Source organism: bacterium (assembly GCA_037200965.1).
Taxonomy (GTDB): domain Bacteria; phylum Patescibacteriota; class Minisyncoccia; order Phycocordibacterales; family Phycocordibacteraceae; genus C7867-001.
In genome coordinates, this window is sequence record JBBCGK010000001.1 from 56,257 (window position 1) to 109,858 (window position 53,602).

Below are 53,602 nucleotides of genomic sequence, written 5' to 3' on the forward strand. Positions count from 1 at the left end.
TCCCGAAGCGACCGACTATCTTACTCAACAGATTGGTGAGTCTGCGCAGGTGTGCTGGTACTAACCGACGCGCGCAGCATCGTCATATCTTTCTCGCTCATTTTTCCGGCCATCGCCCGATTGAGAATGTTCATCATAAAAGTTGCCGTCTCGCGCTTGTCGGCGTTTGATTTGATATTCAGAGACTCCTTGCTGTGCGCAGCGCGCATCACATAGTTGAACACGTTTAGCACGTAGTTGCGGCGCTTCACGATGATGTCATCGTCGTAGCTGCTTTCATCGTCCTGGTCGCGCTTGAGAATATCCATCGCATCGTTGAGCAGCTCGCCTGCAAGGGTGCTCGCGCCCATCTCTAGCGTCTGCGCATCCGGCACGATGGCGGCATTTTGCTCATCCCGCACCTTGATGATTTGCCGCAGCTCCCGCTGCTCCTGCTTGTAGCCCTGCTCGGCGAGCAGCTCCGCGTCCCACTTCTTGCGCCACAGGCGATATTGCTTCTCCCAGGGAAAGAAGGTAAACGGGGCGATGGACTTGTTGAAATCGTTGATGATACGGATGGCGCTGCGGTCTGGTTCCTTGCGGCGCTCGGCCAGGTAGAAGGCGCGGAAGGACGGGAGAAGCTCCCGAAGCTCACCGACCCTCTGGTATTTGCCGTCAAAGCCCTCGTAGAAGGAGAAGATGGGCTTGGTATCGTTTTGTGGTGTTGATGTGTCCATAGGGGCTATAATGAGGCTATATCGCAGCGTGCTGGGGCTGGAGAATGGCTTGCCACTCCTGCAATCCTTCAAGGACTTGGTTCCAGTTCGCGCGGATGTAGTCCACATCGTCGGAGTTGGTGGTAGCTAACTCCTCAAACAGCCTGGTTTTACTTAGCTTATTTCCGGTTCTATAACCCTCATTTTTGGCATACTCCAATTTGCGCTCAAAGAGGAAGAAAAAGAGCCGGTGCTGACCATGCACATCGAACAAATCCCAAGTAGATACGGGGCTTTTTAGCATTCCCATACTCTTATCAAGGGCGGTTCTATAAGGTATTCCTAAGTCCTTGCTGATGAGGGTCGTGCCCTCCATTTTCTCAAGCTCGCGTGCGCTGTCTTCTATCTGAGCTTCATACGTGCGCACTACAGCCTCAGAATTGGCCTTACGCGCCATCTCTGACAGCTCCTTGAGCTTCTTCTTCAACTCCTCCTTTCGCTGCTCCTGAAGGTAATCCTGCCATTCAAATATTCTTGACTCCTGTGCCCATATTTTATCGAACACGCTAGAAGCAACACCAGTAACGGCAGGCTTGAGTCGGTTGCGTGCGAGCACCTTCTTGAAATCATCCTCGACATCCTTCTTCCGAAGGGTCTTGAAGTAGAGCTCACACTTCCTGTTCTGGCAGAAGTAGTATTCGTACTTCTTCTTGCTGCGGCTCGTTGATGGAGCTGCTGAAAGATGGCCATCACATAGGGCGCAGGTAATGAGGCCACGCAGTGGGAATTGGTCTGAGGTGTCTTTGCGAGGCTTGGCCTTTGCTTCGTCCTTTCCAAGCCGTGCCTGAATGCGAAGGAAGGTGTCAGGTTTAATAAGACCTGTGTGCTGTCCGTCTCTTCGAGACACGCCCCAGGGGAGGTATTCAATGAATCCTGCAAAGAAAGGGTCTTCAAGCATTCCTGAAACATGGTCTAAGCATCGAACAGGCTCCTTACCAGCCCACATACCTCGCTCCACCATAAAGTTGGCGACATCAATCTTTCTTGGCAAATTGCCGCTCGCGAATCCTTCAAGAGCAGGCTTGATTACCTCGTAGCCAAGCTTATTCGGCTGCGCAACCTTTCCACGGCCAAGAATGAACACCATGTCATACCCGCGCTTCTTACTGAATGGCCAGTAGCCTGCGAGCAGCCGAGCTTCCATCTTGTTGATTACCTGTTCCGCGTTCTGCTCACGGTCGAGTTCAGCCTGCGCTGCGAGTACACGCTCAACGAATCTTCCCGAAGGGGAGTCCTCGAAGTTGAAGTTAAGGCAGAGCGGAATAATGTCGCACTCAGTGAACGCTTCCATCAGCGCCATATGAAACTTCAGGTCGCGTGCAAAGCGTTTGAGGTCGTCGAAGACAACAACGAACTTCTTATCGCGGTTTGCACGAACATACGCCAATAACTCTCGCATGCTTGGACGGCGCATGAAGTCGCCACCTCCTGTGTACGTGTCTATGAAGGACCGGTCATAGGGTATACCAAGCTCTGTAAGTCGAATCTTGCATCGCGTCTCCTGACTTGATTGGCCACTGCCATTCAGCTCCTGGCTCGAGTTTTAAATATTTTAAGGATCTAGACGCCTTTAGAAAATATGCACGGAATATTGAAAGCATTGATCGTATTGATAAAGAACTTGAGGATAAAGTAGAAAAAGTAACCAAAGAGATAAAAGCTCGAGTTAAGCAGCAGCATCCTGATATGTAATTGAATCTTGATATGAATTTTTACGACAAATACATCCTCCCTAAATACCTCAATTGGACGATGAGAAAGAAGGATTTCGCGGTGATGTGATTCACCACAATAAACCGTCCAGGGCTGGCACGAAGACGAGCAATCGTCCGAATGCCAGCCCTTTCCCATTTCTGATAGAATATCACTCAACCAACTCCAATATGACAATTGTTGAAAAAGTTAAAGAACTTAACTTGCCGTTCGGACAATACGTCGTTATCGGGAGCGGCCTCTTGGAAGCTCTCGGTATCCGCAAAGCGCAGGATATCGATGTTGCCGTCCTGCCCAACCTGTATGACCGGTTGCGCGCGAGCGGGGAATGGGGAGAGGAAGAGAAATACGGCAAGATCTTTCTCGTGCGGGAAGGCATCGAGATAAGTCCGAAGACTTCCTGGGATGAATACACGACCACTACGGAGGAAGCCATAGCTTCGGCGATGATAATCGACGGCGTTCCCTTTATGAGCCCTAAGGAGCTTATAAAATTTAAGACGGCTATGGGGCGCGAGCTGGATTTCAGGGATATCGATTTATTGAACGAGTATCTCGAGAAGCATAGGGATCAGGAGCCTTCATAGGCGGTCTTTCTCCGAGGAAGAATATGCGGTAGTATTGCCATAGGCAGCAGCGTATTGTGCCAAGGAGGCGCACATGACTCGTCAAGAAACTTCGGAGGCTGAACATGCTCAAGCAAAGAAGGCGAGACGCGAATTCTATCTATACAGCGTCCTGCCGTGCTTGGCGGTATTTGCTCTCTCAACGCTCTTCGCGCACGTGAACTTGTTTGGCGGACGCGATCTGTGGGGAGTCCTCTCGGTCCTTTCGGGCGCCCTGGGATTGGCGTGGGCGACGTTTCCGCTTTGGTTTCGTGCCGCATCAGGCATGAGCCGGTAGAAAAGCAGGGCCGTGCGGGATATTCCCCGCACGGCCTATCGCGTTCGAGCTCCACTTATTTCCCCTGCCCGTAATACTTCTTCAAAAGCGCCACGTGCTCGGCATAGGTGGCGCTGCAGTGGAAGTCCCCGTACTTGTCGTGGAAATAAAAGAGGCACGGCGTATTCACGGGATTGAGCGCCGCAAGCACCGCCGCGACCGAAGGGCTCGCGATCGGCGTCGGAGGAAGGCCCCGATTCGCATACGTGTTGTACGGTGATTTTATGTATTTATCCTTCGGCACGACCGTCGGCCACCAGCTATTCGCGGTTTTTGCCTTCGCATACTGGAGCGTGGCGTCGATCTGGAGGTTCATGCCGGTAAAGAGGCGGTTCCAGATGATGCCCGAGATAAGGCGCATATCGTCGAGCCCGCCGGTCTCGCGCTCGATGAGCGAGGCGATTGTGAGCGCCTGGTCAAGCGGGACGATCTCGGCGGTCGTTGTGCCGTAGCGGGAGACGATATCCTTGTTGAATTTCTCGTTGACGAGCGCCTGGGCCATGGACGGGGTGGCTGCGGCGTCGACGAGATAGATGCCCGGCGCGAAGGATCCTTCGGGGAGCGGGAGATTCGAATATTTTCGCGCGGTCATGAATTCGCTCCGCCCGGCTGCGGTCCATCCGAGCGCCTTCCCGAAACTTGCAGCCACCTGCTCCTTGCGGAGCCCGGGCGTAATGGTGACGAAGCGGGTATCCGCGGCGGCGATGCTCTGATACCAAGGGGTATCGGAAATCGCGATAGCAACCGCCTGGAAAAGGTGTTCGAAGATATCCGCCGCGCCTCCCGCAGCGGCTTCGGCCCGGAGCGGGGAATCGGGGTTTTCGAACAAGGCATTCACCTGCGCGTTTTCGACGATGCTCTTGCTTCGGGGATTGACCGTAACGGGAAACTGCTCGGGTATCGAAGGCGAGTGCGCCTCTTGCTGCCGTATGGAAACTTCGAGGATGGAAGGCAGGGACAGCACGATTCCTCCGGCAAGAACGGCTCCGGCCGCGAGAACCACTAAGATCGGCGAGACGTACGGTATCCAGCGGCCCTTCTTCGGCCGCGCTGCATAGGGGATGAGCTTCACGAAGATATTGTAGCGCAAAACGGCCGCACGGGCGGCCGTTTTGCTCGAACAGTTTGCCCCCATCGGGCCGCCGGGAATCGAACCCGGTCTACATCCACCCCATGGACGCGTACTACCGGTATACTACGGCCCGTTTCGTTCGCTGGTCCTGTGTCCTGTCGGGCCGCCGGGAATCGAACCCGGTCTTTACGCACCCGAAGCGCACGTACTACCGGTATACTACGGCCCGACACGACACACGACCTGTGGACCCTAGGGAATTCGAATCCCTGACCTCGTCAATGCGAATGACGCGCTCTACCAGCTGAGCTAAGGGCCCGTTCGGAAGAATATAGCACGAGGAACCGGCTATTTGGAGTCTTCTTCCCGCTTCCTGAAGAGGCCATAGAGGCGCTCATAGTATGCGAGGGCTTTCCCTTGGAGAAGAAGGCGCGCGCCGACCATCTCGGCGCCGACGAACACGAGCCAGGAGCCGGGCGTGAACGGGGTTACGAGCGCGAGAAGGCCGATGACGATCAGCGCTACCCCGATGATTTTCTTCCATGGCAGGTTCATAGGCATTCATCATAGCCTTTTCGAGCTCCCTTTGATATCGTGAGCGGGCAATCGAGGGCGATTAGCTCAGTTGGTTAGAGCGTCCGCCTCACACGCGGAAGGTCACAAGTTCGAGTCTTGTATCGCCCACTTTCAACTAAGGCCAGTCAGCATACTGCCCTCATGCGCAGCTACTCGAGGAAGTTGACAAACTTTATAGTTTCGATATAAAGTCACCACAACGGACGCATTGAGTCCGTTTGTACATCTCACCCAGCTCGGCTCTAGGAGGGCCTACGGAAATGCTTACCAGCAATCTGTTCTACCGGACCAAGGAAGGTCGTGGGGGGATTCGCTTCGCGAGCCCTTTCTCCATCCTACTTTCTGGCCTATACACCTGGGTCCCGCTCGCCAGTGCCGTCGGCTACTTTCTCGTCGAGAAGGGCCATTTCGGAGCGGATTTCACCATCCTAGCTCCGGCCTCGGTCTGTGTCGGCGATCACCACGCGCTGATGTGCGCTGGGCCCTTACAGTTCAACACCTTCGTTCTCGCCGAGTTCGTGGCGGCCGGGGTGATGGCTTCCTATATCGTGAAGACGGCGCTGCGGTTCATCGGCAACATCGAATATGCGCCGTCGACCCGCAACAACGAGCGGCTCTCGCCGCTGCTGTTCATCGTCCTGGCGATCATCGTCGGAGTCGTGGGCGGAATGAACCAAGCCGTTCCTTTCGCCGCCGTTTCGGTCGCATCAATCGTGCTGGCGAAAGCTCTGATCAGGCAGCCCATCCTGTATCTCGCGAAGAGCTTGGCCTATCTGAACGTCGCGGGCGCCAAAGCCTTCCTCGAGATCGTGGATTGGAACACCAATGTGTGGCCGCTGCGGAGCAGCATCGAACCGCAGCTGGAAGAAGTGGGCTGACCGCTTCCTCACAATCTAGTACGCAGCGCCGGAGCCTTTCCGGCGCTGTTCATTTTCCCTGGCGCCCTCTTTTTCTTTCTGCCATACTCGGTCATATGAGTCCGAAGCCAAGAAAAGAACCCGAGATATTCGAGCACGTCACGACCTGGATCGGCTCGACGCTTTCCTTTACGCTCCACACACTCGCTTTCCTCTGTGCATTCCTCATCGGCCTTTCCGGCATCGCATCCTGGAACACCGTCCTCCTCGTCCTTACGACCGTCGTCTCGCTCGAGGCGATCTATCTTTCCATTTTCATCCAGATGACGGTAAACCGGCAATCGGAGGAGCTTGCGGAGGTGAGCGAGGACGTCGAGGATATCCAGGAAGACATCGACGAAATCCAGGAGGATATGGATGAAGTCCAGAAGGATGTGGACGAAATACAAGGAGACATCGGCGAAATCCAGGAAGACGTCGAAGACTTTACCGAAGAAAAGGCTCCCGCACCGGAAGTCGTGACCCTCGAACAGCTTACGATCGACGTCCGGCGCGTCCTTGCCGATCTTGAGGCACTAAAGGAAGGGCGATAACAGACTGCGTGTCTTTACTTTTAAATTGAGGGTGATATAATAAGGCCAGGCTATTGAGGAGGACATTCCAATGCCAAAACAGGAACTCGTACGGTTTGGCGAGCTGCTAACCCGCGCGCGCGAGAATCAAAAACCGCGCATGAACCAGACGCAGGCGGCGTCGAGGCTAACTGCTTTGACCGGAAAAACCTTCACTCAGAGCCGGGTGGCTCTGCTTGAAGGCGGGAAGATAACCGATCCGAAACCGGAACTCATCCGGGCGCTCGTTACCGTGTATGGAATTCCGTTCCGGGATTTCATCAAGATTCTCGCCGAGGAGAAGTACGGTCTTACGCCCGGGCAGGCGCAGATCGCCGCGATGTCGAGACTTGACGCCGAAGGCCTTTCCGCATGGATGAAGCAGTTGCCTGACGGGCAATCCGTCTGGTTTACCGCTCCGCGGCTGCTCCGTTCGGCATACGACTCAGTACTCGCTGGCATCAGCTCCGTTCTCGAGCGGGGCGGCGAGGTCGTCGTCTGGGTCAGTGAGTCCGATTCGGGCGCGAAAAGCAATACCCACCGCTTCCTGCTCATGCTTCGGTACCGCCATAAATATGACGGGACTGTGCTCCGCACGGCGCTCATCGACGACTTGGAGGTGGCGCTTCTGACCGACTACGTCATAGCGAACCCGCTTGGCGTTTTGACCGGCACGGGAAACTCGGAGGGGTGGCTCGCGTTTGTGCGGCAGGAAGGTCTGCTGTGCCTTGAAATGCCCAAGGATATGCTCGAAGAACAAGTGATAAAGACCGAGGCACTGGTCAGGACACGCGCGAAGCCGGTGGATATCTCGCTCATACCGAGATAAGCATCAGATCAACTTACCGAAGGGCCCGGAGAAGTCTCCGGGCCCTTTTCTTTATTTACCGCAAACGTAAAGGCGCATTTTACTCTTGAGACGTTTAAGGAAAGACGATAAGATTTCACCCACACAAGGGCCCGTAGCTCACTTGGTAGAGCGCCGCGATGGCATTGCGGAGGTAAGGGGTTCGATCCCCCTCGGGTCCACAAAATTAGGCATCGCTTTACAAGGTCTACCATCTGTCGTACGTTTATCCTGGATTCATTCGAGTCCGCGCATCCTTGCGGATGCCTTGACACTATAAAGGGATAATAAGCGATGAAATCGAGAACCATTGAACGGGGCGCCCTGACATCGGGCGACCTGCTTTCGGTGACTGCCGGAGGCCGCAACTACGGTCTTGCTGAACTCACGACAAACGCTATGTACGAACAATCCGTTTCGAATGGCTTCCAGCCGATGCTCGATGAGATCAATTCGAGCCTTGAGCTCATGAAGCTCGGTGAAGCCGCGAACCGCGACCGCATCTATGCCGCCTACGCCCATGACATCGAGCTGCTCAATGAGTATCGCAGCGGCTTCGAGAAAATGGTCAAAGCGGCGGTGAAGTACTCGATCCTTCCGGGCAATACCTACGGCAGGTCGGATCAGGAATGGGGATTCATCTCCGGCTCCATGCCTGTGCTTGCGCGGGAAGCGTTCTTCGACTTCAGGGCCGAAGTCGCGGCTCTTCCAGCGCGGGAGCTGCTCCAGCATCTGAAAGGTCAGGCTGAAGCGGCGGTGCCGAAGCTATTCGCTCTCGTGAGTTTCTGGCTCGACGCGCTGGTCGCCCGCGAATTCGTCGGCCTCTTGATGGTCGCGAGCGACGACGCGGCCCGATATCACTACTTCCGTCCTTTCAGGACCGAAACGGTGCTTGAGGACAACTACAAGCCGCCCAAGGCAATCGAAGTCGACGAGACCTTGCCGTTCGGTCAGCGCACCCTCTATCAGCGGTCGTTGGGGAAACTGACTCGGATCGACCATGACATCGAGCGGCATGATCACGACATTGTTGGCATGAGGGTGCATACGGTCGAGCAATATCCCGATCGGATGCCTCCCCGGGTTGTGGGCTTTCTCGAACAGGTGCCGCCGATCATTTTGCGGCATCTCCGCATCGTGTCCGGTGTCATCGTTCGGGAACAGATCCTCAAGCGTACCGTCGCGACGGAAGTCACCGACACGCGCCATACGAGCACCTGGCGTGATTCCCCGGCGATCGTCATCGGCGACATCTATGTACCCGTCGGCTGGAGCGATAAAGATATGGGAAACGCAGCATTCTTCTCCGGGCAGCTCGCATGCCCGCCTCCGCCGACCAGGCTCGTGAAGTTCATAACCTGGCCGCGACGGCATCCAGTGTTGGCTACGATCGCCTGCACGACGCTTGCGGTGCTTTCAGGGGCCACCTGGAGGTTCTTCGGGTAATTCGAAGCTGCCTTCATCAAACTTCAGCGGGGGTCTCGGCCCCCGCTTTGTTTTTATTACCACAATCCTGGGCTTAGCTCAGCTGCGCCGAATAAACGTACTCCTCGTGTCCACAATAGGCAAAAGACCACACGAATTTTTGTTTTTTGAAGCTAATCTGATACTGTTGCGGCAGGTAAGTAGGAGGATTCAATGAACCGCATCAAGCCTACAGATTCTTTCGCACAAGCTGACATTGATGCTCTGTGTGGGCAATACAGAAGTTTCATAGAAAAATTGCGGGCAAGGTGGTTACGGTATAACAATCACCGGTTCACAAGATGGGTACTCTATGAACTGGATGCCGGAGAGCGTCAGAGGGTCGATGGGGTCATCCGTCGTTGGGAGGAATATATCACTCCCATCGCCGAGAAGTGGTGGAAGCGGTATGGGATCGGCATTCGCTGGCCTGCAAAATCATCCGATCCCTGTCAGTTCTATTGGCTCGAAGGCGCACGCGCCTAGCTAAGGTTGTCTTCAGCTCAAGAAGGCGCCCACGATTTCCCGTGGGCGCTCTTTTCTATATCTCTACCCAAAAGCTTTGATCACAAAAGGTCCGCCAAACGGCGGACCTTTTGTGATTCTAGCGGCTTAAAACTAGGAAAGGTGCGCCGAGACGAGCTTGGTCATCTCGAACATGGTCACTTCCTTCTTTCCCCCGAAGATCGGGAGGAGAAGGTCGTCCGCGAAGATGTTCCGCTTATTGGCCGGGTTCTGGAGGTTCTTGTCCTTGATATAGACCCAGATCTGCTTGACGACTTCGCCGCGCGACATCGGGCCCTTGCCGACGACCGCCTCAAGCTCGGGCGTGAGGTTCATGGGCTTCAAAAGGGCCGGGTTTGCTTTTCTAACCATAGATGGTGAATGTAAATTCGATTATCGATAATAAGGACCTTGACTGGCCAATAGTACCCCAGGCGCCCGTATTTGTCCCCAGGCTGTCCCCAGGGCCTTGCGCCCGGGTTTTGAAGCCCTATACTCCCCAAAGTCTCGTCGGCGCCTGCGGGCGCATTTCATTCGTTCCGAACCAAGGGAGGCATGCGTGAAGAAACATCAGTTCGTCGCCGCCTTCCATGGTTGCAGGGGGCGCATCCGGCTTGACCCGCCGACACTGCTTGCGGCGGTACAGCGTATCGGAGGCGACATCGGGCTCTCGGTCGGGCCCGGCTCTCCGGGTTCGCATCCGAATCTTTTCCTCGATTTCGAGGAAAGAACCCGTACGGTCCGTATCGACTTTCGTTTCCGCTATGAGAATGAGGAGGAATTCCGCATTCCGCGGCTTCTTATAGAGGGAATCAAAGCCCTCTTGGTGCCAGCGAGCATGGAATCGGAAGAGAAGCCCTTCAAAAAAAGGCGCCAGCGATGAGCGGCGCCTTTTGCTTTGGCCGGGCGGGGAGTCGTGATAAAATCAGTCCATGCATGAGGGGATCGCAATCCACCTGGCGCCTTTGGCGCTTTTTCATATCGGGTCGTTCGCAGTGACGAACACGCTCTTCACGACGCTCCTGGTATCCCTCCTCCTCATAGTCTTCGCGTATTTCGCCGGGCGCTCCTTGAAGCTCAAGCCCGGCAAGTTCCAGGCGGTCCTCGAGCTCATCATCGTGTTCCCGTATACTTTCGTGCGGGATACCCTCGAGGACGAGAAGGCAGCGGAGAAGCTCTTCCCGATCGTGATGACCATCTTCCTCCTCGTTCTCACGGTCAACTGGTTCGGGCTTTTGCCGATAGGCGAGGGGATAGGGTTCGGAGGAGAGCACGGTTTCGTGCCGCTCTTCCATGCGAGCTCCACCGACCTCAACTTCACCCTCGCGCTCGCGCTCGTCGCCTTCTTCACGATCGAGATATTCGGCATCGCGGCCCTGGGCGCGTTTAAGTATGGAAAGAAATTCATCACCTTTGCGTCGCCTATCGCTTTCGTAGTAGGCTTGATAGAACTCGTCTCCGAAGTGGCGCGGCTGATCTCGTTCTCCTTCCGCCTCTTCGGAAACGTGTTCGCGGGCAAGGTACTCATACTCGTGCTCGCGTCGTTCGTGCCGCTTCTCCTGCCCGTACCGTTCCTGGCGTTCGAGCTCTTCGTGGGCTTCATCCAGGCGGCGATCTTCGCCCTCCTCACGCTCTTCTTCACGAAGATCGCGATCTCGGGACACGCGGAGCACGAGCATGCGGACGGCCACGACGGCGCGGAGCACGGCCTTGCGCATGCGGTGGTCGACGAGCGCGACCTGCCGCACGGCATTACAAAAACAACCATCACCACCTAAATTCATATGGAACTTGAAGCAGCAAAGGCGCTCGGCATGGCCCTCGCGGTCGGTCTTGGCGTCATGGGTCCCGGTATCGGCATCGGCATCCTTGTCTCGAAGGCGCTCGAAGCCATCGGGCGAAACCCCGAGGCCTCCGGCCCGATCGTCGTCAACATGTTCATCGGTATCGCATTCACCGAGGCGCTCGCGATCTTCGCGCTCGTCGTCGGCTTCATCATCAAGTTCACCTAGTTCCTGCTATCCATGGAAGCCCTCATCACCACCTTCGGCGTCGACTGGCGAAGCCTCGCGCTTGAGGTGGTGAACTTCGGCATCCTGGTCGCGCTTTTGACCTGGCTTTTGTATAAGCCGGTCCTCAAGATGGTGAAGGAGCGGGAACAGGTCGTCGCCAAGGGCGTCGAGGACGCCGAGGAAGCGGCAAAGAAGCTCTCGGAGGCGGACGCGAAGGCCCTCGAACGCTCGAAAGCGGCCGAGAAGGAAGCAGAAGAGACCGTGCAGACGGCGCGCGGGGAGGCTTCCGGGGAGAAGGCGCGGCTCCTTGCAGAAGCGCAGGCGAGGGCTGCCGCGGTCGAGCGCGATGCGGAAGCGCGGGCAAAGGAATCGGCGGAACGCGCGAAGCGGGAAAGCGAGAAGGACATCGCACGCGTCGCGCTTCTTGCCGCCGAGAAGCTCATGAAGACCAAATGACCTACGAAACCCTCGTCGAGCACTTGAAGCGCACCGGCCGGATGAAGCTCCTGCCGAGAATTTTGAGGGAACTCAAGATGAAGGAAGCGCGAGCGCGGAAGCTCGCGCCCCGGAAGGAGACGGCGGAAGAAAGTCCCGCGCTCATCAGCGGCTCTCGCTCGATAGAGAACGGCATCCTCACGGACACCACGGGAAAGCGGGCGCTCCTTGAGATTTATAAGAAAGTCACGGCCTAAGCATGCAAAATATCATCGAGAAAATAGAGCGCGAGATCGCGGCCTGGAAGCCGGAGGGAGGCTCCGAGGAGGTCGGCATCGTCCGCACGACGGGCGATGGCATCGCCGAGATCGACGGACTCTCAGGAGCCGTGATGACGGAAATGGTGCTGTTCGACCCGACCTTCGACCGCTCGCTTGAGGACGCGCTCAAAGATCCTTCGCCCGTATACGGCCTTGTCCTCAACCTCGAAGAGGACAGCGTGCGCGCCGTCATTCTCGGAGATTCTTCGAAGGTGTATGAAGGCATGCTCGTCCGGAAGCTCGGGCGTAGGCTCTCGATTCCCGTGGGCGATGCGCTCGTGGGCCGCGTGGTTAATGCGCTTGGAGAGCCGGTCGACGGCAAGGGTCCGGTCAAAGAGACGAAAGACCTTCCGATCGAGCGCGAGGCATACGGCGTCATCGACCGCGCTCCCGTGAACGTGCCTTTGCATACCGGCATAAAGGCTATCGACGCCATGATCCCGATCGGCCGCGGCCAGCGCGAGCTCATCATCGGGGATCGCGGCGTCGGGAAGACCGTGATCGCGATCGACACCATTTTGAACCAGCTCTCCGAGCCCGAAGCGTCCCGTCCCGTCTGCATCTATGTCGCCATCGGCCAGAAGGAGTCGAAGACCGCGAAGCTCGTCGCGGAGCTCGAGGAGAAAGGCGCGATGGCGTACTCGATCGTCGTTACCGCTCCCGCTTCGAGTCCCGCCGCGCTTCAGTATCTCGCCCCGTTTGCAGGCGCGACGATCGGCGAGCATTTCATGGAACAAGGCAAGGACGCGCTCGTCGTATATGACGACCTCTCGAAACAGGCAGTCGCGTATCGCCAAATGTCGCTCCTTCTTCGCCGCCCGCCGGGCCGCGAAGCATATCCGGGCGACATCTTCTATCTCCACTCGCGCCTTCTCGAGCGCGCGGCGAAGCTTTCCAAAGAGAAGGGCGGCGGCTCCCTCACGGCGCTTCCTATCATCGAAACCCAGGAAGGCGACGTGTCGGCATACATCCCGACGAACGTGATCTCGATCACGGACGGCCAGATATTCCTCGAAGCGAACCTCTTCAACCAGGGGCTTCGCCCGGCCATTAACGTCGGCATCTCGGTCTCGCGCGTGGGCAGCAATGCGCAGACCAAGGCGATGAAGAAGGTCTCGGGGAAGATCAAGCTTGAACTTGCCCAGTTCCGCGAGCTTGAAGCCTTCATGCAGTTCTCTTCGGATCTCGACGCCGAGACCAAGAAGCGCATCGACTCCGGCCGCCGCCTTACGGAAGTCCTCAAGCAGAATAAGGGAGAGCCTCTGCCGTTTGAGATGGAGGCAGCTGTCATCTATGCCGCGACGAATGGGTACTTCGATCGCTTCGCTCCGGAAGAGGCGAGCCAGGCAGAAGCGAAGCTTAGGGACTTCCTGCTTCGCGAAGGAAAAGATGCTCTCTCGGCTATCCGCGAAGGCAAGCAGATCGATGAGGAGACGGAAGGGAAGCTCAAGAAGGTTCTCGATACGTTTGCGGCACACGTGAGCTAAAGCATGGCCCTCAAGGACATCAAATCGAAGATAAAGGCGACGCAGCGGACCAACAAGGTCACGCACGCGATGGAGGCTGTCTCTGCCGTGAAGATGAGAAAGACCCAAGGATCGGCGCTCGCAGGACGCCCGTATGCGAGAGCCGCACTCGCAATTCTTGCACGGCTTTCGGGGAGTAGCGATCTCGCGCGCCATCCGCTCGCGACACTTCGGCCCGTGAAGAAGACTGCCTTCGTCGTGATTACGAGCGACAAGGGGCTTGCAGGTGCCTTGAATGCAAACGTACTCAAAGCCGCGGCGCAGGCGCTTGAGGGGAAAGCGCAAGAGAGCATCACCATCTTCGCGTACGGCCGCAAGGGTTCGGAGTATTTCTCACGCCGCAGCTACCGTATCAAGAAGACTTTCGAGAACAAGAGCGATACTATCGAGCTTTCCGGCATGGAAGAGCTCTCGCTGGAACTCTCGGCAGGATTCCTTGCCGGGGAATTCGACGAAGTCCTTGCGGTCTATAGCAACTTCAAGAGCACGTTCGAGCAGGCGCCGACGGTACGGAAACTCCTCCCGCTTTCCCTTTCCGCCGTGTCGGAGCTGGTTTCCGACATCGCTCCGGAGAAAGGGAAGTTCGCGGAGACCGCTCCGATCAAGGCACCTCCGGCCTACACTATCGAGCCCTCGGCCGGGGAAGTGCTCGGCGTGCTTATCCCGAAGCTCGTCGCCGTCTCCCTCTATCACATGCTCCTTGAGGCGAAGGCGTCCGAGCATTCGGCGCGGATGATCGCCATGAAGAACGCGTCGGAGAAGTCGGAGGAGGTGGCGCACGACCTCACGCGCCTCTTCAACAAGATCCGTCAGGCGGCGATCACGCGGGAGGTGTCGGAGATCGTTGGCGGGCGGGAGGCGCTTGCTTCATGACGCATGCCGAAAGACTATACGAAATGGCACGAGGTCAAGTCCGCGATCGAAGAACACAGGAATCCCCCGTTCTTCAACGAGCGCGAGGTATGGTGGAGCTCGCTCGGCGCGAATATCGGAACGGAACAGGACGGGAAGAACGCCCGGTTTGAGCGTCCGGTAATCATCGTGCGCAAATTCAATAAGGACTTGTTCTGGGGCGTACCAGCCACGCTCCAGAGCAAGGATGACGCATTCCATTTCGGCTTCATGCTTTCGGGAATCGAGCAGCGCGCGATCGTCTCGCAAATCCGCACATTGAGCGCGAAACGGCTCATCCGCCGCATCGGCAAGCTGCCCGAGCCGAAGTTCGCAGGACTTAAGGAGGCGATCGAATCCTTGATGAGGCGATAAACGAAGCGAACCCCTTGCGGGGTTCTCGGGTGCCTAACGGCAATTTACCCGGTCACTATATCCCCTCGGGGATGAAAAGTCAATTAACGACCGAAGCGAGGCTTGTGGACGGCACTCCGCATCGGGTATAATCGTGTCATACGCCTGATACACCGGCCGAACCGGAGGGATCAGGCTCGGGCGGACCGGGCGTTATCGGCACTAGCTCGGCCTGCCGACGTCGCGAAAGCGATACCCCGCGTGCCAAGCCTTCCCGCGAAGTTCGGAAGTAGCGGGGCGGGCGGGTAATCATACGAACACTATGGCCGCCCACGGGCGGCCATAGTGTTGTTAGGCAAATTGATTGCAAATTTAGGGAAAAGAAAGTTTAATGCATACGATATGAACGGAACTATTACTCAGATTATCGGGCCGGTCGTGGATGTGCATTTCCCGGAAGGAAGACCCGCCATCCAGGACGCGCTCACGATCGAAGCTACCGGCGCGCACGGCCGCATCGTGCTCGAGGTCGCTTCGCACCTCGGACTCGACCGGGTGCGCGCCATTTCAATGAACGAGACGGCAGGGCTCTCCCGCGGCGAAGCGGCCAAGGCCACGGGCGCAGCCATCTCCGTCCCGGTCGGCGCTAACTCCCTCGGGCGCCTCTTCAATGTGCTCGGGGAGCCTGTAGACGGAAAAGGGCCGGTCGCGGAAGGTACTCCGCGCCTTCCGATACACCGCCAGCCGCCATCTTTTGACGAGCAGACAACGAAGGCGGAAATCTTCGAGACCGGCATCAAAGCTATCGATCTCATCATTCCCTTCCTTAAAGGCGGGAAGGTCGGGCTCTTCGGGGGAGCTGGCGTCGGCAAGACCGTGACCATCCAGGAGCTTATCCATAACGTGGCTTCTAACCACGGCGGATATTCGGTGTTCGCGGGCGTGGGGGAACGCGTGCGCGAGGGGAACGACCTTTATCACGAGATGGCGGACTCCGGAGTGCTTCCGCAGACCTCGCTCGTCTTCGGGCAGATGAACGAAGTGCCGGGTGCCCGCGCCCGCGTCGCGCTTACGGGCCTCACCCAGGCCGAATACTTCAGAGACGAAGGTGGCAAAGACGTTCTCTTCTTCATGGACAATGTCTTCCGCTTCATTCAGGCGGGCTCCGAGGTGTCGTCGCTTCTCGGCCGCGTGCCTTCGGCCGTGGGGTATCAGCCGACCTTGGCGGAAGAAATAGGCAAGCTCCAGGAGCGCATCACCTCGACCAAGAAGGGCTCGATCACGTCCGTGCAGGCGGTCTATGTGCCTGCCGACGACCTCACCGACCCGGCACCGGCGACGACGTTCGCCCATCTTGACGGTACCGTGGTACTCTCGCGCCAGCTCGCGTCCCTTGGCATCTATCCGGCCATCGACCCGCTCGAATCTTCCTCCGCCGCGCTCACGCCCGAAATCGTCGGCGAAGAGCACTATCGCGTCGCGAACAAGGTGAAGCTCGTGCTTCAGCGGTATAAGGATCTGCAGGACATCATATCGATTCTCGGCATGGAAGAGCTTTCCGAGGAGGACAAGACGACGGTGACCCGGGCGCGCAAAATCGAGCGCTTCCTCTCGCAGCCGATGTTCGTCGCCGAGCCTTTCACGGGCATTAAAGGCCAATACGTGCCGCGGGAAGAGACGGTGCGCGGATTCGGCGAGATCGCGGACGGCAAGCACGATGACAAGCCGGAGAGCGCCTTCTATATGAAAGGCTCGATAGACCAGGTCGCATAATGGCAAAGACATTTCATCTGACGATCGCGAAAGTGGGCGAAAATCTCTTCGACGGAGAGGCGGTTTCCACGACGCTCCCGGGACTTTCCGGGGAGTTCACCGTTCTTGCCGGACACGAGCCGTATGTTTCGGAGCTTAAGGCAGGGACCGCGAGAGTGAAAACCGCGGACGGGCAGACCCGCTCGATTTCCGTTCCCGCAGGCGGTGTCGCCGAAGTTTCGGGGAATCAGGCGACCATCATTCTATAGACTCCGCGATTTCTCTGGTATGATTGCGTCCGGTTGGAACAAACGGATGCAAGGAGAAAGATAATGGGACCCGAGCTCGACCGCAGACTCTGGCCTGCGGTAATCCGCGCCCAAAATCATGAGTGCGAAGTGATTGCCGTTGCTACGCAAACCCGCCAGCATGTGAGTTGCAGCCTGGTGTGCGTGAACGGGAATTTTTGCGTAGTCCGGAACGTGGCCACGAGCAAGCACCATGGTCGTATCTATATCAGCGTCCATTTCAGTGCGCAGTTCTGGGAATGTGCCGCTGGCATATTCTCCGTTCGGGAAGGCGCCCGTCCGGACTTCTACGTGATTCCGGTGAACGTCTTCGCGTATTGGAGAAATCAGTTGCACGCGACGATGCCATTCCCTGGCAAAGAAAGTAATGAGCCGGAGAACGGCGGGTCAGCCGTCCACTGGCCTTCCTATAGGGATCGATGGGACTTGCTGAGCAGACAGGAGGTGCGCGGGGGCGCCTAGGCGCCCCCGTTTCCGTGCTACATTTGTTCCGGATGCCTAGCAAGAAGGAAGACCGCCATGCCGATCATCGATACTGGCGCGGATTTCAAAACAAATGTTCGCGAATACGGGATCATGATCGCGGCGCTTCGAAACAATTGCCCGCAGGTAAGCCCGGCGCGCGGCGATACCCGGCACCACCGCCTCCTCCAGCGTTCGGTCTATGTGGAAGGGCTCCTGTGCAGCCTGCACTTCTGCAGATGCGCAGCGGCGGTGAGAAAAATCTCAAGTGACAGGATGTACGTTCAGCTGATGTGCCCGCGCGGCGCGGTCCGGAAGCAGGCGGCGTTCATGGCTGGCGGCATTTTTGACGGTGACGATTACCGCGGGATGTACATTATTCCGGTCAGGGATCTTGGAGCCCGCACGCACGTTTGGGTCTCAGCCGATCCTGAGGTGGGGATCAGCCTCACAAAGCGGAGCTTGGATTTGCGTCGGTATTTCAACAACTTCGCGCTTCTCGCTCCGCCCCGGATTCCGCTTGCCGCGGAATAACTCCCGAGAAAGGCAGGGGTGCCGCACCCCTGCCTTTTCTTATTCCCCATGCAGGCGTGCTATAGTCTGCATCGGTTTGTAAACCAAACGGAGGAACTTATGGGCGGCGAGACGCACGACGTTTCGGATTTTCTCGACGGCAACCTGTTCACGCCTTGTTTCGGACGATATGTCGACAACATCGGCGCGAAAGCGCTGGCAGCGTATTTCCAGGAGCGGAAAACCTCGACCCCTAGAATACGGGATCTGATTGTGCTTGGAAGAAGGAATCTGTCGAAGATACGCTGGTTCGGCAAAGCAAGGGCGAGGACCGTGGCGTTCTGGCTGAGCGAGCGAGGCTTCGTGCTCCCCGAGTAGTCATAATTGAAATCTCAGCTAAGCGGGCCCTTCATTCAAGGGCCCGCTTCGTGCTATCATCCCGTACATGTCGGTCCAAGGATTCCTCCTGAGGCAATATGCGAAATGGAAGATGAAGGGCGTACCCGCCGACAAGCGGGACCAGATGCTCGCTTTCGTCGAGAAAGATCCCGAGCTGTTCAAGAAGATCGGGGAAGAGGTCGAGCGCCGGAAGAAAGGCGGCGAAAGCGAGATGAAGGCGACGATGGAGGTGATGAAGAAGTACCGCGCGGAGCTCCAGGGGCTCATGAGCCGCTAGTATGAAAAAGATTTTCATACTGACGGGCAATCCCGATAGCGTGGAGACGCTCTCGAACGAGCTTGCCGTTGCCTATGAACAAGCCGCACGGGAAGCAGGACACGAGGTGCGAAAAGCGAATATCGGAGATCTGGCCTTCGACCCGATACTCCACAAAGGGTATAAGGTTATCCAGGAACTCGAGCCTGATCTCAAGGTGGTGCAGGAGCACCTGCGCTGGTGCGATCACTTCGTGCTCGTCTATCCGAACTGGTGGTGCACCATGCCCGCGCTCCTCAAGGGATTCTTCGACCGCGCATGGCTTCCGGGCTTCGCATTCCATTTCCGCAAGAGCGGATGGGGATGGGATCGCCTGCTCAAAGGCAAGAGTGCGCGCGTCGTCATACTTTCGAAATCGAAGCCGTGGCAGATACGCTTTCTCTTTGGCGACTACACCAATGAGATCTCCCGCGGCATCCTCGGCTTCTCGGGGTTCAAAGTCCGGCTTACGAAAATAGGCGGAAGCGAGAATCTTTCGGAACTTCAGAAAAGCCGGTGGCTGGGGCGCATTTCGGCGCTCGGGGTCCGGGGCACATAGGGTTGAATTCTAGCTTGAAACGCAACAACCCGTATTGAAAAGCGCATACCCGCAGGTACGCTAGGAGTGTTGAATCACCTAAGCACCAACGGGTATGCATACACACAATACGCGCGACATGCGCGTTTCGCTAGGCGCGCTCCTGCGCGCTGGTGTGAAGAAAGCTGGGATCGCGCGGCAACTGGGCGTCCACCGCTCGACCATCTCAAGGGAGTTGAAACGGAACGCGAAGAAGAACGGGCGGTATCACGCCACGCACGCGGACGTGCGTGCGAAGGCACGCCGCATGAAGAGCAAGGAGGCGGGACGCCTCCTTGCAAACAATCAGCAGTTGGCTGACCTTGTCGAGGCACTCCTTGACCCACTCGTCTCTCCAGAGGTGATCGCACACCTTCTCGACATATCGCACGAGACGATATACGCGTGGCTATATCGCACCCGTCCTGATCTGTTGGCTCGTCTGCCGCAGCGAGGAAGGAAGCGCCGCCGATATGGCTCAAAGCGTACGCAGAAACAAGGATGGACCAAGAACGTGCGTTCCATTGAGGAGCGCACAGAACCTGGCTGGGAGGGCGATACCGTCAAAGGCGCAGGTCGTGAACGCATCCTCACCCACGTGCACCAGAGCTTGTATCTCGTTGCCGACCTAATCCCGAACGGCACGGCAGATGTCGTGCATGCGGTACTGAAGTCGCATCAGAAAGTCACCGGGACCATCACGTACGACCGCGGGAGCGAGTTCGCACTCTGGCAGTTCATTGAACGTGATACCGATGCCACCGTGTACTTCGCACACGCACACCATCCGTGGGAGCGCGGGAAGAACGAGAATACCAATGGCCGCCTGCGGCGACCATTCCCCAAACGGCTGAACCTGGGTACCATATCCAAAGACGACCTTGCGGACGTGGTGGACCTCATGAACCACACGCCGCGGAAGTCTCTCTCCTGGCAGACCTCGTGCGTGCGCTTTGGGAAGGCGTGTTGCGTTTCAGATTAGAATTCAAGAGGTTTTCTTGCCAAGAAGGTACTTTGATTCTACTATGGCCTCCGGAAGGCGGCTCCTCGTTTAGGCCCGCTCGCCCGGTGCCAGATCCTCATCACCTTTGGCCCGGCGACCTGGTCAGCGCAGTCATAGATGCTATGCGACTCCTCGGAATCTTATGTAGTCGTGAGCCGCCTTCCGTAGCTCCATATAAGGCCTCCCCGGGCCTTATATTTTTTAAAGACAAGGACAGCTGGAAGCCGGGGCGGATTTACGGAGTCCGCCAAAGCACTTGACAAATATTACAAGATAGAACATACTTTACTTCAGAGTGTGTGGGTTCGGCACAATGCGTGTACGCTTGGTGTAGTTTTTATGCGGGCATCAGTGTCCTCATGAAAGCCGCTCGGTCCAGTGGAAATGGAAATAATGAAGCTGGATACGGCCGAACCCACTATTCTTTAGTTTGCATGGGCGGGACGACACATTCCTTCGGATCGCGTATGGCCCCCAGTCGCCGCGATGATCGAGGTCGAGTCTGTCGTCCCGCCCCAACAAGTCGCTTCTTCGGAGGCGGCTTTCTTTTTGTCCTGGAACCAGGTACTTTTGAATAATGCTCAAGATCGGCATCGTGGGCCTTCCGAACGTCGGCAAGTCGACGCTTTTTAATGCGCTCACCAAGCAGGCGGTACCCGCCGAGAATTATCCGTTCTGCACCATCGACCCTTCGGTCGGAATCGTCGGCGTTCCGGACGAGCGCGTTGCCGCCCTCGCCAAATTCTCGGGTTCCGAGAAAGTGATTCCCGCGGCGATCGAATTCGTCGACATCGCGGGACTCGTGAAAGGGGCGTCGAAAGGAGAGGGACTCGGGAACCAGTTCCTCACGCACATCCGTGAAGTGGACGCGATACTCGAGGTCGTGCGCTTTTTCGACGATGCCGACGTGCTTCATGTGCACGGGGATGTCGAGCCCGTCCGGGACATGGAAATCATCAACCTCGAACTCGTCCTCGCCGACAGCCAGGTCGTCGTCGCCCGTCTTGACCGCCTTACGCGGGACGTAAAGGCGGGGATGAAGGAAGCAGTTGCGGAAGCTGTAGTGCTCAAGAAGCTCGAGCAGGCCCTTTCCTGCGGCACGTTCGCCAACCATGCCGGACTCACCTTGGAAGAGCTGAAGCTCGTAAAAACGCTCAACCTCCTTACCTTGAAGCCTGTCCTCTATGCCTTCAACGGCAAGTCGGGCGGGCACAACCTCGACGAGCTCAATGACGGCCGGGCCGAGCGCGCGTTCGCGTACGTGAAGGAGCAGAAAGCCGGCTATGTGCTCGTCGACGCAGCCACCGAGCGGGAACTCAACGATGTCGCCGATGATGACCGGGAAGGCTTCCGCCGGGAGCTCGGCGTTCCGGTAGACGGGCTCGGGGAGCTTATCCGCAAAAGCTACGACACCGTCGGCCTCATTTCATACTTTACGACCGGACCCAAGGAAACCCGCGCGTGGACCGTTTCGAAGGGAAGCACGGCTCCGGTTGCCGGAGCCGCAATTCATACCGATTTCCTCGATAAATTCATCCGCGCGGAAGTTATCGCTGCCAAGGATCTTCTCCTGGCGGGCTCGTACGCCGCCGCGCGGGAGAAAGGTCTGGTGCGCACGGAAGGGAAGGAATACGTGGTACAGGACGGGGACGTGATGGTGTTCCTGCACGGTTGACAAAGCGGAGTCCTATGTGTTAGGGTTCCTCCGGCCGTTCACAAGAGCGGTTCTTCCCAACTACAGGAGTTAGTCATGAAACTGAGGGGATTGGCCGCGGCGCTTGCCGTCGCGGTAGCGGGTGGCAGTCTCGGAGGCTGCGCGAGTAGCGGGCTCACGCTCATCACGGGCGATCACAATACTGTGACGCAGAGCAATGGCATCACTATCACGGCATCCAAGCTGCAGTACCCAGACGCTGACCGGGCACGGCTTTCTCGGCTCATCACGCAGACGAGCGGGAGCCGGTGATGGAACACATCAATTTCTACGCCATGAGCGGATTCACGATCCTTCTCGTGACCCTCACAACGCTCGCATTCGGATTCGCGCCGGGCCTTCGCCGGTGGGGATTCCTCGGAGGACTGATCTTCTGGACGGTCTTCGGCATGGTGATTCTTGCAAAGTATTTCCACGCCATTGACCTCATCCGGTATGTCATTCCGCACCGATAACAGCAGAGCGGAATCAGGGCTTCTTTGTCGCTTGGAGCATCATCTCTAAGTTTCAGAAAAGGCCCGGGCTGCAGAACGCGCCCTTGATTCCCGCCAAGCCACGAGAAAACCTCTCGTGGTTTTCTTGTTTTCACGTATGGTATAATCAGCGTCCTATGGACCACACAACCTTTCCGCCCGTTCCGAAAGAACATCATCCGAGATTCGTCAAATGGGCCGTCGTTATCGGCATCGTCGTCGTCCTGAATGTTTTCTTCGTCGTCCTTATCTCGCTGGTCCTTCCTTCGCCCCAGTATGCCGACTTCTGCCCGCAGGCGCAGGTGGTTCCCACATATGATACCGAAGCGTCCTGCACAAAGGCGGGCGGCCAGTGGACCGCGACCCCGAACAACCTGACCGAGCCGACGGAAGCGAAGCAGCCGAAAGTAATCGGGTACTGCAACCCCGACTACTCGTGCAATCAGAAGTTCACCGCCGATTCAAGCGAACACGAAAGGAACGCCTTCATCGCGCTCGTTGCCCTTGGCGTCGTCGCGCTCATCGCGGGCGTCTTCGTTCCGGGCTCCTCGATCGTATCCTCGGGCCTCGCCTACGGCGGCGTGCTTTCCTTCGTGATCGCATCTGTGAGCTACTGGGGCGATGCGGGCAGCTGGATACGGCTCGGCATTTCCCTCATCGCGCTTATAGCCCTTCTCTATATCGGCCTTAAGCGATTCAAGGATTAGGGATTGAGGCGGCCCCGTTATGGCAAAAAAAGGATACGATCATGCATCCATAGAGCGGAAATGGCAGGAGCGGTGGAAAGAGCAGGACATCTATCGCACTTCCGAAGATCCGCAAAAGAAAAAAGCCTATGTGCTTGATATGTTCCCGTACCCTTCCGGAGAGGGGCTGCATGTCGGGCACCCGAAAGGATATATCGCGACCGACGTGTATTCTCGGCACATGCGCATGCGCGGAAGAAGCGTCCTTCATCCGATGGGATGGGATGCGTTCGGCCTTCCCGCTGAGAACTACGCCCTCAAGCACAAGGTGCACCCGAAGGTCGCGGTCGGGAAGAACATCGCGCGCTTCAAAGAGCAGCTCGCGAAAATCGGCTTCGACTACGACTGGTCCCGCGAGATCAACACGACCGATCCGAAATACTATAAGTGGACGCAGTGGATATTTCTGAAGCTCCTCGAGCACGGGCTCGCATACCAGTCGAACGAGCCGATCAACTGGTGCCCGTCGTGCATGACGGGACTTGCGAACGAAGATCTCGACGGGAACGTGTGCGAGCGCTGCGGCACGCCGGTCGAAAAGAAAAAGCTTCCGCAATGGGTGCTTAAGATCACCGACTATGCCGACCGGCTCCTCGCCGATCTCGACGCGCTCTCCTGGCCCGAGCACATCAAGCAGGCGCAGCGCAACTGGATCGGCCGGAGCGAGGGACTCGTCTTCGCTTCACCGGTCAAGGATACGGATATGGTCCTCGAGACCTTCTCGGCACACTTCGAAGCCTTCAAGGCCGATACGTTCCTCGTTATCGCGCCTGACCATCCGCTTTTGCCGCAGCTCGTCGCAGGCCTGCCGGAAGAGAAGAAGGTTCTTGCCGAAGCCGGGAAAATGGTCGAGAAGCGGGAGGCCGCGGGCCTCGGGGGCGTTAAAGACATCGAAGGCGTCTTCACGGGAAGATACACCGTGGATCCCGTGGGAAACGGGGAACTTCCGATATGGGTTGCAAGCTACGCGCTTGCCGACTACGGCACCGGCATCGTGAAGTGTTCCGCGCATGACGAGCGCGACTTCGCGTTCGCAAAGAAATACGGCATTCCGCTCAAGGAAGTGCTCGAGCCGGTACATACGCAAACGGACAATTCGTCCGCGTTCCGGAAAGACGAGCCGTACGTCGACAACTACGGCGTGATCGTCGTGCTTAAGCACTGGGCCGAGGACAAGTATCTGGGCCTTCGCTGGAAGAACGCCCCTGACTGGGGAACCCTCCTCACCGGAGGCATCGACGAGGGCATGTCGCCCGAAGACACGGTGCTCAAGGAGATCCGGGAGGAAACGGGATATACGAGCGCGAAGATCGCCAAAAACCTCGGCAAAGTGCACGGCCGCTATTATCATGTCCCGAAGCAGCTTAACCGCTTCGGTCATACGCCAATGTTCCTCGTGGAGCTTCAAAACGGGGAGCGAAACGAGATAAGCGAGGACGAGCAGGCCCGGCATGAACTCCTCTGGCTCACGAAAGACGAAATGCATTCCTTTCTGACCGCCGAGACGCATAAATACGCGTTCCGGAAAGCCACGGAGGACGTGTGCTGGACCGACATGCAAAACGGCATCCTGAACGCGCCGGAGGAATTCGCGGGAAAGATCGCCGCCGACTGCCGTGAAGCGATAGCGGACTATGCGGTACAAAACGGCCTTGCCCGCAGAAAGACCGTCTACAAAATCAAGGACTGGGTCTTTTCCCGCCAAAGGTACTGGGGGGAACCGATCCCGATCGTGCATTGCGAGAAAGACGGCGCCGTTCCCGTGCCCTATGAGGACCTTCCCGTGCTTCTTCCGGAAGTGGAATCATACGAGCCGACCGGCACCGGCGAGTCTCCGCTTGCCGCGATCACGGACTGGGTGAATACGCGCTGCCCGAAGTGCGGAGGTCCCGCAAAGCGCGAGACCAACACCATGCCGCAGTGGGCCGGATCCTCCTGGTATTACCTCCGCTATATGGATCCGCATGACGATACGCAGCTTGTTTCCACCAAGGATGAGAAGTATTGGGCGCCGGTCGACGTGTATGTGGGAGGCGACCATGCCGTTCGGCATCTCATCTATGCCCGCTTCTGGCACAAGTTCCTTTACGATACCGGCTTCGTCTCGACCGCGGAACCCTTCGCGCGGCTCGAGTTCCTGGGCTTCATTCTCGCCGAGGACGGACGAAAGATGAGCAAGCGATTGGGTAACGTCATCAACCCGGATGATGTCGTGGCCGAATACGGAGCGGACGCGCTTCGTCTCTATACGCTTTTCATGGGGCCGTTTGAAAATACGACGAGCTGGAGCACGGGCTCCATCGCAGGTACGTCGCGCTTCATCGAGCGGATCATCAAGGCATCGGGCACGGTGCAGGAAGACCGGGTAGCAGCGTTGGATGCGCTCCTCCATCAAACCGTCAAAAAGGTCAGCGAGGATATCGAGGCGTTTAAATTCAACACGGCGGTCAGCCAGATGATGATTTTCATGAACGCGCTTGAGAAGGCCGGAAGCATTGGAAAAGGGCAATGGGGGGTATTCCTGCGCCTTCTTGCGCCGTTTGCGCCGCACGTGACCGAAGAGCTCTGGGAAACGCTTGGGGAGACGCCTTCGATACACCTCGCGCCGTGGCCCGAATACGACCCCGCGCTCCTTATTGAAAGCGCGGTCGAGATCGTCGTGCAGGTAAACGGCAGGCGGAGGGGGTCGATAACGCTGAGTCCCGACGCTTCGGAGAGCGAAGCGTTTGAAATGGCTAAAGAGGTGCCCGCGGTCGTCGCGGCGCTTGGCGGAAAAGAGCCGGGAAGGGTCGTGTATGTTCCGGGTAAAATCCTTAATTTGGTGGCCGCTTGACGCAAAACGGCCCTAGGTGTATAAATAAGACCATATATGGCAACTAAAACGAAGACGGGCGCGAAAAGCACAAAAGTAGGCGGCGCTGCCGTCACTTTCGACAATGCGGGACTCGTGAAAAAGCTCCTTGCGGAGGTGCCTGAGCGCGCCCGCGAGGTGCTTATTTTCCGCTTCGGGCTTGGCACGAGCGCTACCCGCGAGACCCTTGAAGCTATCGGCGACCGCTGGGGCGTCACCCGCGAGCGCGTTCGCCAGATCGAGAACGCGGGCCTTGAAGCGGTACGCGCTTCGAAGGCGTTCGAAGACGCCGAAGAGTCGTTTTCGCAGCTTGAGGCGTATATCGAGTCGCTTGGCGGCATCGTTCCCGAGGACGAGCTTCTCGGCGGCCTCGCAAAGGACGAAAAGAGTCGGAACCGGTTCCGCTTCCTTCTCGTCGTCGGCAGCGCCTTCTTCCGCGAGCGCGAGACCGATGATTTCTATGCCCGCTGGCACGTCGACCATAAGACGGCCGAGAAAGTGCACGATGCCCTCACGAGCCTCTATTCCTCGCTTGAGGACGAAGACGTGCTTCCGGAAGGAGAACTCCTCTCGCGCTTTCTCGAGGAACTCAAGGGAGTCAACACCGCATACCAGACCGAATCCATCCTCAAGCGCTGGCTCTCGCTCTCGAAGACCATCGCCTGCAATCCGCTTTCCGAGTGGGGCCGCGCTTCGTGCTCGTCGGTCCGCACCAAGGGTATCCGCGACTACGCATACCTTGCCGTAAAGCAGGCGGGGAAGCCGCTTCACTTCAGCGAGGTGGCGAAGGCGATCAGCGATCTCTTCTCGAAGAAGGCGCATGTCGCGACGACCCATAACGAGCTCATCAAGGACGAGCGCTTCGTGCTCGTCGGCCGCGGCCTCTACGCGCTTAAGGAGTGGGGCTATGCGCCGGGAATCGTGCGCGAAGTCGTCGCAGATGTTCTCAAGAAGAACGGTCCGATGACCAAGGAGCAAGTGATCGCGGAGGTGAAGAAGAGCCGGTACGTGAAGGACAATACCGTGCTCGTGAACCTCAACGACACCCGCTACTTCAAGCGCCAGAAGAACGGCACGTACGCGCTCGCGTAACCTTTTCCCGATACAGCGCTTCGACGCGCCCCTTGCGGGGCGCGTCGTGCGTTATACTTAAGACGTGAGCATGCTCCCTTTCTACGACGCGCTTGAAAAGAAAATTAAGAAATCGAAGGAGCAATCGGGCTTCGGGCTCGCTCCGTGGCCTTTGTTCTTCGCGGGGCTTGCAATGCTCTTCGCGATACTTGTCGTCGCGCCGTCCATCATCCTGCCCGCGCTTTCCTTGGCCTTTTTCCTCCTGCCTTTGTGGCTTCCGCTCGCGCTTGTGGGTACGGCTTGGGAGATATGGGTCGACCTTAAGCGTTCGGAGTTCATCGCGTCCCAGGAATACATCCTTCTTGAGATCAAACCCCCGCGCATGATCGAGAAGACGCCGCTTGCCATGGAGGCCGTGCTCTCAGGCCTCCACCTCTCGCCCGGCGAAGGGACCTGGTATAAGAAGTATATTAAGGGCGCGGTGCGGCCATGGTGGTCGTTCGAAATCGCGTCGCTTGAGGGCCAGGTGCACTTTTTCGTCTGGACGCGCGCGGGATACCGCCGCATCATCGAGACCCAAATATACGCCCAGTATTCGGGTGCGCAGGTCGTCGAGGTACAGGACTATACGAGGATGATTAATGCCGACCCCGGCGAATGGGAAATATGGGGCTGCGACTTTACCGAAAGCAAGGCCGGTCCGTACCCGATCCGCACCTACGTCGACTACGGTCTCGACAAGGTGGCAAAGGAACCCGAGCAAGTGGATCCTCTCTCGAACCTCATCGAGTTCATGGGCTCAATGGGCAAAGGCGAGTATCTTTGGCTCCAGCTGCCGATACGCGTGCATAAGGGAGAAAAGTACAAGAAGCTCAATAAAGAGGGGAAGTCCTATACTTGGAAAGACGAGGCGAAAGAAGTTGTCGAAGAGCTCCGGAAGAAGACCGTAACGAAGTTCAAGGATCCGGCGACGGGCGTCTCGATGGAGGGATTCCCGAACCCGACCAAGGGTCAGATGGAGACGATCGCCGCCATCGAACGGAACGTTTCGAAGCTGCCGTTTGACGTCGGTGCCCGCGGGGTTTACATTTCGCGCCCCGAGAGCTTTTCACCCACGACGATCGCGGGACTCACCGGCATTTTCAAGCAGTTCAGCTCGGAGGAGTGGAACGGCTTCAAGCCCGCACGCTGGATGACGGCTTTCAACGATTACCCGTGGGAATTTAATGTCGACCACCGCAAGAATAAGACCCGCAAGGCACTTATCGAAGCCTATCGCCGCCGGAGCTTCTTCTATCAGCCTTTCAAAGGCGAATACATGACCATGAGCACCGAGGAGCTTGCGACCATTTACCATATCCCGTCGGGCGCTACCGAGACGCCGGGCTTCCAGCGCATCCAGTCCTCGACGTCGGACGCGCCGGTTAACCTTCCGACCTAAGGCATGCAGGAAGAATCATCGGGTATGCGGGATGCCGTGTCGTTTGCGGGGACGGCGCTCGAGCTCCACTTCGCGGGCTATACCCGGGCGCAGGCGCTCGCGCTGCTTGTCGCGCTTGCACTCGTTTTCTCCGGCTATTGGCTCCTTATCCGTCCTCCCTCCGCATTTCCCACGGGAAGCATCGTCACCGTTCCTTCGGGGCTCGCGGTTTCGGGCGTCGCGAAAGTGCTTGCCGAAGATAACGTTGTCGCATATCCGCGGCTTCTCTCGGTTATCCTTCGCCTAAGCGGAAACGCCGCGCACGTCCAGGCGGGAGACTACAGCTTAGAGGAACCGCTCGGACTTGCGCATGTCGCATACCGGCTCGCAGCGGGCGATTTCGATCTTGATCCCGTGCGTGTCACCTTGCCCGAAGGCCTCACGGCCCGCGAAATGGGTCTCATATACGCAAGGAGTTTCCCGGAGATAACGGCCGAGAACTTCAGGACAGCGGGGGAGCGGTACGAAGGCTATCTGTTCCCCGATACATATCTGTTTCTTCCGAATGCGAAGGCCGCGGACGTCATTGCCACGATGCGGACTAATTTCGATACGAAAGTGGCTAGCGTGACTCCGGAGATCAATGCTTCCGGCCATTCCTTTTCTGACGTGATTATCATGGCTTCAATCCTCGAGCGGGAAGCGAAGACATCGGAGGATAAGCGCATGGTCGCGAGAATTCTCTGGAACCGCATCAGGATCGGCATGCCGCTCCAGGTCGATGCGGTCTTCGGCTATATCCACGGACGCGACACCTACTCTCCGACGTTCGCCGATCTTGAAGTGGATTCCCCGTACAATACCTATCGCAACAAGGGGCTTCCGCCGGGTCCCATCGGCAATCCGGGCCTTGATTCGATCGAGGCGGCGGCAACCCCCGCAAAAACCGCCGACCTCTACTACCTCACGGGCTTCGACGGGCAGATGCACTATGCGAAGACGTTTGAGGAGCATAAAGCGAACAGGTCAAAGTACTTACGATAAAAAGCGAAGCGCGCGACTCGCACCGGATGGTGTCGTGTCGCGCGCTTGTCTGTCCTTGCCTATGCACGGATGGTGTCCTTCTTGGCGTCGAAGTAGTCTTGGGGCCGCCCGCTGCACACGCAGCGGATGTCGACCAGTTCGTTGTGCCAGAGTACAAGCCATTCCTCCTTTCGAAGGCCGTAGATATCGTTGTCGAACACAAGAAGCCACGAAACGTCTCCGATCATGCGGACCCGCATGGAAAGATTGGTTCCGCTCTCGATGTGTCCCGCCCGCTGTCCGTTCCGCGAATCCTTGAGCCAGATCGTGCCGTAGGTTGTAAGCGTGATTTCAGCCGCTTCTTCACGCGGCAACTCATGGATACTCATCTGCCCTCCGTTGCAACAGTCCCTACACGTGGAGACTACGCACGATGGCGGAGATTGTCAAACCATGATTTGCTGTCGACATGCATGTTCAGGGAAAGAAAGTATTCCTCGGTCTCTCCGGAGGCGTCGACTCCGCCGTGTCCGCCGCTCTTTTGAAGGGGCAGGGAGCGCAGGTGATCGGCGTGTTCATACAAGGCTGGTACCCTCCCGGAATGCCCTGCACCTGGGCGGAGGACAGGCGCGATGCCATGCGGGTGGCAGCGCATCTTCAAATACCTTTTTTAACGCTCGACGCGAGCTCGGAATACAAGAAAGGAGTTATCGACTATCTGCTTGCCGAATACGCCGCGGGCCGGACTCCGAATCCCGATGTGATGTGCAATAAGGAGGTGAAGTTCGGGGTCTTTTATGATTTCGCGATGGCGCACGGTGCCGACTGTATCGCGACCGGACACTATGTCTCCGGAGAGAAAGATCAGCGATACTTTCTCTGGGCGGTGCCGAAAGAAGTTCTCGGGAAGACGGTCTTTCCGGTCGGAAATATGGAAAAGAGCGACGTGCGGCGGCTTGCAAAGCAGTTCGGGCTTCCCGTATCCGGGAAGCCCGACAGCCAGGGCGTGTGCTTCCTGGGTTCCGTATCCGTGAAGGAGTTTCTGAGGCAAGAGCTTGGCGAGGATGCGGCGCTCCTCCATACCGTCGGAGAGCGTGTTGACGGGAAGTTCGTCGTCGGGAAAGAAGGCGGGCATCTCGTGCTTTCAGACACGCCTTGTGCTATTCCCCATGATATCAGGTTCCGCGACGCAAACTGGTTTCTCGATTCTTCGAAGATAACGAGCGCCCAGGTACGCTATCGCTCCCCTCATATTCCCGGCAGGGTTTCGGGCAGCACTTTCGTTCCCGCAGAACCTCTTACGGAACCCATAGCGCCGGGCCAGTCCGTCGTTTTCTACGATGGCGGGGAAATGGCGGGCGGTGGTATCATGGAGTGACTATGGGGAAGCTGCATGCCCGGATCGCGATCGGTGCCTTTATCATCGTCAGTATCGCCGTGTTCGCATTTTTCATAGCGCATACCGAAGACGGCGCGGTGCCGGAGAAAGCGACGGAATCCGGCGCGCCTGCCGCAAGCCTCGTTTCAGTCAAGAAAACCGCCTCGAAAGGAGTGCTTACGATAACCGGGAGCGTCCGCACGCCCACTCCCTGCTATACGCTCGATGCGAAGGCGCAGACCGCATCGACCACGCCTCCGAGCATCCGCGTCGATCTCACGGTTCCGCCGGATGACGGCATCTGCCTTCAAAAGAGCGCGGACCAGCCGTTCTCCCTTAAGATTTCCGGAGCCGCGACGGCACCGCTGTTCGTCTATCTCAACGGCGAGACCGCAACGACGACTCCTTAGCACATGCCGAACATCCTCAAATCAAACGGTGAGATAGAGGCGTTCGATCCCGCAAAGCTCGTGGCCTCGCTCATGCGCTCCGGGGCGGGAGAACATACCGCCGAGCGCATCGCCGATACCATCTCGCGCACGGTAACGGAAGGGGCGCGAAGCGACGAGATATACCGGAGGGCGTTCGCGCTTCTCCGGAAGGAAGCGCGCCCGGCCGCCGCCCGCTATTCGCTCCGGAGGGCGATGCTCGAAATCGGACCGACCGGGTTTCCGTTCGAGGATTTCGTCTCGCATCTCTTCAAGCACGAGGGCTGGCAGGTGGAAACGAGGAAAATCATGCAGGGTAAGTGCGTGCCGCACGAAGTCGACGTGTATGCGACCCGGCCTCTGGCAGGATCTAAGACAGGGGAAGTGGAAACCGTCGCGGCGGAACTCAAATACCATAACGATCCGGGGTATAAGACGGACGTGAAGATCGCACTCTACGTGAAAGCGCGGTTCGAGGATATCTGGCACTGCGATCCCAGGGAGCGGACCTGCCCGGTCGACCGCGGCGTCCTCATCACCAATACCAAATTCACGAGCCAAGCCATCCAGTACGCCGAATGCGCGGGCCTCGAGCTTGTCGGCTGGAGCTATCCGCTCCACGACAGCCTCTATGAGCGAATGTACCGCGCCCGCGTCTATCCCGTCACCTCCCTTACGACCCTCAAGGTATCCGAAAAGAAGTTGTTCATGCAGGCGGGCGTCATCGCCTGCGACATGCTCCGGCCCCGCCGCGAACTCTTCGCCGAGTTCCATATTTCTCCCGCGCGCGTCGGGGAGATACTCGCGGAAGCCGAGGCCCTGTGCTCGCTTCCGTATGCTCCCGACACCATGGTCCCCGATCCGGATTCGGAAGCGGTGCGGCGAACTACGGAACCCATCGTCTGACCATGGCCGATTTCAAGAAGCAATACAACCCGAACCGGAGCGCCGACTGGAACTATGGCGGGGGCAAATGGCGGCTCTCCCGCTCGAAGATAGAGCTGTTCAACGAATGCCCGCGCTGTTTCTATCTCGACAACAAGCTCGGTACCGGGCGTCCCCGCGGCCCCGCGTTCACGCTCAACATCGCCGTCGACGCGCTCCTCAAGAAGGAGTTCGACGCGCACCGTGCGAACGCGAGCGCGCACCCGCTCATGGAGCGCTACGGGATAGATGCCGTTCCGTACGCGCATGCCAAGCTCGATACCTGGCGCGAGAATTTCGAAGGCATCGAATATCTCCATGAGCCGACGGGCTTCCGGATATCGGGAGCCGTCGACGATATATGGGTCAACTCCAAAGGCGAGCTGATCGTCGTCGACTATAAGGCGACATCGAAGAATGGAACGATCACCTCGCTTTCGGATTCCTCCTGGGAAGGGTCATACAAGCGCCAGATGGGCGTGTATCAATGGCTCTTAAAGAACAACGGGTTCTCCGTGTCGAACACCGGTTATTTCGTGTACGCGAACGCGAGTTCGGACGAGGATGCGTTTGACGGAAAGCTCGAGTTCGAGGTTACCGTCGTGCCCTGCGAAGGCGATACGGCCTGGATAGACGAAGTGCTGCCGAGGATCAAGGAAACGCTCGACTCGGATGCCATTCCACCCGTCGGAGAGACCTGCGAATACTGCCCGTACCGCGAGCATGCCGGAAAGAAGCTGTTGGCGCTTCAGAAAAAGGCGAGAGGGAAGTAATATTGGGGGATATGAAGAAAGCTGATTTTGCGGAGCGGGTAAGGGCCATCGTGCGGAAGATTCCGAAAGGGCAGACCCGCACCTATGGGCAAATCGCCGCGGCAGCGGGACGCCCGGGAGCTGCGAGGGCGGTGGGCACCGTGATGTCGAATAACTATGATAAGACCGTGCCGTGCCACCGCGTTATCCGCGCGGACGGCAAGATCGGGGAATATAACCGTGGAGGCCCAGCGAAGAAACGCGCGCTTTTGAGGACGGAGGGCGCGCTTTAGGAAGCCACAGGTGCATAAGCGATTGACCGCCCGCAAGGCGGTGTTAATCTTCCCTTCGGAGAAAGCACACTCCGTGGCGCAATTGGTCCGGTCGGACCGATAGAAGGGAGATTGACATGCTTATCATCCGTACGGTGCTGTTTTTTGTTGCGTTTATTGCCGTCTCCGCGGATGCAAAAGTCCGCAGCCCGGCACCTCAGCAACCCGCCCCTGCGGGAGCCCGGGTTGCCGTCCTGTACGCCGCTACGCAAAAACTTCGAGTGTCCGTCATGCAGGCATGTATGCGGCGCAACAACTTGAAGAAAGACTGCCATACTCCTGTCACAATCGGCTGCACGTTATTCCAGCCGTACCTTGGAGGAGATATTCCCGTCGCTACGTTCGCCGGGAGCTTCGGGGAAGACGCCTTCGTACTTGCAGCCGTTTCCGGAACCATCGCCACCGTGTACACGGATGCCAGGCACGATGGAAAACTCGACCATATCCAGATCCTCGCTGCCGATACCGGTTCGCCCCGGGAAATGGAAGCTTTGCGGATCCAAACTGTCGAAGTGCTTAAGAGAGACAAGGCCCGCGGCGCGCCGCTTTCCCAACAAAGTTTCGCGCAGCAGGTCGAGAGTTTCGGATCCTGCATGCGCGAAGCTGTGGAAACCGAAACCCGTCATTAGCATATTCAAGTTCCTGGCGCGTCCCGTTTCCCGGGGCGCGCTTGCTTGTATACTGCAAGCTATGGAAGTGAAAATCGACCCGTCCTGGAAGGATAAGCTCGCGGGGGAATTCGACGAGCCGTACTTCAAGGAGCTTGCCGAATTCGTGCGGGGCGAATACAAAAGCGGGAAGGTCTATCCGCTCCCGAAGAACATCTTCCGCGCGTTCGAGCTGTGTCCGTTCGGGAAGGTGAAGGTTGTAATTCTCGGCCAGGACCCGTACCACGGGGCGGGACAAGCGAATGGGCTTTCGTTTGCCGTCGAATCGAATATCGCCGTACCGCCGTCGCTTCAGAATATCTTCAAAGAAATAGAGAACGAATTCGGGAAGCCCCTGGTACACACCGACGGCGACCTTTCGCGCTGGGCAGTGCAGGGTGTGCTTCTCCTTAACGCCACCCTTACGGTACGCGCGCGGCTCGCGGGCTCGCACCAGGGTAAAGGCTGGGAGAAATTCACCGATGCCGTCGTGCGGGTCCTTTCCGAGGAACGGGAGCATCTGGTTTTCATGCTCTGGGGCAATTATGCGAAGCAGAAGGGCGCGCATATCGATCGTACGAAGCATCTGGTGCTCGAGTCGGCGCACCCCTCGCCTTTCTCCGCCGCGAACGGATTTTTTGGGAATGGGCATTTCAAAAAGGCGAATGAATACCTTATCGAACAAGGAGAGGCTCCCATAGACTGGCTCTAGTATTTCGATATACTCGGCGCATGAACCACACTCCGGAAATAAAGAAGGCGATACAGTTCGCCGCGCGCAAGCACCACGGGCAGTTCCGCGCCGAGGCGGAGCCGCTTCCGTACGTGACGCACTTGTTTTCGGTCGCGCTGCTCCTTGCGGAAGGCGGAGCGGGCGATGAGGTCGTGATCGCCGGGCTTCTCCACGATACGCTTGAGGATACGGATACTACGCCCGAAGAATTGGAGAAGGCGTTCGGGTCACGGGTATTGAGGCTTGTAGAAGCGGTAACGGAACCTAAGCTGGGGCTGAATGGCGAGCAACTTTCTTGGCGGGCTATGAAAGAGTTATGTGTCAAACAACTTCAAGACGGGCCGGACGGAGCGCTTATGGTTTCTGCCGCCGACAAAATCGACAACATAGAATCCAAGGTCGCTGCGTTCGGTCGCGAAGGAGCCGCCCTCCTTGCCCGTTTTTCTCAAAAACCAGAAAGCTACCTCTGGTACCACGGCGCGGTGCTTGAAGAGGCGCGGAAGCGCCTTTCGGGGCCGCTCCTTGAGCGTTTCAAGCGTGCGTATGAGCGTGAACGGATAACGTTCGGAGCCCTTTAAGTGACTACCAGATCCTTGCCCGCTCTTTCGGCTCCCGATAGAGCTTGTCTCCTTTACGCACGCCGAAGGCCTCATAGAACTCCGGAAGGTTCGAGACGGGACCGTTGATTCGGAATTCTCCCGGAGAGTGGGGATCGGTAAGAACTTGCATCTTTACAAACTCCGGGCGCACAACCTCCCGCTCGAACAGTGCGAATCCGAGGAAGAACCGCTGCTCGGGCGTAAAGCCCTGGATAGCCTCGCGCTTCCCGGTACGCGAAAGGGCGGCCTGGTACGCATCGAAGGCGATGGATGCGCCGCCGAGATCGGCGATATTCTCTCCGAGCGTGAGCTTGCCGTTTACGGGCACGCCGTCCGCGACCCGGTACTGATCAAACTGCTTCTCGACAAGCTTCGCCTTTTTCATGAACCGCTTCCGGTCTTCCTTGCTCCACCACGCCCGCATGTTTCCTTTCCCGTCGAACTTCGATCCTTGATCGTCAAAGCCGTGCGTTATTTCGTGCCCGATGACCGCGCCGATGCAGCCGTAGTTTATGGCATCATCCGCCGAGAGATCGAAGAACGGCGGCTGGAGAATCCCGGCAGGGAATACGATCTCGTTCATGTTGAAGTTGCAGTACGCGTTCACGGTCTGCGGGTACATACCCCATTCGCTGCGGTCGATCGGACGGCCGAGCTTCTTCATTTCGCGGCGGTGTTCGAACTTTGCAGAACGCACGAGGTTCCCGAAATAGTCGTCCGTCCGGACGACCAATCCGCGATACGAACGCCACTTATCCGGGTATCCGATCTTCCGGTTCATCTGGCTGAGCTTCCGTACCGCTTTCTTTTTGGTGTCCGGAGTCATCCAGTCGAGATACTTGATCCGCTTCTCGTATGCTGCAAAAAGATCGTCCACAAGACCGTTCATGCGAAGTTTCGCTTCGGACGTGAAGTGCTCCTTCACGTATGCTTGCCCGAGAAGCTCTCCAAGGCTTCCGCTGGTTGCCGCAAGCGAGCGCCGCCACAGCGGTTTAAGCTGCTTGCTGCCCATGAGGGTTTTCCCGTAGAACGCGAATTGCTGCCGTACGAATGCGCGTGAAAGCGCACCGGCGAAGTCGTTTATAAGGTGCCACCGGAAATAGACCTTCCAATCCGCGAGCGGCACCGTCTTAAGCATGCCGTTTACGGCCTTCAGGAATCCGGGCTGCGTAACGATGAGGTCGCCGGAACACGCCGCGCCGATGGAATTCAGATATCGCTTCCAGTCGATGCCCGGAGCGATCTTCCGGAGCGCTGACGGAGAAACCTTGTGATAGGTTTTCTCAAGGTCGCGGGCAAGTTCCTTTTTCATGGAAGCCCTGGCGAGCATCGTTTCGATACGCATGACGGTTTCGGACGCGGTCGTACAATCCTTGGGAGAAAGTCCGAGCAGCCTGTGCATGGCTTCGATGTGCCGGACGTATGCGCCGCGCACGCGCTTCGATTCGGCGTCGTCCTTGAGGTAATAATCGCGGTCGGGCATGCCGAGTCCGTCCTGTTGGAGATAGAGGGCGTATCGTTCGCTGTTCTTCAGGTCCTGGTCGATCATGCCGCCCCAGAGGACTCCGATTCCGAGTGTGTGGAATTCCGCGGTGAGAGAAAGGAGGTCTTCCGTGGTTTGAACGCGCCCGATACGGGAGAGCCACGGCGCAAGGGGAGCGGCTCCCAGCTTCTCCCGTCTCTTTTCATCAAGACCCGAGCGATAGAAGTCGCGGATCATCTGTTCCGGAGAACCGGCAGCATAGCGGCCGCGGGCTATGCGCTCGACAAGCTTTTTGAGTTGCTTGTCAGTTTCCGCCCGAAGCGTCGAGAAGGTTCCCCAGCGGGACTCGTTCGCCGGGATTTTCGCTTTCCTGAGCCACGTACCATGCGCATGGCGGAAGAAGTCGTCTTGCGGGCGAACGTTCGTATCCATGCCCCGCACGTCGAATCCCCAATGCTTTCGTGTTTGTTTCATGCGGATATCTTAGCCGAATGTGTAGGGAATCGCTAAGAGCTTGACAAGATATCAACTTCCAACTACTATATTTACGGTAACCCTGAGGAGGCGCCAGAGTGGCGCAAGATCGATGAGGATATTGTTTGCACTGCTCGGTGCACCGGCTACGACAGCGGCATTGCTTTATGCCGTCGAAGGAGGAGGAGCCTTGGGCACTCATTGGTTTGAGTTGATTGCGGTGTTCGCAGGCACCCTTTCAGCTACGATCGTCTGCGAAGGTTTGCGCAAGTAAACGAGACAATGAAGCCCGCCCCATCTCAATTCAACGAGATGTGGGCGGGTTCTTGCATTCATGATATCTTTTCGAGACCATGATCGTTTCCGAAGTGCGAAGCCGATATTTGAAATTCTTCGAGAAGCGCGGACACGCGATCATCCCGAGCGCGCCCATCGTTCCCGGGAACGACCCCACCACCTTGTTTACCAGTAGCGGCATGCAGCCCCTCGTTCCGTACCTTCTCGGCAAAGACCATCCGGCCGGGAAACGCGTCGCGAATTCCCAGATGAGTTTCCGCGCGGGAGACATCGAGGAAGTGGGTGATAACCGCCACACGACATTCTTCGAAATGCTCGGCAACTGGTCGCTCGGCGACTATTTCAAGAAGGAGCAGCTTCCGTGGTTCTTCGAATTCCTCACAAGCGCGGAAGAAGGACTCGGGCTCGATCCCGCGAAGCTCTATGTCACCGTTTTCGCAGGCGACAAAGAGGCTGGAATGGAGGCCGATATGGAAGCGGTCGGAATATGGAAGGAGCTTTTCAAAACCAAGGGGATCGATGCGGCGTTCTCGGATATAGGAAGCGAAGAGGCGGGGTATGAAAAAGGAATGGGTCCGAACGACCGTATCTTTGCCTATGACGCGAAGAAAAATTGGTGGAGCAGGGCGGGGGTTCCGGCGAACATGCCTCCCGGAGAACCCGGCGGCCCGGATTCCGAAGTCTTCTACGACTTCGGGCTTCCTCATGACCCGAAATGGGGTCCGAACTGCCATCCAAACTGCGACTGCGGTCGTTTCGTCGAGATCGGGAACTCGGTCTTCATGCAGTTTATCAAGAACCCCGACGGATCGTTCTCGAACCTTCCGAAGCAGAACGTCGACTTCGGCGGGGGCCTCGAGCGGCTCACGTTCGCCACGCTTGGCACCCCGGACGCTTTCCTCATCGATGTCTTCGACGCGGCGCGGACAGTGCTTGAGTCCAGGACCGGGAAGAAATACGCGGAAGAAGAGAGCGTGACGCGCTCGATGCGCATTATCCTCGATCATATGCGCGCCGCGTCCTTCATGCTCGCGGAAGGCGTTACCCCTTCGAACACCGAGGCGGGGTACGTACTTCGCCGTCTTATCCGCCGCGCGATACGTGAAGCCGACCGGCTCGGAATCAAGGACGCAGTGCTCGCGGATGTAGCTAAAGGATACGGCGAGGCGTATGCGGGACAGTATCCTCATGTGCTCGCCGCAAGCGAGGCGATCCGGGATGATCTCGCGAAAGAAGAGGAGCGGTTCCGCAAGACGCTCGCAGGAGGCATGCGGGAGCTTGAGAAGATGGGGAGCGACATCGATGCTTTTACCCTCTTCACTTCCTATGGCTTTCCGCTCGAACTCACCGAGGAGATCGCGAAGGAACGCGGCATCGCGCTTGATATGAAGAAAGTGAACGAACAGATGACCAAGCATCAGGAAGAATCCCGCGCGGGAGGCGCGCAGCGTTTCGCCGGAGGACTTGCCGACCATTCGGAACAGACGGTCAAATACCACACCGCGCACCACCTTCTCCTTGCGGCGCTTCAGAAAGTTCTCGGGCCTGACGTGAAGCAGCGGGGAAGCAATATCACGAGCGAGCGCCTGCGCATCGATTTTTCATACGGACAGAAGGTGACGCCGGAGCAGCTTACGGAAGCCGAGGACATTGTGAACGAGATCACCGCGCAGGAACTGCCGGTGACAAGAACGGTGATGCCGAAGGAAGAGGCCGAGAAGCTCGGCGCACAAATGGAATTCGGGGTGAAATATCCGGATATGGTCTCGGTATATTCCGTGGGGCCAAAAGATGCGACCGAGGCTGACCCGAAGATCGGCGAAGCATTTTCGCTTGAGTTCTGCGGCGGGCCGCACGTGGCAAACACGAGAGAGCTTGGCGAAGGCGGAAAGCGCTTCAAGATCCAGAAGGAGGAGGCTTCCTCCGCAGGAGTCCGCCGCATCAAAGCAGTGCTTGCATAACGGGCGTGATATACTTTCAAGCGTTATCTAACGCATAATCATCGTACCTATGCCGCGAACCCTTAACGACATCATCCCGCCCTCGCGCAGGCGCAAGATGGAAGAGGAAGGCGCGCTTCCCCCGGAAGCTTCATACCGGCAGGCTCCGCCTCCGCAGCAGCCGATGTACGGCGGCCCGTCCCCGCGCCGCTTCCCGTACGCGACCGCGCTCATCGCGCTCGTCATCATCGCCCTTTCGGTGGGTGCACTCTATCTTTTCTCCGGGGCGAAAGTGACGATCGACCCGTCAAGCGACACGGTCGCCGTCGCCGGAACCTATAGCGCGACCGCTTCGGGAGGGGCGCTGCCGTTTGAAGTGATATCAGTCCAGAAAATCGGCACGCAGTCGGTGCCGGGAGAAGGAACCGAGACGGTGAATCAGGCGGCGCAAGGTACCGCGACCGTGTTCAACACCCAAAAGACCCCGCAACGGCTTATTACCAATACCCGCTTCGAGACTCCGGCCGGGCTTATCTTCCGTATCCATGCGCCGATCGTCGTTCCTGCCGCCAAGGACGCGAATACGCCGGGAAGCGTAACCGCGACGCTCTATGCCGACGCCGCGGGAGAAAGCTATAACATCGGCGCGACGACTTTCACGCTTCCGGGCCTTGCGGGCTCTCCGGCGTTCACCGCCGTCACGGCAAAATCATCGGGCCCGATGGCCGGAGGGTTCACGGGTACCCGCCCGAAGGTCGCGGAGGCGACCGCGAACACCGCGCGGGGAACTCTCAAGACCGCGCTCCAGGGCGATCTTGTAACCGCGCTTAAGGCGGAAATCCCTGCCGGATACGTGCTTCTTCCCGGCGCGACGTTCACTTCGTATCAGGACCTTCCGAACGCCGCGGGCGCGAACGGCACGTCGGTTGATGTGAAGGAGCAGGGCACCGCGACCGCCGTCGTATTCCCGTCCGCGCCGCTTGCCTCCGCGATCGCCGCGCAGGTGCTCCCGGGCTATAACGGCGAGCCGGTGAACATCCCGGACGCGGGGAAGCTCGTGCTCACCCCTTCGACCGGAGCCCCGGCGGAAGGCGCGACGACCTTCGACTTCACGCTCTCGGGAAATACCACGATCGTCTGGACCGTGGATCCGGCGCGCATCGCCTCGGCGGTCGCGGGAAAGACCCGTGAAGCCGCGCAAGTGGTGCTTTCGGGCTTCCCCGAAGTGAAGCGGGCGCTTCTGGTGCTCCGGCCGTTCTGGACGGGCGCCTTCCCGGGAGACCCCAAAGACATCGACGTGGTAGTTAACCCGCCGTCCGGCAGTTGACGGTATCCCGGGCTCTTGCTAGGATAGAAAACGCATCGCATGAAAGATACGGGAGGTATAGAACCGGTAACAGGCACCGTTGAAGAGGTGCTCCCTAACTCGTTATTTCGGGTCAGGATGCCGGACGGAGAGCTCCAGCTCTCGTATCTTGCGGGGAAGATGCGGCTGCACCGCATCCGCGTCCTCGTCGGGGATTCGGTCGAGCTCGTGACCGATCCGTACGGCGGAAGGGCGCGCATCGTGAGAAGGCTCAGCTAATTACACACATGAAAGTACGCGCATCTATTAAAAAGCAGCAGCCTGGAGATTTGCTCGTCCGCCGCGGCGGGCGTCTTTATCGCATCAACAAGCTGAAGCCGAGACGAAAGGCGCGTCAGGGTTAATTTTGAATATCTAAGTACTACCTATGCGTATCGCCGGCGTATCCATCCCAGACGACAAGCAGCTCGCCTACTCGCTGCCGCTTATCTACGGCATCGGCCCTACCCGCGCGCTCGATATCCTCGCGAAAGCGGGCATCCCGGCAACGAAGAAAGGAAGCGAGCTCTCGTCGGACGAGGAGCAGAAAGTCCGCTCCCTGGCCGAAGGGTATACGATCGAAGGGGAACTGCGCCGCGAAATCGGACAGAACATAAAGCGCCTTAAGGATATCCGTTCATGGAGGGGCAACCGCCACGAGCGGCACATGCCGGTGCGAAGCCAGCGCACGAAGACCAATTCCCGCACCGTGCGCGGGAACGTGCGAAAGACCATGGGATCGGGACGCCGCACGCTCGAGAAGACTTAATCGTACGCACCACTAAATCATCATGGGTAAGAAACGAATCATCAAGAAGAGCGGGCGCGGCATGGACCAGGGACGCAAGGAGCGCGCCCTCTCCAAGGTTTCGAAGCGCCGCCTCGAGCGCGGCGTCCTCCACGTCGAGGCTACCTTCAACAATACCAAGGCCGTCCTCACCGACGAGAAAGGAAACGCGGTCATCTCTTCTTCCGCGGGAGCTCTCGGCTTTGCGGGCGCGCGCAAGTCGACTCCGTTCGCCGCGACGAAAGTGGGCGAGCTCCTCGGCGAGAAGGCTGCGGCGATCGGCGTCAAGGAGGCGAGCGTTATCATCCGCGGCATCGGCGCCGGGCGCGAGTCGGTGCTCCGCGGCTTCTCGGCGAAAGGCATCCAGATCCGCGCCATCAAGGACGCGACCCCGATTCCTCATAACGGCCCGCGCCCGCCTAAGGCCCGCCGCGTCTAATCCATCACCATGATCACCGGACCACGATACAAGATAGCGAAGCGCCTCGGGGCGAGCGTGTTCGAGAAAGCGCAGACGCAGAAGTTCGCGATTTCCGCCGAGCGCAAGGGAAAGGTACGCAAGGGCCGTCCGCGCGGCGCTTCCGAGTTCGGCAAGCAGCTTCTCGAGAAGCAGAAGGTGCGCGTGACGTACGGCGTCGGGGAACGGCAGTTCAGCCGCTACGTGAGCGAAGCGGTAGAGTCCGGCCACAACCCGGCCGAGCGGCTCCACCAGACGCTTGAGCTCCGGCTCGACAATGTGCTCTATCGTCTGGGACTCGCGAAGACGCGCCGCGGTGCCCGCCAGATGGCATCCCACGGGCATGTGACGGTGAACGGAAAACGCATCACCGTCCCTTCCGCGATGATCCGCCCGGGCGACGTCCTCAAGGTCCGCGAGGGAAGCCGGAAGTCCGTCCTTTTCGAAGGATTCAAGGAGCGCTTCGCCGAGAGCCCGCTCGCTTCGTGGCTTACCTTCAATCCGGAAACCATGGAGGGAGGCGTGAAGGAGATGCCGACCGCCGCTTCGGCGGATCCAGCAGGCGACCTTCTCGCCGTGCTTTCGTTCTACAGCCGTTAATTTAATAATCTAGGTAATACGATTGAGTTATGGAACACCACATCACACTGCCAAGCAAGCCGCGCATCGTCTCCGAAGAGGGGATGGCGGGCATGTACGAGATCGATTCGCTGTATCCGGGCTACGGCCACACGCTCGGCAACAGCCTCCGCCGCATCATCCTTTCCTCGCTTCCGGGCGCGGCCGTCACCTCGGTCAAGATCGAGGGCGTGCCGCACGAGTTCGCCACGATGGAAGGCGTGCGCGAGTCGGTCATGGAAGTGCTCCTCAACCTCAAGCGCGTGCATTTCACGCTCCACACCGACGAGCCGCAGACCATCTCGCTTTCCGTAAAGGGGCCAAAGCACGTCACGGCGGCCGATTTCAAGCTCCCGAGCCAGGTGGAGATCGCGAATCCGGAGCAGCACATCGCCGACGTTTCGGGCAAGATCGCGTTCGAACTCGAAGCGTCGATCGAGCGCGGCCTCGGCTATGTCCCGCGCGAAGTCCTTACCAAAGAGAAAGTCGACATCGGCGCGATCGCGCTTGATGCGACCTTTACGCCTATCCGCCGCGTGAACTACGAAGTCGAGAACATGCGCGTCGGCGACCGCACCGATTTCAATCGCCTTCGCATCCTCATCGAGACCAACGGCACTATCGCTCCCCGCGAGGCGCTTGAGCGCTCGATCGAGATCATGATCCACCAGCTCAAGTCGGTTATCGGCTTCCAGGAGGAAGCGGCACCGAGCCCCGAGGTGAAGCTCGAGGCGGAGTCTTCTTCGGAAGGAACGGCGGACTCGACAAAAATGAAAGTCGAGGATCTCGGCCTTTCGGCCCGCGTCACCTCCGCCCTTACGGATGCGGGCATCCGTTCCGCCGCGGGCCTCGCGCGCAAAAGCGCGTCCGCCCTTGAGGAGCTCGACGGCATCGGCGAGAAGGCTATCGCGGAAATAGAAAGTGCGCTAAACTCCCTCGGTCTCGCGCTTAAGAAGGACTGATACGGCGGGTACACGGAAAGCCATGCGACACAACAACAAAGGACGTGCGTTCAACCGACCAGACAACCAGCGCGCCGCGCTCGTCCGGTCTCTTGCGCGCGCCCTTATCCTCGAGGAACGCATCTCGACGACCGAGGCCAAGGCGAAGGAACTCCGTCCCTTCATCGAGAAGCTCGTGACGCGCTCGAAAGCTGATACGGTCGCGAACCGCCGCCTTATCTCTTCGAGGCTCGGGAGCCCCGAGGCCGTCAAGAAGCTCTTCACGACGCTCGCGCCGCGCTATGCGGAAACGAACGGCGGCTATACCCGCATCGTGAAGCGCCCGGCGACCGCAAACGGCCGCATGACCGCCTATATAGCTTTCGTCTAACATGGAACCGAAACAGTACACCATCGATGCCAGGAATCAGTCGCTCGGACGCGTCGCAAGCGAAGCCGCTTCGATGCTCATGGGCAAGAAGTCCGCGCACTTCGTCAAAAACCAGATCCTTCCGGTCACCGTGACCATCACGAACGCTTCGAAACTCTCGCTTCCCGAGCGCCGCGTCGCCGGAAAGGAGTACACCCATTACACCGGCTATCCGGGCGGCCTCAAGGTCCAGGGCCTTGCCGAGATGATCGAGAAGAAGGGAGTGGGCGAGGTGCTCCGGAAGGCGATCGACGGCATGATCCCGCGCAACAAACTGCGCAAGGGCCGCATGAAGCTGCTTACCATCATCGACTAACTTTATTTATGTCTGACTCTACCAAATACAGCGCGGCAGTCGGACGCAGGAAGACTGCGACCGCTTCGGTTCGGATCACGAAAGCCGATACGGCGAGCGTGACCGTGAACGGCAAGAGCGCGAAAGACTATTTCAAGACCATGGAACGCACCAAAGTCGCCGAGGAAGCGCTTTCGGCAAAGGATCTCGCCGGTACCTATGCGGTTTCCGCGCGCGTCTCCGGAGGCGGCGTCGCCGCCCAGGCGGAAGCCGTCCGCCACGCGATTTCCCGCGCGATCCTCAAGGAAGAGGCGGGCATGCGCGGTACGCTTAAGACCGCCGGATACCTGCGCCGCGACCCCCGCGCTGTCGAGCGCAAGAAGCCGGGACTTCGGAAGGCCCGCAAGTCTCCGCAGTGGAGCAAGCGTTAGTTCGGGAGTGTTTCCCCGGAAGCCTTTATCCCCGTCTTATCTTGTTTCGCTACGATGAACTGCAGGTTCAGAATTCTCGAACGCGCGCTGAGCACCGAACATATCAAGCAGACAATCCGGGAGCCGGATATAAAGCGCGGTGCCGGAGAGGGAACGGTTAAGGTTTGGAAAAGACTTGATGCGGGCGTAAGGATCGTAGTAGTATACTCGCAAGGCAGAATCCGGAACCGCAAGAACGATTATTTCGTAATTACGGCATACTACTTATGAAAATCACCTACGACAAACTGGCGGACGCGGCATATATGACGTTGCGGAAAGGGAAAGTGGCGAAGACCGTCGAAATGAGCGGAGACGTTATCATCGATCTCGACAAGCGCGGGCATATTCTCGGCATAGAGATGCTCGCCGCTTCAAATCAATTCGCAAAGGGAGATCTTGCGAGGAATACGATCCCCGGCATTCCGGTTGAAATAATTTCCCGCTCGCCCGTTACCGTATAAATACCATGAACTGCCCGAAATGCGGAAAGCCGATGGAAGCGGATGCCGGACGCTCCAGGGAAACGACCAATTCGGAAACCGGAACGAGATACGACCATATCCAATACGTGTGCCGGGAAGACGACGTGTGGGTCACTACTGAAATCCCTAAATAACTAAGGACATGCGGGACGAACGAGATGAATTCGAAATAGACGCGGAAGCCGCGGAGAACCGCCGTGCGCAGGGGGAAGACACGGACGCCGCAGATGAAACGGGCGCTGCCGGGAAAGTCGCAAAGTTGAAGAGGGAGATTGAGGCTCTTAAAAAGGAGAAGCAGGAATACCTCGACGGCTGGCAGCGCTCCAAGGCCGACTACGCGAACGCGCAGAAGCGCTTCGACGAGGAGCGGACGGAAGCCGCCGCACGGGGAGCCGCGAGAGCCGCAGAGGCGCTTCTCCCCGCGCTCGACAGCCTCGAGCGGGCCAAAGCCTCGGGAGAGCTTCCGGAAAGTTTCGCGGGCATCGTAAAACAGCTTGAAACGGGGTTCGCGAAGCTCGGTCTCGTCCCGTTTGGCGCCGCAGGCGATACGTTCGACCCGGCGCTCCACGAAGCGCTCGGAAGCGATACGGCCGCATCGGCGGACGAAGACGGAACAATCACGGCGGTGCTTGAGCCGGGATACCGGATGGGCGAACGTGTGCTTCGTCCGGCGAAGGTGCGCGTTGCGCATCTTGCATAGCCGGTTGCGGGGAGTAAAATAAAAGCATCTGCGCGAGCGGGCGTATTTATAAGGGCAAATCCTTAACCTATTTCACAATGGCAAAAATCCTCGGCATAGACCTCGGTACCACGAACTCCGCGATGGCGATCATGGAGGGCGGCAAGCCGCGCATCATCGAGAACGCGGACGGCGCCCGCACGACCCCTTCGGTGGTCGCAATCTCCAAAAGCGGCGAGCGGCTCGTCGGGACGCTCGCCAAGCGCCAGGCGGTCACGAACCCGAAGAATACCGTCTATGGCATCAAGCGCTTCATGGGCCACCGCTTCCAGGACGAAGCGGTCCGGCGGGATACGGGCATCGTACCGTACGAGGTGAAGGCGAGCGCCGATGGCGGCGTCGTGGTGCATCTTGGCGACAAGGACTACCGCCCGGAGGAGATAAGCGCGATGATCCTCGGCAAGCTCAAGGCGGACGCGGAAGCGAAGCTCGGCGAGAAGATCACGGAGGCCGTGATCACCGTTCCCGCGTACTTCGACGACGCGCAGCGAAACGCGACCAAGGCGGCGGGCCAGGTCGCGGGGCTCGACGTGAAGCGCATCATCAACGAGCCGACCGCGGCGGCGCTCGCGTACGGTTTCAATAAGAAGAAGGACGAGAAGATCGTGGTGTATGACTTCGGCGGCGGCACCTTCGACGTGTCGGTGCTCGAAGTCGGGGACGACGTGATCGAAGTGAAGGCGACCGACGGGGACAGCCACATGGGCGGCCGTGACATCGACCAGAAGCTCGTGAAGCATATCGCGGCAGAGTTCCAGAAGGAGAGCGGCATCGACGTCACGAAGGATCCCCTTGCCCTCCAGCGCCTCGATGAGGCTGCGGAAAAGGCGAAGCAGGAGCTTTCCTCTTCCGCGGAGGCGGAAATCAACATTCCGTTCATCACCTCGGGCGCGGACGGGCCGAAGCATCTCCTTCTCAAGATCACGCGCGCTACCCTGGAGAGTCTCGCGGACGAATACGTTACCCGCTCGATCGATATCACCAAGCGCGCGCTTGAAGCCGCTGGCCTCAAGCCTTCGGACGTGCAGGAGATCGTGATGGTCGGCGGCCAGACGCGCATGCCGAAAATCCTCGAGGAAGTGAAGAAGCTCTTCGGGAAGGAGCCGAACCTTTCGGTGAATCCGGATGAAGTAGTCGCTATCGGCGCGGCCATCCAGGCCGGAATCCTCCAGGGCGACGTGAAGGATATTCTTCTGGTGGACGTCATCCCGCTCTCGCTTTCGATCGAAACCATGGGCGGCGTCGCGACCAAGCTCATCGAGCGCAACACCGCCGTCCCGACGAGCCGTTCGCAGACCTTCTCGACCGCCGCAGACAATCAGACTTCGGTCGAGATACACGTGACCCAGGGCGAGCGCGCGATGGCCGCGGACAACAAGTCGCTCGGCAAATTCATGCTCGACGGCATTCCTCCGGCACCCCGCGGCATGCCGCAGGTCGAAGTATCCTTCGACCTCGACACCAACGGTATTCTCACGGTGAAGGCCAGAGAAAAGACCACGGGCAAGGAGCAGTCCATCCGCATCGAGGGCTCGACCGGGCTCTCGAAGGAGGACATCGAAAAAATGAAAGCCGACGCGGAAGCGCACGCGGGCGAAGACCAGAAGAAGAAAGAACTTATCGATGCCCGGAACCTCGGCGAGCAGATGGCCTATACCGCCGAGAAGGCGATCAAGGATGCCGGAGACAAAGCGCCAGCCGAGGTCGTCACGGAAGTGAACGAGAAAATCGTACTCGTGAAGCAGGCGAATGCCGGAGAGGATCTCCCGGCCATCAAGTCCGCAAGCGAGGCGCTCTCGGCGTCGCTTTCGAAGATCGGAGAAGCCATGATGAAGGCGCAGGAAGCGCAGACGCCGCCCGCAGGAAATCAAACCCCTCCGCCGGAAGCAGGCGCGACCGACGCGGAATTCAAGGAGAAGGAATAGAAACGATCGTACGAGTGAAGGAAATCAAGACCCGCTCTTCGCGGGTCTTGACACGTTACCACTGTATACTGTATAAATAGTCCCGGATCAACACAACGCGGAGTTTGCCATGTCACATGCTTCAGTAAATGAAGGGAACAAGGCTTCTGTTCCTTCCGGAAAGCTCTCAGACATCATCTTTGCCATCGTTTTCGGGATTGTGCTGGTGATCATCGCGGACAATCTGGTGGTGGAGCCGCTCTTCAACTTCTTCACCAGCGAAAGGCCGGTGACGTCTCCGGTCTGCGACGATCCGGATGACTCCTCCGTCTACTGTTATCCGCACAAATGGTGGCAGGTCTGGTAACGATATCCCGGACACGACAGTTTTTCCGCGAAAGGCGGCCGCTTGGCCGCCTTTCTGTATTGCCGCACGATTTTGCGCGCGCCCGTGAAGAGGCGTATACTTTTCATATGGCAAAAAACTACTACGAAACTCTGGGCGTCGAGAAGAACGCGAGCCAGGACGATATCAAGAAGGCCTTCAGGAAGCTCGCGCAAAAGCACCACCCGGACAAAGGAGGCGACGAGGCGAAGTTCAAGGAGATCACGGAAGCATACTCGACCCTTTCCGACGAGAAGCGGCGGAAAGAATACGATTCATACGGGCGAAGCTTTGCGGGAGGAGGCCCCGGCGCCGGGCAGGCGGGAGGATTCGGCGGATTCGATTTCAGCGGATTCGAGCAAGGGGGATTCGAGAATGTCGACTTCGGCGACATGTTCGAGGGCTTCGGCGACCTCTTCGGCGGCAGAAGGGCCGCGCGGGCGCCGCGCGGGCGCGATATCTCGATCGACATCGAAGTATCCTTCAAGGACTCGGTGCTCGGCACCAGGCGTTCGGTGCTCATCGCCAAGGTCGGGCAGTGCGATGTTTGTAAGGGGAACGGAGCGAAGCCCGGTACCGAGCTTGAGACCTGCAAGACCTGCGGCGGTTCGGGACGCGTCCATGAAACCCGCAACTCGATACTCGGTACCTTCTCAAGCGTGCGTACGTGCGCGCACTGCGACGGTACGGGAAAGATCCCGAAGGAAAAATGCCACGCGTGCGGCGGCAAGGGCGTGAAGCGGCAGGAAGAGGAGATACAGATCCAGGTACCTGCGGGAATCGATAATGGCGAGATGGTACGTCTCCCGCAGCAAGGGGAAGCCATAAAAGGAGGGGCTGCCGGAGACCTTTACGTGAAGATCCACGTAAAGCCGCATCCGGTGTTCCGCAAGGATGGCGCGAACCTCGTCATGGAGCTCCCCCTGAAACTCACCGACGCGCTCACGGGCACTACGGTCTCCGTCGAAACCATAGAAGGGAAGACGCTCGAGGTGAAAGTGCCAGCCATGAGCCGCACCGAGGAAGTGCTCCGCATCCGCGACAAGGGAGTGCCCGTGGAAGGGGGACAGCGCGGAGACCTTCTGATCCGCACCTCGGTCACGCTTCCGAAGAAGTTATCCTCGAAAGCGAGGAAGGCGGTGGAGGAACTGAAATCGGAAGGGTTATAATGTTCGCATGAACGCGTTCATATCGTCGCTGTATACCGGCTACGCGCTCTATGCCGTCTTTCCCTATCTCCCGACGGTACTTTCCTGGGGCGGTACGCCGGAAATAAAGCTCGCGCTCACGCTTGGCGTCTATGCTCTTGCCGTAGCGGTGGCTTTTCCCGTGCTCAAGAGATTCATGGGAGCGAGCTTCTCCCGCAGCTTCGCGCCGCTTGCGATCCTCGGGCTTCTCGCGCTCGGGTTCATCATCGCCATGCTCTATCACGTCTTCGGCGCGACGGCAGTCGTGAACCTGCCGCCGCTCCTCGATACGCTCTTCGCGCCCAAAGGCCTCTTCTTTTATTGGTTTATCGCTCCCCTGGTCGGACTTTTCTTCCTTTCCCGATAGATGGGCATCGCGTCCGGTATTTTGCTAGAGCGCAATTTTATGCTATAATTACGATATGAAAGAAGAGGAAAAGCCTACATTCACGTGGCAGGAGAAGAAAACGGCGCTGTGGCGCCAGCTTCGTCCGTACAAAACACCCCTGATGTGGCTTTCGGCCATTGAGATCTTCTTCGCGGTCGGGAACGGCGTCATCCCCTATATCACCGGCCGCTTCTTCGACGCCCTCATTCCGCCCTACCATTCGGTCGTCGTTGCGACGGAGAGCCTGCCGTTGTGGCTCGTACTGCTTCTCGTGTGGCTGCTCACTCAGATAATCACGAACGTCATAAGCTGGGTATCCGACCTTAAGAGCCAGTTGCTTACTACCGAGCTGCATGCGGGAGTGCAGGCGCGGGCTTTCGCCCACCTGCTCACGCTCCCGGTCAACTACCACAAAAAGCACCGGTCCGGAGAGATAAGCAACCTTATCGACCGCGGCGGGTGGATGCTGAGTTCGCTCGTCAACCTCGGCCTGTCCCTTGCGCCGCAGTTCCTGACCATCCTTATCGGCGTCGTCATCTCGTTCATGATCCAGCCGATGCTCGCGCCCGTACTCCTGGCCGGAGTCGCGGTGTACTGCTTCCTGCTTCTCTATATCCTTCCGGCGACGAACGACTATCAGGAAAAGGGCATCGAGATCTGGAATAAAGCGTACGGCGACGCGGCCGATGCGTATACGAACGTGCATACCGTGAAGCAGGCCGGGGCGGAGCAGTATGAAGGAAAACAAATCATAGACGGCCTGCTCGGCAAGGCCGTGCCGATGTACTATCGTTTGGAGAAACTTTGGAGCAATCTTAACTTCTCCCAGCGCATCGTCGTTACTCTTACCCAGACGGTGATTTTCCTGTTCTCCGCCTTCCTTATCACGCGCGGCGAGCTCACGATCGGCGGGCTCATAGCCTTCAACGCGTATGCGGGGATGATTATCGGCCCGTTCGTGTCCCTTGGGCGGCAGTGGCAGACCGTACAGGGCGCGCTCGTGACGATGGCAAAGCTCGAAATCGTATTTGGCACGGAACCGGAAAACTACGAACCGCTCAATGCCATCCGCCTGCCGGATGTCCGCGGCGATGTCGAGTTCGACGACGTCCATTTCAGATATGAGGCGGATCAGCCGGAGATACTGAAAGGCGTTTCTTTTACAGCCACAGCAGGCGAGGTCGTTGCGTTCGTCGGCGAGACGGGGGTCGGCAAATCGACGACCGCCGAACTTATCTCCGGCTACTATTTCGCAAACGAAGGCAGGATCCTGATCGACGGGCACGATATCCGACAGGTGAATCTCCGGGAACTCCGGAGCCGCATCGCCATCGTCCCGCAGGAAGTCGTGCTGTTCAACTCGAGCATCAAGGACAATATCCGGTACGGACGGCCGGACGCGACGGATTCCGAAGTGGAGCTCGCAGCCAGGCGCGCGCATGCTGACGTATTTATCGACAAGTTCCCGATGAAATACGAGCAGGAGGTCGGGGAGCGGGGCATCAAGCTTTCGGTCGGACAGAAGCAGCGCGTCGCCATCGCGCGCGCTATGCTCCGGAATCCGCGCATCCTTATACTTGATGAGCCGACCTCGGCGCTTGATGCAGAGACCGAGCGATACATCACCAAATCGCTCGAAGAGCTTATGAAGGGGCGCACGACCTTCATCATCGCGCACCGCCTCTCGACCGTACGCAAAGCCGACCGCATTATCGTTCTTGAAGAAGGAAAGATCGCGGAAATGGGCACCCACGACGAGCTTATGGCCAATAACGGGAAGTATTCCCAGCTGTATAACCTCCACATCGGGCTTCGCGAATAGTCTTCTTTCCGCGGGCCTGGTTTCATGCTTTACTGCCAGTGGTTGTCGTTTAATGGGGGGTCCACATGGAAATGAAGCTTCCGCTTCTCCACATCCGACAGGTTGTCGAGTCGGGTCTCGGAGCGCTCGACGTGCGGGGTAGAGTCAGGCAGGGGAACGCTTTGTTCAAGCAATTGCATACGACATTCCCCTATCCTTTGCTCCTGGTATACATCGACCGCATCACCAAGAAAGACCGGCAAGTTCGCGTTTTCGTATCGCACAGGGACGCGTGTCCGCACTATCCGTATACTCGGCTGATCATGGCGGTACGAATGGTATGCAGGAACGGCCAGTGGATTGCCGGACTTCCGCAAGAAAGCCATATCCGCCAAGGACGCTCCCTGACGAAAGTGCGTTCCGGGCAAAAGACCGCCTGATTCAGGAGCCCCGGCCGCACGCGGCGGCGGGGCTCCGACTCTTTAATACGTGGTATATTCTTGGCATGAATCTCGTAGAAGATCTGAAGGCGCGCGAGCTCGTCGAGCATCATTCGGCCGAGCCGGAAAAGATATTTTCCGGGAAGCGCACCGTATACCTTGGCGTCGACCCGTCGGCGGACTCGATGCAGGCGGGAAATCTCGTCGTGCTTCTTCTCATGAAGCGGCTTGCGGACGCGGGGCATAACCTGGTCCTTCTCGTCGGCGGCGGCACCGGTATGATCGGGGATCCGCGCGAAAGCGGGGAACGGCAGCTTGCGGATGCGAAGATTGTCGCCCGCAACGCGAAGGCGCTTCAAAAGCAGATGGAGCGGATCATTGGCAGGCGCGTGCGGCTCGTTAACAACGCCGACTGGCTTCTTAAGGTGAAGCTCGTTGATTTTTTGCGCGATATCGGCAAACATTTCACCGTAAACGAGCTCGTGAAGCGCGATATCATCCGCAGGCGCCTTGAAACCCCGGACGAAAGCATCTCCTACACCGAATTCGCGTACTCGCTCCTCCAGGGCCTCGACTATCTGACGCTCTATCAGAAGTACGGCGTCGACGTGCAGCTTGGCGGCTCCGATCAGTGGGTCAATATCCTCTCCGGCGTCGAGCTCATCCGCCGGAAGCTCGGCAGGGAAGCCTTCGCCTTTACCTGCCCGCTCGTCACCGACTCTTCGGGCAAGAAATTCGGGAAGTCGGAAGGAAATGCGGTCTGGCTCGATCCGGACAAGACTTCGCCGTTCGCCTTCTACCAGTTCTGGCTCAACCAGCCGGACGATTCCGTAGAAAAGTACCTTAAATTCTATACGTTCCTTCCGCTATCCGAGATCGATTCGCTCGTGGAGCGCAACAGGGCGAATCCGCAGGCCCGCGAAGCGCAGAGGAAGCTTGCGGGCGACGTGACGACGCTCGTCCACGGACGGAAGGCGGCGGAAGAAGCGGAAAAGGTTTCCGGGGTTCTCTACGGCTCCGGCTCCCTCGCCTCGCTTGCCAAAAGCGAAAGGCTGGCACTCATCGCAGGCGCCCCGGGTATGACGATCGCATTCCGGGCGCTTGCCGGGACTTCGGTGGCGGACGCGCTCGTTGCAAGCGGCCTCGCGACTTCCAAGAGCGACGCGCGGAGGCTCATCGAAGGGAAGGGAGTTTCGATAAATGGGATCGCAATTGAAGAGCCTGATGCCGTCCTTGACCCGAATCAGTTCGAAAACGGCCTGGCGCTCCTTCGCCGCGGCAGGCAGCAGGTCGCGGTGCTTTCGATTGAAAAATAGGCCGTTAGCGGCTATAGTCTAGGGCATTGCGTCGGTGGCAGAGTGGTCAATTGCAACAGGCTGTAAACCTGTCGACTTCGGTCTACGGAGGTTCGAATCCTCCCCGGCGCACTATATATCGCTCCACGGAATTAGGAAGCG

Annotated in this window: 67 protein-coding genes and 6 tRNA genes (1 of these 73 cut by a window edge); 63 read left to right on the top strand and 10 right to left on the bottom strand. The window is 58.3% G+C overall.

Annotation, left to right across the window (positions count from 1 at the left end; translation table 11 throughout):
• Positions 1 to 64: the 3' portion of a S49 family peptidase gene (locus WDN10_00300; GenBank protein ID MEJ0053159.1), read on the top strand. 761 nt of this gene lie to the left of the window's left edge; the window shows 64 of its 825 coding nt (coding positions 762–825); its start codon lies beyond the left edge, outside the window; the stop codon is at positions 62 to 64.
• On the opposite strand, the gene WDN10_00305 is transcribed toward WDN10_00300, so the two are convergent.
• Positions 21 to 716, bottom strand: a complete 696-nt coding sequence (locus WDN10_00305) for a hypothetical protein (protein ID MEJ0053160.1) — start codon at positions 714 to 716, stop codon at positions 21 to 23. The genes WDN10_00300 and WDN10_00305 overlap by 44 nt on opposite strands.
• Before the next feature lie 16 nt (positions 717 to 732).
• Positions 733 to 2,283: a recombinase family protein gene (locus tag WDN10_00310; protein ID MEJ0053161.1), complete on the bottom strand. Its 1,551-nt coding sequence runs from the start codon at positions 2,281 to 2,283 to the stop codon at positions 733 to 735.
• 355 nt (positions 2,284 to 2,638) lie between these two features.
• Here WDN10_00310 and WDN10_00315 point away from each other — a divergent pair, with 355 nt between their 5' ends.
• Entirely contained in the window at positions 2,639 to 3,055 is a 417-nt protein-coding gene (locus WDN10_00315; GenBank protein MEJ0053162.1) for a hypothetical protein, read from the top strand.
• A gap of 73 nt (positions 3,056 to 3,128) precedes the next feature.
• Complete coding sequence (locus WDN10_00320) at positions 3,129 to 3,371, top strand: hypothetical protein (protein ID MEJ0053163.1); 243 nt, start codon at positions 3,129 to 3,131, stop codon at positions 3,369 to 3,371.
• 55 nt (positions 3,372 to 3,426) lie between these two features.
• On the opposite strand, the gene mltG (WDN10_00325) is transcribed toward WDN10_00320, so the two are convergent.
• The 5 genes from mltG (WDN10_00325) to WDN10_00345 all read right to left on the bottom strand — a co-directional run bounded on the left by mltG (WDN10_00325) (position 3,427) and on the right by WDN10_00345 (position 5,037).
• Positions 3,427 to 4,482 carry an endolytic transglycosylase MltG gene (gene mltG, locus WDN10_00325; protein ID MEJ0053164.1) on the bottom strand — a complete coding sequence of 352 codons (1,056 nt, stop codon included), beginning with the start codon at positions 4,480 to 4,482 and terminating at the stop codon, positions 3,427 to 3,429.
• 62 nt (positions 4,483 to 4,544) lie between these two features.
• Positions 4,545 to 4,615, bottom strand: a tRNA-Pro gene (locus tag WDN10_00330).
• Between the two features lie 25 nt (positions 4,616 to 4,640).
• Positions 4,641 to 4,711: transfer RNA gene (locus WDN10_00335), tRNA-Pro, on the bottom strand.
• Positions 4,712 to 4,728: 17 nt separating this feature from the next.
• Positions 4,729 to 4,801 (bottom strand) — tRNA-Ala (locus WDN10_00340).
• Between the two features lie 29 nt (positions 4,802 to 4,830).
• Positions 4,831 to 5,037 (bottom strand): hypothetical protein, encoded by a 207-nt coding sequence (locus WDN10_00345; GenBank protein MEJ0053165.1) that lies wholly within the window; start codon positions 5,035 to 5,037, stop codon positions 4,831 to 4,833.
• 55 nt (positions 5,038 to 5,092) lie between these two features.
• Between WDN10_00345 and WDN10_00350 the strand changes: the two genes are divergently transcribed.
• From WDN10_00350 to WDN10_00380, 7 genes are all read left to right on the top strand, one after another.
• Positions 5,093 to 5,166 (top strand) — tRNA-Val (locus tag WDN10_00350).
• 152 nt (positions 5,167 to 5,318) lie between these two features.
• The gene (locus tag WDN10_00355) at positions 5,319 to 5,936 is read left to right on the top strand and encodes a hypothetical protein (GenBank protein ID MEJ0053166.1); all 618 of its coding nucleotides are present in this window, start codon (positions 5,319 to 5,321) and stop codon (positions 5,934 to 5,936) included.
• A gap of 95 nt (positions 5,937 to 6,031) precedes the next feature.
• A complete protein-coding gene (locus WDN10_00360; protein ID MEJ0053167.1) occupies positions 6,032 to 6,508 on the top strand; it encodes a hypothetical protein in 477 nt (158 codons plus the stop codon).
• Positions 6,509 to 6,578: 70 nt separating this feature from the next.
• Positions 6,579 to 7,355 carry a hypothetical protein gene (locus WDN10_00365; protein ID MEJ0053168.1) on the top strand — a complete coding sequence of 259 codons (777 nt, stop codon included), beginning with the start codon at positions 6,579 to 6,581 and terminating at the stop codon, positions 7,353 to 7,355.
• Positions 7,356 to 7,482: 127 nt separating this feature from the next.
• Positions 7,483 to 7,555, top strand: a tRNA-Ala gene (locus tag WDN10_00370).
• 112 nt (positions 7,556 to 7,667) lie between these two features.
• Entirely contained in the window at positions 7,668 to 8,819 is a 1,152-nt protein-coding gene (locus WDN10_00375; GenBank protein MEJ0053169.1) for a hypothetical protein, read from the top strand.
• Positions 8,820 to 9,011: 192 nt separating this feature from the next.
• Positions 9,012 to 9,323: a hypothetical protein gene (locus WDN10_00380; protein ID MEJ0053170.1), complete on the top strand. Its 312-nt coding sequence runs from the start codon at positions 9,012 to 9,014 to the stop codon at positions 9,321 to 9,323.
• Between the two features lie 132 nt (positions 9,324 to 9,455).
• On the opposite strand, the gene WDN10_00385 is transcribed toward WDN10_00380, so the two are convergent.
• Entirely contained in the window at positions 9,456 to 9,713 is a 258-nt protein-coding gene (locus WDN10_00385) for an SWIB/MDM2 domain-containing protein (protein MEJ0053171.1), read from the bottom strand.
• A 187-nt stretch (positions 9,714 to 9,900) separates the two neighbouring features.
• Here WDN10_00385 and WDN10_00390 point away from each other — a divergent pair, with 187 nt between their 5' ends.
• The 23 genes from WDN10_00390 to mltG (WDN10_00500) all read left to right on the top strand — a co-directional run bounded on the left by WDN10_00390 (position 9,901) and on the right by mltG (WDN10_00500) (position 29,507).
• Positions 9,901 to 10,224: a hypothetical protein gene (locus WDN10_00390; GenBank protein ID MEJ0053172.1), complete on the top strand. Its 324-nt coding sequence runs from the start codon at positions 9,901 to 9,903 to the stop codon at positions 10,222 to 10,224.
• 49 nt (positions 10,225 to 10,273) lie between these two features.
• The gene (gene atpB, locus WDN10_00395; protein MEJ0053173.1) at positions 10,274 to 11,119 is read left to right on the top strand and encodes a F0F1 ATP synthase subunit A; all 846 of its coding nucleotides are present in this window, start codon (positions 10,274 to 10,276) and stop codon (positions 11,117 to 11,119) included.
• Between the two features lie 6 nt (positions 11,120 to 11,125).
• Entirely contained in the window at positions 11,126 to 11,353 is a 228-nt protein-coding gene (atpE, locus tag WDN10_00400) for an ATP synthase F0 subunit C (GenBank protein ID MEJ0053174.1), read from the top strand.
• Positions 11,354 to 11,365: 12 nt separating this feature from the next.
• A complete protein-coding gene (locus WDN10_00405; GenBank protein MEJ0053175.1) occupies positions 11,366 to 11,809 on the top strand; it encodes an ATP synthase F0 subunit B in 444 nt (147 codons plus the stop codon).
• On the top strand, positions 11,806 to 12,045 hold the full coding sequence (locus tag WDN10_00410) for a hypothetical protein (protein MEJ0053176.1): 240 nt from the start codon (positions 11,806 to 11,808) through the stop codon (positions 12,043 to 12,045). Before WDN10_00405 ends, WDN10_00410 begins: the two co-directional genes overlap by 4 nt.
• Positions 12,046 to 12,047: 2 nt before the next feature.
• Entirely contained in the window at positions 12,048 to 13,595 is a 1,548-nt protein-coding gene (atpA, locus tag WDN10_00415) for a F0F1 ATP synthase subunit alpha (protein ID MEJ0053177.1), read from the top strand.
• A gap of 3 nt (positions 13,596 to 13,598) precedes the next feature.
• Positions 13,599 to 14,507, top strand: coding sequence for an ATP synthase F1 subunit gamma (atpG, locus tag WDN10_00420; protein ID MEJ0053178.1), 909 nt, complete (start codon positions 13,599 to 13,601; stop codon positions 14,505 to 14,507).
• Positions 14,508 to 14,510: 3 nt separating this feature from the next.
• Positions 14,511 to 14,900 (top strand): type II toxin-antitoxin system PemK/MazF family toxin, encoded by a 390-nt coding sequence (locus tag WDN10_00425; protein ID MEJ0053179.1) that lies wholly within the window; start codon positions 14,511 to 14,513, stop codon positions 14,898 to 14,900.
• A gap of 381 nt (positions 14,901 to 15,281) precedes the next feature.
• On the top strand, positions 15,282 to 16,652 hold the full coding sequence (gene atpD / locus WDN10_00430; protein ID MEJ0053180.1) for a F0F1 ATP synthase subunit beta: 1,371 nt from the start codon (positions 15,282 to 15,284) through the stop codon (positions 16,650 to 16,652).
• Positions 16,652 to 16,900 (top strand): hypothetical protein, encoded by a 249-nt coding sequence (locus tag WDN10_00435; protein ID MEJ0053181.1) that lies wholly within the window; start codon positions 16,652 to 16,654, stop codon positions 16,898 to 16,900. The genes atpD and WDN10_00435 overlap by 1 nt, the downstream gene beginning before the upstream one ends.
• A 558-nt stretch (positions 16,901 to 17,458) precedes the next feature.
• Positions 17,459 to 17,935: a hypothetical protein gene (locus WDN10_00440; protein ID MEJ0053182.1), complete on the top strand. Its 477-nt coding sequence runs from the start codon at positions 17,459 to 17,461 to the stop codon at positions 17,933 to 17,935.
• A gap of 99 nt (positions 17,936 to 18,034) precedes the next feature.
• On the top strand, positions 18,035 to 18,292 hold the full coding sequence (locus tag WDN10_00445) for a hypothetical protein (GenBank protein ID MEJ0053183.1): 258 nt from the start codon (positions 18,035 to 18,037) through the stop codon (positions 18,290 to 18,292).
• A gap of 67 nt (positions 18,293 to 18,359) precedes the next feature.
• On the top strand, positions 18,360 to 18,590 hold the full coding sequence (locus tag WDN10_00450; GenBank protein MEJ0053184.1) for a hypothetical protein: 231 nt from the start codon (positions 18,360 to 18,362) through the stop codon (positions 18,588 to 18,590).
• A 1-nt stretch (position 18,591) separates the two neighbouring features.
• A complete protein-coding gene (locus tag WDN10_00455; protein ID MEJ0053185.1) occupies positions 18,592 to 19,167 on the top strand; it encodes an NAD(P)H-dependent oxidoreductase in 576 nt (191 codons plus the stop codon).
• Positions 19,168 to 19,261: 94 nt separating this feature from the next.
• Positions 19,262 to 20,167, top strand: coding sequence for an IS30 family transposase (locus WDN10_00460; protein ID MEJ0053186.1), 906 nt, complete (start codon positions 19,262 to 19,264; stop codon positions 20,165 to 20,167).
• 598 nt (positions 20,168 to 20,765) lie between these two features.
• The gene (ychF, locus tag WDN10_00465) at positions 20,766 to 21,863 is read left to right on the top strand and encodes a redox-regulated ATPase YchF (protein ID MEJ0053187.1); all 1,098 of its coding nucleotides are present in this window, start codon (positions 20,766 to 20,768) and stop codon (positions 21,861 to 21,863) included.
• A gap of 75 nt (positions 21,864 to 21,938) precedes the next feature.
• Complete coding sequence (locus tag WDN10_00470; protein ID MEJ0053188.1) at positions 21,939 to 22,154, top strand: hypothetical protein; 216 nt, start codon at positions 21,939 to 21,941, stop codon at positions 22,152 to 22,154.
• Positions 22,154 to 22,357 (top strand): hypothetical protein, encoded by a 204-nt coding sequence (locus tag WDN10_00475; protein MEJ0053189.1) that lies wholly within the window; start codon positions 22,154 to 22,156, stop codon positions 22,355 to 22,357. The genes WDN10_00470 and WDN10_00475 overlap by 1 nt, the downstream gene beginning before the upstream one ends.
• Positions 22,358 to 22,512: 155 nt before the next feature.
• Complete coding sequence (locus tag WDN10_00480; protein ID MEJ0053190.1) at positions 22,513 to 23,082, top strand: hypothetical protein; 570 nt, start codon at positions 22,513 to 22,515, stop codon at positions 23,080 to 23,082.
• A 19-nt stretch (positions 23,083 to 23,101) separates the two neighbouring features.
• Positions 23,102 to 25,954, top strand: a complete 2,853-nt coding sequence (locus WDN10_00485; protein MEJ0053191.1) for a class I tRNA ligase family protein — start codon at positions 23,102 to 23,104, stop codon at positions 25,952 to 25,954.
• A 36-nt stretch (positions 25,955 to 25,990) separates the two neighbouring features.
• Positions 25,991 to 27,064: a sigma factor-like helix-turn-helix DNA-binding protein gene (locus tag WDN10_00490; GenBank protein ID MEJ0053192.1), complete on the top strand. Its 1,074-nt coding sequence runs from the start codon at positions 25,991 to 25,993 to the stop codon at positions 27,062 to 27,064.
• A 70-nt stretch (positions 27,065 to 27,134) separates the two neighbouring features.
• Positions 27,135 to 28,484, top strand: a complete 1,350-nt coding sequence (locus WDN10_00495; GenBank protein ID MEJ0053193.1) for a hypothetical protein — start codon at positions 27,135 to 27,137, stop codon at positions 28,482 to 28,484.
• A gap of 3 nt (positions 28,485 to 28,487) precedes the next feature.
• Positions 28,488 to 29,507 (top strand): endolytic transglycosylase MltG, encoded by a 1,020-nt coding sequence (gene mltG, locus WDN10_00500; GenBank protein MEJ0053194.1) that lies wholly within the window; start codon positions 28,488 to 28,490, stop codon positions 29,505 to 29,507.
• 59 nt (positions 29,508 to 29,566) lie between these two features.
• Here the strand turns inward: mltG (WDN10_00500) and WDN10_00505 are convergent, their stop codons facing one another.
• Positions 29,567 to 29,875, bottom strand: a complete 309-nt coding sequence (locus WDN10_00505) for a hypothetical protein (protein MEJ0053195.1) — start codon at positions 29,873 to 29,875, stop codon at positions 29,567 to 29,569.
• Between the two features lie 80 nt (positions 29,876 to 29,955).
• Between WDN10_00505 and WDN10_00510 the strand changes: the two genes are divergently transcribed.
• The 8 genes from WDN10_00510 to WDN10_00545 all read left to right on the top strand — a co-directional run bounded on the left by WDN10_00510 (position 29,956) and on the right by WDN10_00545 (position 35,258).
• The gene (locus WDN10_00510) at positions 29,956 to 30,864 is read left to right on the top strand and encodes an aminomethyltransferase beta-barrel domain-containing protein (GenBank protein ID MEJ0053196.1); all 909 of its coding nucleotides are present in this window, start codon (positions 29,956 to 29,958) and stop codon (positions 30,862 to 30,864) included.
• A 2-nt stretch (positions 30,865 to 30,866) separates the two neighbouring features.
• A complete protein-coding gene (locus WDN10_00515) occupies positions 30,867 to 31,274 on the top strand; it encodes a hypothetical protein (GenBank protein ID MEJ0053197.1) in 408 nt (135 codons plus the stop codon).
• 3 nt (positions 31,275 to 31,277) lie between these two features.
• Positions 31,278 to 32,198, top strand: coding sequence for an ATP cone domain-containing protein (locus tag WDN10_00520; protein MEJ0053198.1), 921 nt, complete (start codon positions 31,278 to 31,280; stop codon positions 32,196 to 32,198).
• Between the two features lie 2 nt (positions 32,199 to 32,200).
• Complete coding sequence (locus WDN10_00525; protein MEJ0053199.1) at positions 32,201 to 32,989, top strand: PD-(D/E)XK nuclease family protein; 789 nt, start codon at positions 32,201 to 32,203, stop codon at positions 32,987 to 32,989.
• An 11-nt stretch (positions 32,990 to 33,000) separates the two neighbouring features.
• Positions 33,001 to 33,261, top strand: a complete 261-nt coding sequence (locus WDN10_00530) for an MGMT family protein (GenBank protein MEJ0053200.1) — start codon at positions 33,001 to 33,003, stop codon at positions 33,259 to 33,261.
• A gap of 281 nt (positions 33,262 to 33,542) precedes the next feature.
• Entirely contained in the window at positions 33,543 to 33,929 is a 387-nt protein-coding gene (locus WDN10_00535) for a hypothetical protein (protein MEJ0053201.1), read from the top strand.
• A 61-nt stretch (positions 33,930 to 33,990) separates the two neighbouring features.
• A complete protein-coding gene (ung, locus tag WDN10_00540; protein MEJ0053202.1) occupies positions 33,991 to 34,659 on the top strand; it encodes a uracil-DNA glycosylase in 669 nt (222 codons plus the stop codon).
• Positions 34,660 to 34,679: 20 nt separating this feature from the next.
• Complete coding sequence (locus WDN10_00545; GenBank protein ID MEJ0053203.1) at positions 34,680 to 35,258, top strand: HD domain-containing protein; 579 nt, start codon at positions 34,680 to 34,682, stop codon at positions 35,256 to 35,258.
• A gap of 4 nt (positions 35,259 to 35,262) precedes the next feature.
• Here WDN10_00545 and WDN10_00550 read toward each other — a convergent pair whose 3' ends face one another.
• Entirely contained in the window at positions 35,263 to 37,236 is a 1,974-nt protein-coding gene (locus WDN10_00550; protein ID MEJ0053204.1) for a M13 family metallopeptidase, read from the bottom strand.
• Between the two features lie 353 nt (positions 37,237 to 37,589).
• Here WDN10_00550 and WDN10_00555 point away from each other — a divergent pair, with 353 nt between their 5' ends.
• The 22 genes from WDN10_00555 to WDN10_00660 all read left to right on the top strand — a co-directional run bounded on the left by WDN10_00555 (position 37,590) and on the right by WDN10_00660 (position 53,572).
• The gene (locus tag WDN10_00555; GenBank protein ID MEJ0053205.1) at positions 37,590 to 39,494 is read left to right on the top strand and encodes an alanine--tRNA ligase; all 1,905 of its coding nucleotides are present in this window, start codon (positions 37,590 to 37,592) and stop codon (positions 39,492 to 39,494) included.
• A 49-nt stretch (positions 39,495 to 39,543) separates the two neighbouring features.
• Positions 39,544 to 40,800 carry a hypothetical protein gene (locus WDN10_00560; protein MEJ0053206.1) on the top strand — a complete coding sequence of 419 codons (1,257 nt, stop codon included), beginning with the start codon at positions 39,544 to 39,546 and terminating at the stop codon, positions 40,798 to 40,800.
• Positions 40,801 to 40,839: 39 nt separating this feature from the next.
• On the top strand, positions 40,840 to 41,058 hold the full coding sequence (infA, locus tag WDN10_00565) for a translation initiation factor IF-1 (GenBank protein MEJ0053207.1): 219 nt from the start codon (positions 40,840 to 40,842) through the stop codon (positions 41,056 to 41,058).
• An 8-nt stretch (positions 41,059 to 41,066) separates the two neighbouring features.
• Entirely contained in the window at positions 41,067 to 41,183 is a 117-nt protein-coding gene (locus WDN10_00570; GenBank protein MEJ0053208.1) for a 50S ribosomal protein L36, read from the top strand.
• A gap of 23 nt (positions 41,184 to 41,206) precedes the next feature.
• The gene (rpsM, locus tag WDN10_00575; protein MEJ0053209.1) at positions 41,207 to 41,587 is read left to right on the top strand and encodes a 30S ribosomal protein S13; all 381 of its coding nucleotides are present in this window, start codon (positions 41,207 to 41,209) and stop codon (positions 41,585 to 41,587) included.
• Positions 41,588 to 41,648: 61 nt separating this feature from the next.
• Complete coding sequence (gene rpsK, locus WDN10_00580) at positions 41,649 to 42,044, top strand: 30S ribosomal protein S11 (GenBank protein MEJ0053210.1); 396 nt, start codon at positions 41,649 to 41,651, stop codon at positions 42,042 to 42,044.
• A 9-nt stretch (positions 42,045 to 42,053) separates the two neighbouring features.
• Positions 42,054 to 42,662, top strand: coding sequence for a 30S ribosomal protein S4 (rpsD, locus tag WDN10_00585; GenBank protein MEJ0053211.1), 609 nt, complete (start codon positions 42,054 to 42,056; stop codon positions 42,660 to 42,662).
• A gap of 29 nt (positions 42,663 to 42,691) precedes the next feature.
• Positions 42,692 to 43,642, top strand: coding sequence for a DNA-directed RNA polymerase subunit alpha (locus WDN10_00590; GenBank protein MEJ0053212.1), 951 nt, complete (start codon positions 42,692 to 42,694; stop codon positions 43,640 to 43,642).
• Positions 43,643 to 43,664: 22 nt separating this feature from the next.
• Positions 43,665 to 44,012: a 50S ribosomal protein L17 gene (gene rplQ / locus WDN10_00595; GenBank protein MEJ0053213.1), complete on the top strand. Its 348-nt coding sequence runs from the start codon at positions 43,665 to 43,667 to the stop codon at positions 44,010 to 44,012.
• A 1-nt stretch (position 44,013) separates the two neighbouring features.
• Complete coding sequence (locus tag WDN10_00600) at positions 44,014 to 44,367, top strand: uL13 family ribosomal protein (GenBank protein ID MEJ0053214.1); 354 nt, start codon at positions 44,014 to 44,016, stop codon at positions 44,365 to 44,367.
• An 8-nt stretch (positions 44,368 to 44,375) separates the two neighbouring features.
• Complete coding sequence (rpsI, locus tag WDN10_00605; GenBank protein MEJ0053215.1) at positions 44,376 to 44,777, top strand: 30S ribosomal protein S9; 402 nt, start codon at positions 44,376 to 44,378, stop codon at positions 44,775 to 44,777.
• A gap of 266 nt (positions 44,778 to 45,043) precedes the next feature.
• The gene (locus WDN10_00610; GenBank protein ID MEJ0053216.1) at positions 45,044 to 45,280 is read left to right on the top strand and encodes a DUF2283 domain-containing protein; all 237 of its coding nucleotides are present in this window, start codon (positions 45,044 to 45,046) and stop codon (positions 45,278 to 45,280) included.
• A gap of 5 nt (positions 45,281 to 45,285) precedes the next feature.
• Positions 45,286 to 45,435 carry a hypothetical protein gene (locus WDN10_00615; protein ID MEJ0053217.1) on the top strand — a complete coding sequence of 50 codons (150 nt, stop codon included), beginning with the start codon at positions 45,286 to 45,288 and terminating at the stop codon, positions 45,433 to 45,435.
• Positions 45,436 to 45,443: 8 nt separating this feature from the next.
• Positions 45,444 to 46,001 (top strand): nucleotide exchange factor GrpE, encoded by a 558-nt coding sequence (locus WDN10_00620; protein MEJ0053218.1) that lies wholly within the window; start codon positions 45,444 to 45,446, stop codon positions 45,999 to 46,001.
• A gap of 77 nt (positions 46,002 to 46,078) precedes the next feature.
• Positions 46,079 to 47,965 (top strand): molecular chaperone DnaK, encoded by a 1,887-nt coding sequence (dnaK, locus tag WDN10_00625; protein MEJ0053219.1) that lies wholly within the window; start codon positions 46,079 to 46,081, stop codon positions 47,963 to 47,965.
• A 109-nt stretch (positions 47,966 to 48,074) separates the two neighbouring features.
• Positions 48,075 to 48,311 carry a hypothetical protein gene (locus WDN10_00630; protein MEJ0053220.1) on the top strand — a complete coding sequence of 79 codons (237 nt, stop codon included), beginning with the start codon at positions 48,075 to 48,077 and terminating at the stop codon, positions 48,309 to 48,311.
• Positions 48,312 to 48,418: 107 nt separating this feature from the next.
• The gene (gene dnaJ, locus WDN10_00635) at positions 48,419 to 49,498 is read left to right on the top strand and encodes a molecular chaperone DnaJ (GenBank protein MEJ0053221.1); all 1,080 of its coding nucleotides are present in this window, start codon (positions 48,419 to 48,421) and stop codon (positions 49,496 to 49,498) included.
• Positions 49,499 to 49,505: 7 nt separating this feature from the next.
• Positions 49,506 to 49,883: a hypothetical protein gene (locus WDN10_00640; protein ID MEJ0053222.1), complete on the top strand. Its 378-nt coding sequence runs from the start codon at positions 49,506 to 49,508 to the stop codon at positions 49,881 to 49,883.
• A gap of 55 nt (positions 49,884 to 49,938) precedes the next feature.
• Positions 49,939 to 51,726: an ABC transporter ATP-binding protein gene (locus WDN10_00645; protein MEJ0053223.1), complete on the top strand. Its 1,788-nt coding sequence runs from the start codon at positions 49,939 to 49,941 to the stop codon at positions 51,724 to 51,726.
• Positions 51,727 to 51,791: 65 nt separating this feature from the next.
• Positions 51,792 to 52,145 carry a hypothetical protein gene (locus WDN10_00650; GenBank protein ID MEJ0053224.1) on the top strand — a complete coding sequence of 118 codons (354 nt, stop codon included), beginning with the start codon at positions 51,792 to 51,794 and terminating at the stop codon, positions 52,143 to 52,145.
• A gap of 65 nt (positions 52,146 to 52,210) precedes the next feature.
• A complete protein-coding gene (gene tyrS / locus WDN10_00655) occupies positions 52,211 to 53,461 on the top strand; it encodes a tyrosine--tRNA ligase (GenBank protein ID MEJ0053225.1) in 1,251 nt (416 codons plus the stop codon).
• A 28-nt stretch (positions 53,462 to 53,489) separates the two neighbouring features.
• Positions 53,490 to 53,572: transfer RNA gene (locus WDN10_00660), tRNA-Tyr, on the top strand.
• Positions 53,573 to 53,602 lie beyond the last annotated feature (30 nt).

Coding starts and splice junctions, on each gene's coding strand:
- WDN10_00305 (MEJ0053160.1), bottom strand. CDS start 716: ATGGACACATCAACACCACAAAACGATACCAAGCCCATCTTCTCCTTC.
- WDN10_00315 (MEJ0053162.1), top strand. CDS start 2,639: ATGACAATTGTTGAAAAAGTTAAAGAACTTAACTTGCCGTTCGGACAA.
- WDN10_00320 (MEJ0053163.1), top strand. CDS start 3,129: ATGACTCGTCAAGAAACTTCGGAGGCTGAACATGCTCAAGCAAAGAAG.
- WDN10_00345 (MEJ0053165.1), bottom strand. CDS start 5,037: ATGAACCTGCCATGGAAGAAAATCATCGGGGTAGCGCTGATCGTCATC.
- WDN10_00355 (MEJ0053166.1), top strand. CDS start 5,319: ATGCTTACCAGCAATCTGTTCTACCGGACCAAGGAAGGTCGTGGGGGG.
- WDN10_00360 (MEJ0053167.1), top strand. CDS start 6,032: ATGAGTCCGAAGCCAAGAAAAGAACCCGAGATATTCGAGCACGTCACG.
- WDN10_00365 (MEJ0053168.1), top strand. CDS start 6,579: ATGCCAAAACAGGAACTCGTACGGTTTGGCGAGCTGCTAACCCGCGCG.
- WDN10_00375 (MEJ0053169.1), top strand. CDS start 7,668: ATGAAATCGAGAACCATTGAACGGGGCGCCCTGACATCGGGCGACCTG.
- WDN10_00380 (MEJ0053170.1), top strand. CDS start 9,012: ATGAACCGCATCAAGCCTACAGATTCTTTCGCACAAGCTGACATTGAT.
- WDN10_00385 (MEJ0053171.1), bottom strand. CDS start 9,713: ATGGTTAGAAAAGCAAACCCGGCCCTTTTGAAGCCCATGAACCTCACG.
- atpB (MEJ0053173.1), top strand. CDS start 10,274: ATGCATGAGGGGATCGCAATCCACCTGGCGCCTTTGGCGCTTTTTCAT.
- atpE (MEJ0053174.1), top strand. CDS start 11,126: ATGGAACTTGAAGCAGCAAAGGCGCTCGGCATGGCCCTCGCGGTCGGT.
- WDN10_00405 (MEJ0053175.1), top strand. CDS start 11,366: ATGGAAGCCCTCATCACCACCTTCGGCGTCGACTGGCGAAGCCTCGCG.
- WDN10_00410 (MEJ0053176.1), top strand. CDS start 11,806: ATGACCTACGAAACCCTCGTCGAGCACTTGAAGCGCACCGGCCGGATG.
- atpA (MEJ0053177.1), top strand. CDS start 12,048: ATGCAAAATATCATCGAGAAAATAGAGCGCGAGATCGCGGCCTGGAAG.
- atpG (MEJ0053178.1), top strand. CDS start 13,599: ATGGCCCTCAAGGACATCAAATCGAAGATAAAGGCGACGCAGCGGACC.
- WDN10_00425 (MEJ0053179.1), top strand. CDS start 14,511: ATGCCGAAAGACTATACGAAATGGCACGAGGTCAAGTCCGCGATCGAA.
- atpD (MEJ0053180.1), top strand. CDS start 15,282: ATGAACGGAACTATTACTCAGATTATCGGGCCGGTCGTGGATGTGCAT.
- WDN10_00435 (MEJ0053181.1), top strand. CDS start 16,652: ATGGCAAAGACATTTCATCTGACGATCGCGAAAGTGGGCGAAAATCTC.
- WDN10_00440 (MEJ0053182.1), top strand. CDS start 17,459: ATGCCGATCATCGATACTGGCGCGGATTTCAAAACAAATGTTCGCGAA.
- WDN10_00445 (MEJ0053183.1), top strand. CDS start 18,035: ATGGGCGGCGAGACGCACGACGTTTCGGATTTTCTCGACGGCAACCTG.
- WDN10_00450 (MEJ0053184.1), top strand. CDS start 18,360: ATGTCGGTCCAAGGATTCCTCCTGAGGCAATATGCGAAATGGAAGATG.
- WDN10_00455 (MEJ0053185.1), top strand. CDS start 18,592: ATGAAAAAGATTTTCATACTGACGGGCAATCCCGATAGCGTGGAGACG.
- WDN10_00460 (MEJ0053186.1), top strand. CDS start 19,262: ATGCATACACACAATACGCGCGACATGCGCGTTTCGCTAGGCGCGCTC.
- ychF (MEJ0053187.1), top strand. CDS start 20,766: ATGCTCAAGATCGGCATCGTGGGCCTTCCGAACGTCGGCAAGTCGACG.
- WDN10_00470 (MEJ0053188.1), top strand. CDS start 21,939: ATGAAACTGAGGGGATTGGCCGCGGCGCTTGCCGTCGCGGTAGCGGGT.
- WDN10_00475 (MEJ0053189.1), top strand. CDS start 22,154: ATGGAACACATCAATTTCTACGCCATGAGCGGATTCACGATCCTTCTC.
- WDN10_00480 (MEJ0053190.1), top strand. CDS start 22,513: ATGGACCACACAACCTTTCCGCCCGTTCCGAAAGAACATCATCCGAGA.
- WDN10_00485 (MEJ0053191.1), top strand. CDS start 23,102: ATGGCAAAAAAAGGATACGATCATGCATCCATAGAGCGGAAATGGCAG.
- WDN10_00490 (MEJ0053192.1), top strand. CDS start 25,991: ATGGCAACTAAAACGAAGACGGGCGCGAAAAGCACAAAAGTAGGCGGC.
- WDN10_00495 (MEJ0053193.1), top strand. CDS start 27,135: ATGCTCCCTTTCTACGACGCGCTTGAAAAGAAAATTAAGAAATCGAAG.
- mltG (MEJ0053194.1), top strand. CDS start 28,488: ATGCAGGAAGAATCATCGGGTATGCGGGATGCCGTGTCGTTTGCGGGG.
- WDN10_00505 (MEJ0053195.1), bottom strand. CDS start 29,875: ATGAGTATCCATGAGTTGCCGCGTGAAGAAGCGGCTGAAATCACGCTT.
- WDN10_00510 (MEJ0053196.1), top strand. CDS start 29,956: ATGCATGTTCAGGGAAAGAAAGTATTCCTCGGTCTCTCCGGAGGCGTC.
- WDN10_00515 (MEJ0053197.1), top strand. CDS start 30,867: ATGGGGAAGCTGCATGCCCGGATCGCGATCGGTGCCTTTATCATCGTC.
- WDN10_00520 (MEJ0053198.1), top strand. CDS start 31,278: ATGCCGAACATCCTCAAATCAAACGGTGAGATAGAGGCGTTCGATCCC.
- WDN10_00525 (MEJ0053199.1), top strand. CDS start 32,201: ATGGCCGATTTCAAGAAGCAATACAACCCGAACCGGAGCGCCGACTGG.
- WDN10_00530 (MEJ0053200.1), top strand. CDS start 33,001: ATGAAGAAAGCTGATTTTGCGGAGCGGGTAAGGGCCATCGTGCGGAAG.
- WDN10_00535 (MEJ0053201.1), top strand. CDS start 33,543: ATGCGGCGCAACAACTTGAAGAAAGACTGCCATACTCCTGTCACAATC.
- ung (MEJ0053202.1), top strand. CDS start 33,991: ATGGAAGTGAAAATCGACCCGTCCTGGAAGGATAAGCTCGCGGGGGAA.
- WDN10_00545 (MEJ0053203.1), top strand. CDS start 34,680: ATGAACCACACTCCGGAAATAAAGAAGGCGATACAGTTCGCCGCGCGC.
- WDN10_00550 (MEJ0053204.1), bottom strand. CDS start 37,236: ATGAAACAAACACGAAAGCATTGGGGATTCGACGTGCGGGGCATGGAT.
- WDN10_00555 (MEJ0053205.1), top strand. CDS start 37,590: ATGATCGTTTCCGAAGTGCGAAGCCGATATTTGAAATTCTTCGAGAAG.
- WDN10_00560 (MEJ0053206.1), top strand. CDS start 39,544: ATGCCGCGAACCCTTAACGACATCATCCCGCCCTCGCGCAGGCGCAAG.
- infA (MEJ0053207.1), top strand. CDS start 40,840: ATGAAAGATACGGGAGGTATAGAACCGGTAACAGGCACCGTTGAAGAG.
- WDN10_00570 (MEJ0053208.1), top strand. CDS start 41,067: ATGAAAGTACGCGCATCTATTAAAAAGCAGCAGCCTGGAGATTTGCTC.
- rpsM (MEJ0053209.1), top strand. CDS start 41,207: ATGCGTATCGCCGGCGTATCCATCCCAGACGACAAGCAGCTCGCCTAC.
- rpsK (MEJ0053210.1), top strand. CDS start 41,649: ATGGACCAGGGACGCAAGGAGCGCGCCCTCTCCAAGGTTTCGAAGCGC.
- rpsD (MEJ0053211.1), top strand. CDS start 42,054: ATGATCACCGGACCACGATACAAGATAGCGAAGCGCCTCGGGGCGAGC.
- WDN10_00590 (MEJ0053212.1), top strand. CDS start 42,692: ATGGAACACCACATCACACTGCCAAGCAAGCCGCGCATCGTCTCCGAA.
- rplQ (MEJ0053213.1), top strand. CDS start 43,665: ATGCGACACAACAACAAAGGACGTGCGTTCAACCGACCAGACAACCAG.
- WDN10_00600 (MEJ0053214.1), top strand. CDS start 44,014: ATGGAACCGAAACAGTACACCATCGATGCCAGGAATCAGTCGCTCGGA.
- rpsI (MEJ0053215.1), top strand. CDS start 44,376: ATGTCTGACTCTACCAAATACAGCGCGGCAGTCGGACGCAGGAAGACT.
- WDN10_00610 (MEJ0053216.1), top strand. CDS start 45,044: ATGAAAATCACCTACGACAAACTGGCGGACGCGGCATATATGACGTTG.
- WDN10_00615 (MEJ0053217.1), top strand. CDS start 45,286: ATGAACTGCCCGAAATGCGGAAAGCCGATGGAAGCGGATGCCGGACGC.
- WDN10_00620 (MEJ0053218.1), top strand. CDS start 45,444: ATGCGGGACGAACGAGATGAATTCGAAATAGACGCGGAAGCCGCGGAG.
- dnaK (MEJ0053219.1), top strand. CDS start 46,079: ATGGCAAAAATCCTCGGCATAGACCTCGGTACCACGAACTCCGCGATG.
- WDN10_00630 (MEJ0053220.1), top strand. CDS start 48,075: ATGTCACATGCTTCAGTAAATGAAGGGAACAAGGCTTCTGTTCCTTCC.
- dnaJ (MEJ0053221.1), top strand. CDS start 48,419: ATGGCAAAAAACTACTACGAAACTCTGGGCGTCGAGAAGAACGCGAGC.
- WDN10_00640 (MEJ0053222.1), top strand. CDS start 49,506: ATGAACGCGTTCATATCGTCGCTGTATACCGGCTACGCGCTCTATGCC.
- WDN10_00645 (MEJ0053223.1), top strand. CDS start 49,939: ATGAAAGAAGAGGAAAAGCCTACATTCACGTGGCAGGAGAAGAAAACG.
- WDN10_00650 (MEJ0053224.1), top strand. CDS start 51,792: ATGGAAATGAAGCTTCCGCTTCTCCACATCCGACAGGTTGTCGAGTCG.
- tyrS (MEJ0053225.1), top strand. CDS start 52,211: ATGAATCTCGTAGAAGATCTGAAGGCGCGCGAGCTCGTCGAGCATCAT.